Raw genomic sequence first — 56,985 nt, forward strand, 5'->3', positions numbered from 1 at the left:
TACCCACCAGGAGTGCTTCAACGCAAAGATAAACGCGGTTATATGTTTCGACTAGCGCTCGAAAGGACTCCAAGTGAAGCCGACCGAGCCAACAACGCCTTCAGCGGCGAGCTAAAGGAAGACATTGTGTTAAATAAAAAAAGCACCATGTTTTTGAAATTGGCTGTGCCTAACGGAATAGTAAAATGATTCATACAATATTCAATTTCAACAAAGCACCTGATTTACCGCCGCAACTCCAATGGAAGTACTCTGCAGAACCAGAGCTTTTGGAATGGGCCATTCGCGCACGAAACTACAACACATTCGTGGCTAATTGCATGCTTGCTTTTATGGCTGCAATCACGCTCGGCGGTTCTTTCATTATGTATTCTGTCTATGAAGGAATGAGCCAGCCATGGCGAACCTTATCGTGTGTATTTTTCTTTTTTTTCATATTATTTACGATTTCGTGCATGACCCACCAGCGGGTAAGTTTTGCTTATCGCTTTACCAAGTCTGGAATTGAGTATTGCGAGTGGAAATCCCCCGCCAAATGGACATTAACTTTCGTTAAGTGGTTCGCCGGTGTAACTGCGATTATTTTCATTTTTCTGGCAACGATTGATCCAGTTTTTTTGATAGGCGCGATGGTAGGCCCTGGAGGCATGGGATTGATGTATCTATCGATGGCAAACTCTAAAAACTATCAAAACTTGCACACCGAGTATCACCACCATTTCTTACAATGGAAAGAACTAAAAAAACTAATAATATCAACAAACAGAAACATGGTAGAACTTGAGTATGGCGTACCACAAAAAAACTCCAAGCACCTAGCATTAGGAAGCCTCTATGTTTTTTTTGACTCACAAAGAGAAGAAGCGACTGATATTATTAAATCCAACTTACCACTCGAGGCCACCTGCACAACGGAGAAAGTCGATGTCTTAAATTAGAGCACAAATGGTGAAAACCGTTGCCACCCGAGCAATAGGCCAATTGTTCCCCTGAACTGGAAGAAGCTATCGCCAAGCGGGAAGCCGAATTAGCCGCCCAGACGGATCAAGCATTAGCTTGATGATGAGTAGCAGGACTTACAACCCAAGGGCAGCACATGAGTACGCCACCGGCAGGCACCACAAAAAAACGGTTGTTTTCGCGCAACGATTATTTGGCGCCGCTGCCCATCCCTACCGGCGAAAAACCCTCAGATGTACTCAACACTATCTGGCGCAAGAACGATACGTTTCTCGATATTGGTAACTACAGCGTAGGATCAACGGTAATGGTCATGTGGCCAACACTAATGCTGTTTTTATCTCTGGCCTTTGGTTTCAGAAATATTTCACCAGATCTCAGTATTTTTATTCTTATTGGTGGTGGGATCATTATCGGAATTCCATCCATGATTCTGGTGCAGGGTTTGTTACGCCCAGTACCGTTACCGATACGATTCAACCGCCAGCGCCGTGAGGTATGCGTCCCGCGAGAGGGCGGCGAATATTGGATAGTTCCGTGGGAGAGCGTAACCGCAGCGGCAACGCAGCACTCCTCGGTAAGCCAGGCAGGTAAAGCCACCATGGGCCTTTTAATCATTGGATTTGAGAACCCAGATCCACAGGCAAAAGATCACAACAAACACTTTTCACTGGGTTTTAACTGTGGCGGCGGCACCACCGCCATGGCGCTTTGGGAATGCATGCGTAGTTACATGGAAATCGGTCCGAATGCTGTTGAGGACCAGACGGCTCGTTTCGACAGATCCAAAGGAATATGGGCTACCTATTTCGACGATCTGAAGAAAGCCGCTAAGTTGAGAGGATGGCTTGTAACCGCTTTGTGGGAAGGCTTTTGCGGAATTTTCATTTTTAATACGCTGCTGATTGACGTACTTGAACGCTGGAAATTGAATCCGCCGCCCGACCTGACCTATCCCGAAATCATTGAATGGTCGAAACCGCTGCCGCCCGAGCAGTGGGCCAAGCGTTCCTCAGAACTGGAAGAAGCTATCGCGAAGCGTGAAGCCGAACTAGCCGCTCAGACAGATCAAGCATTAGCTTAATGATGAGTAGCAGGACTTAAAACACAAGGGCAGCACATGAGTACGCCACCGGCAGGCACCACAAAAAAACGATTGTTTTCGCGCAACGACTATTTAGCGCCGCTACCCATTCCAACCGGTGAAAAACCCTGTGATGTGCTTAACACCATCTGGCGAAAAAACGAGGTTTTTCTCGACATCGGAAACCACAGCATCGGTTCAGCCGTGATGGTGATCTGGCCGGTGGTGATACTTTTTTTAGCATTAGCTTATTTTTTTGACGATCCGGACGCCTTAATCTTGGGGGCCTGCATTACAGGCATCCCGATTCTGTTTTTGATTCAAGGGCTTTTTCGCGCAGTGCCTTTACCTATTCGCTTTAACCGTCAACGCCGCGAGGTATGTGTTCCGCGAGAGGGGGGCGAATATTGGATAGTCCCGTGGGAGAACGTAACCGCAGCGGCGACGCAGCACTCCTCGGTAAGCCAAGCAGGTAGGCAACCATGGGCTTGTTAATCATTGGTTTTGAGAACCCTGACACGCAGGCAACAGAAGACAACAAACATTTTTCACTGAGCTTCAACTGTGGCGGCGGTACGACGGCCATGGCGTTGTGGGAGTGCACCCGCAGCTACATGGAAATAGGGCCGGACCCTGTGCCTGATAGCGGAGTGGGTGTTGCTCCGTACGAAGAAACACAGATCGGTTCAATCATCACCGACTTGCGCAAGGGAGACATGCTGAATGTCTTATGGGGAATATTCTGCATCACGATTCTAGGAACCTATGTAGCAGAGAAATTGCAGGACATGACGCTTTCCCACCCGCCCGAACTCACCTACCCCAACATCGTGGAATGGTCAAAACCACTGCCACCCGAACAATGGGCCAAGCGTTCCTCAGAACTGGAAGAAGCTATCGCCAAGCGTGAAGCCGAATTAGCCGCCCAAACAGCTCAAGCATTAGCTTGATGATGAGTAGCGGGACTTATAAACCCGAGGGCAGCACATGAGTGCATCACCGGCAGGCACTACAAAAAAACGCATATTTTCGCGAAATGATTACTTAGCACCACTACCAATTCCTACCGGGAGAAAACCCTCTGACGTACTCAATATCATTTGGCGAAAAAATGACGTATTTCTTGATATAGGTAGTTACAGCATTGGTTCAGCAGTGATGGTGATCTGGCCGATGATTCTGTTGTTTGCATTTTTGGGTTACATACTTCCCGATCCTCTCATATGGGGCGGAGGGTTAATAATTGTGGGGATCCCTATCTTATTAGTGATTCAAGGACTGTTCCTTGACGTGCCCTTGCCTATTCGCTTCAACCGCCAGCGCCGTGAGGTATATGTCCCGCGGGAGGGCGGCGAATATTGGATAGTTCCGTGGGAGAGCGTAACCGCAGCGGCAACGCAGCACTCCTCGGTTAGCCAAGCAGGTAAAGCCACGATGGGCCTTTTAATCATTGGATTTGAGAACCCTGATCCACAGGCAAAAGATGACAACAAACACTTCTCACTGGGTTTTAACTGTGGCGGCGGCACCACCGCCATGGCGCTTTGGGAATGCATGCGTAGTTACATGGAAATCGGTCCGAATGCTGTTGAGGACCAGACGGCTCGTTTCGACAGATCCAAAGGAATATGGGCTACCTATTTCGACGATCTGAAGAAAGCCGCTGAGTTGAGAGGATGGTTTGTAACCGCTTTGTGGGAAGGCTTTTGCGGCATTTTCATTTTTAATACGCTGCTGATTGACGTACTTGAACGCTGGAAATTGAATCCGCCGCCCAACCTGACCTATCCCGAAATCATTGAATGGTCCAAACCACTGCCACCGGAACAATGGGCCAAGCGCTCCCCAGAACTGGAAGAAGCTATCACCAAGCGTGAAGCCGAACTAGCCGCCCAGACAGATCAAGCATTAGCTTGATGATGAGTAGCAGGACTTACAACCCAAGGGCAGCATATGAGTACGCCACCGGCAGGCACTACAAAAAAACGATTGTTTTCGCGCAACGACTATTTGGCGCCGCTACCCATTCCAACCGGTGAAAAACCCTGTGATGTGCTTAACACCATCTGGCGAAAAAACGAGATTTTTTTCGACATCGGAAACTACAGCATCGGTTCGGCGGTGATGGTGCTATGGCCGATAGTCGTGGTACTAGCGCTGATGGCGTACATCACCCCCAAGCCGGCAATGATCTTGATTGTAGGAGCAATCATAGTAATTGCATTTATGGGACTAGTCGGGTGGGACTGGATAGCTGACCGTTACTTTAACTTGCTTAGATCTGCGGGAAATGAATTCAACAGAAAAACCGGAATGCTCACCATCTCTCGTCGATTCCGCTCAGCCTTCACAGCACCATTCTATGAGTTCGATGCGACCATGGAATTTCGGCCTGGCCCGTACGGTAGCAGTGGCACGGCTATCTGGTTACATCATCGTTACTACGACTTTGAGATATTCCTCGGCGGGAAAATTCAATCGCTGGGAATGAGTCGTGAAGAATGCATGGCTTTCTGGGATACCTTACAGCGCTACATGGACGTAAGTCAGCCACTACCGGAATTACCATTCCTGGAACAACTCCGTGATCTAGACCCTGCCACTTCGGCCCATGACAAACTCTCCAACCGTAATCCAAACCGCTGGCGTGAGACAAAATCCAGAGTCTGGGATCGCACCATACTGCCCGGCATGATGCAAAAAAACCTGGATTACCCTTGGCAGAATCAAGGCTGCGTTCTAATGGCTAAAATCGACCCGACATTGACCATTGAAAATTATTATCACGCTCAAGAGGCTAAAGGCATTCACTCAACGCCCAAGGCAACTGATTACGATGATATCCATCGTGGTTGAACATGATCGCGTTAACGCAACCCGCGTCTGGATTACTCACCAATCACGAGCACCAAGATGAGCATTATTGCGACCGGCCTGATGCTTTTCACGCTGAGATTTCCCGCTGTTTCTCAAGCAACCGATACCACCAGTCCGCTCCCACCCGACGTATCCAGCTTCACCAAAAACCGAGACAACTGCGACACTCTCAGAGGAGAAATCCCCGAACCTGATCCGGCAGACCCAGACAACCTCAGCCAGGTGATCAGCGCCATCAATCAAGCTTGCAAGGGCACGGACAAGCAATTGATGCAGTTAAAGAACAAGTATTCGACCGACGAAAACATCATGAAGAAACTATCGAGTTATGAAGAACGCATCGAAGCAGACATGAGCCTTTAGGCCTTGGCCCCCTGAACACTCATGACTCCAGCGAGCGCCTGCGAGGTGAAGATTGAAATTCAACGACACGTTCATCAACCGGACCGAACGCTTCACCCTCGGTATCGAAACCCTCTCTGGTACACCGTACCTTTCCATCCCGGTGAGCAACCGTTTGGTGGATTACGAGGAGTACTACGAAATCAGCAGCGACTCTTACGCGCTGTTCCTGAACGATCCATCCGCCGCATCGGATTTTGCCGAGCGCTGCCGCAACCGCGAGGAAGACCAACGATTAATCCTGAAGCCCGGATCAGATCGCGGCGTTGCTTCTTAAGTACATTCGCAGGCAGCATCGTATTGACGCAGCCACAGCAGGACACTCGCCAGTGACGGGCACTTTCCAACACGCTTTAGATCACCATGAAATCGCGGATCGAAACGCTTTAACCCGAAGACTTGGAAACCCCATGAATAAACATCAGATCACCCTCGCCAACGGCTGGACCGCCACCTTTGAAAACCGGGGCGAATTCCGCATGGGGGCTGAAGGCTGGGGCTTGGTTCTGCAAGGACCGGACGGCAGGACTATTCAGTACTTCGCTGACCAGATCATTCTGGTCAACGATGAGGACGGCACTCAGGCCAGTTCGTGCATTCGGCTCTCGAGCGACGGTGTGTACGGCTACTTGAGTGCAGCGATTAATCATTGCTGGGTGATCGACTTTGCGCGGGGCATGATCGCGCCCCATCGAGCGAGCATTTATCACTACCATCACGCCTACGACGAGAGCATCTCGCATTACGAGCAGCCAGCGTTCAAGCGTGAACGGCAATACATCAGCGTGGTGGGCATGCACATTTATCTGACCTTTCCGCTGACTCGGGACGAGGACTTCGCCAAAGTTTGGGATGAGTATCTGTCGATACGCCGACGCCAACTGGACGAGTTGTATTTCAGGAACTGATCACCTCTGGCGCGCATGTCCAGAAAACATCTATGCGTGCCCTACCCGATCAACTCGTCGGCCACTTCATACTTGACCACCACGCGATTGCGATAAAGCAGCTCCCGCGTCACCAACTCGCCCACCTGTCCCTTGTTTCGCACTTCTCGCCAGATTTCGTTCTCGCGAAATACCCGCCCCGCTTCGCGCACAAACCGATGCGCCTCCTGGAATACGTGATATCGATAATCGCGCACTTGATCACACAGCAACTCGCCTTCGAGTTGCGTCTCGCCCACATTCAATTTCAGTTGAAAATGGCGATCGGTCGGGTTGTGCAGCACCAGATCGATGTAGTTATAGAAAATCGCCGCGCCAGAACCGAACGGCAACACCCTTCCCTCGTCCGGGAACGGATCGAAACTGTGGTTGGAGCGTTCAACCACCACCAGCGGCGAATGAATGGCCATCCAGTGAATCAGGTTGCTCAGTTGGCAGATGCCACCACCCACACCGCGTCGAGCCTCGCCGAACGACAGTTCCATGCCTTCGACATAGCCACGTTGGCGGGTCGGACGGCCGACCAGACGACAAAAAGAGAAATGTTCGCCAGGGCCGATAATGACGCCATCGATGGCGGCGACGGCGAGTTTGAGGTTGATAACCTTGTTGTGTTGCAGGACTGGGTCGGAGTCACCAAGTTTGCGGATCAGTTTCGAGGTGTGTTTGAGGTAACGGAACGGCAGACGTTCTGCGGCGGCGGCAGGCCGTGCGTAGCGTTTGCTCGAACAGTACCAGGCGATCTGGCGGAACAGTCTTTTTTGCCACACGCGCAGCCAGTACAGGGCCGGGTGGTAGAGGGAAAGTGGTTTCATCCGTGACACAACGGCGACGCCGTTATCTTCCTTGGGGCGGTTACAGGGGCGCGCATTCTAGCGTGGAAGCCATTGGAAAGCTGCGGCGTTTGCCGCGTATCACCTCACCCGCCCCCCACTGCCGAAACGGCAAATTAAGGTTGGCCTAAGGTTGCGTCGTTAGCATCCCGGTTCAAGAAGCACTGTCGCCCCTTAATTTGCGGATGAGCCCTTGCCAATGACAACGTTTGATTTACCCGCCCAACAGCCGTCGACGTTCAGTCTTGTCCTGGTCAATTACAAAACCCCGGACCTCACCAGAATGTGCCTGGAATTATTGCGCGAGCAAGTCAAGGAACAGCGTATTCCGGTGTGGGTGGTGGACAATGATTCGGCCGATGAAAGTCTGGATTACTTGCGTTCTCTGGACTGGATCAACTTGATCGAGCGCCCGTCACCCGGTAAAGAAGCTGGGCACATCGCCCATGGCAAAGCGTTGGATCTGGCGTTGGCGAAAGTTGAAACCGACTATCTGTTTCTTTTGCACACCGACACCTTTGTCTACGACAAGGAAGTGTTCGCGATGATGATGCGCGAGTGCACGAAGTCGGCTGATATTGCAGCGGTCGGTTGTGTAGAGCAAATCAATCGGGGTGCAGTGAGAGATACCTGGCGCTTAACTTCGCGCTTTTGCAAGCATTATATTCGTCGCGCCAAACAGCAGTTGGGCTTGCGCTCAAAAGAGCCAAAACCCTACAGAGAAACACATCTGAAAAGTTTCTGTACATTGTGGAATGCTTGGTTGATCAAGTCGCAAGGCCTGCACTTCTGCCTGGACGATCGCGTGCCCGGTTATACGCTACAGGACCGCATGATGGGGCGCGGCTACGGCATCAAGTTTCTGTCTCCACGGAAGATTTTTCGCTATTTGGATCACATCCAGTCCGGCACCGTCGCGGCAGCCGGCACCTACGGCAAAGATCATCGACGGACAAAAATGTATCAGGCCACGCTCAAGCGTTTTCAGGGGCAGCAAGATAAATCCGGTATCCAGGCATCGAGTTAACCGATCGGCAATAAAAAAGGGCGACTTCACAGTCGCCCTTTTTATTTGAAATTGTATACAACCTCCCCAATGGAGGTGTTCGCCCAGTGTAATGGCCTGGCAATCCATGCACCGGTAAAGAGCCCTGACACTGGGCGAACGGGAGGGATTTTAATAGAAGTTGGCGCTTATGTCGTCATGCATAATGATGTTTTTTATGTACTAGAAAGTTAAAAAGTGTGTATTGCCGATATTTCCCGGCAAACTTCCTAACCTCTTCAGCCGGAGCAATTAGTATGATTGTTCTCATACAAAACCCTGTACAAGAACAATCATTCTGTAGAGTTAATGCTCAGCTTTCATGCTCGCTGGTCACTTTTAATATATCGGTGTAAGTGACGATGACGCTCTGCCCTTCTTTCAAATCCTTCAGTTTCGCCTGAATTTCAGGCTTTTTGACGTCGAGCGTTTTTGATTGTCCCGATGGGTTTTCCAGGGTCACCTGATTTTTCTTCAAATCAATTTTGGTGATTTTCAGTTGCACCTGAATCTGACGGAATGCTTCGCCGCCCGGGTTTTCGCTGCCCGGAGCGTTGCGCAGCTCGCCCGTACGCTCGGTGGAGCCAGGCAGACCTTTATCCACATCGGTGTCGAGATAGGCCGCGACAGAGCGCTGAACCTCGACGTTGACCTTGTCGCCAACTTTCAGATTGGCGAGGTTTTTTGCCTTGTCGCTCAATTGAACATGCACCTGTCGACCTTCGGCGCCTTCCAGCACCACCTGATGCTTGGCAGCATCAACGGAGAGCACTTTCGTGGTGACCTGATCCGCTTCAATGGTGGCGGACAGCGGAATATCGGCGGCAAATGCTCCGAAGCTGGTGGCGGACAATACGGTTGCGAGAGTGATGGCCTTGGCCAGTGCGTGGAGCTTCATAAGCGGTACTTTCCCTGTGATGAATGGCAGCACCCGACGCGGAAGCCTGTTCGGCGACAGATGTGCCACTGAGCATAGACGCTGTTCAGGGCTTGTCTTTGGTTTGTTGCTTCGCGGTTTCCTGCGCCGTCGATTCACCGCTCGCGGTGCCTTTGCCACCGTTCTCGCGCTGTTTGGGATCGGTGGGCCGCAGGGCGTCGTTATCGCGCTCAGTCTCGCCCGGTGGCCGCGGTTCGTCGGGGTGTTCGTTTTGAGAGATAGGTTTCATGGGAGAGTCCTCAGGCTTCGGGATCATCGAGTTCACGGGCGACGTTCACCGCTGGAGAGTCCTTGTGCAGGTCAGCAGCTTTGGCGCGCAGGATCTGCCACTGCTCCAGGTCGATGGCGCCTTGCCCGAGCAGGTCGTCGGCGACGCGTTGCAGGTCGAAATAATGGGCGTCGGGAGACTGCTGCCACAGGGTTTCATCGTCGAACAGACGCTGCCAGGTATTCATGTCCGGGGGTTGCAGGTCGTCGCTCATGACAAATCCTCGACTGGTATATCTGTGTAGAGGTTCAGCGAACAAATGGAGTTCAACCCAAATCCCTGTAGGAGCTGCCGAAGGCTGCGATCTTTTGATCTGTAAAAACAAGATCAAAAGATCGCAGCCTTCGGCAGCTCCTACGGCGGGGGATTCAATAGCCGGTCATTTCGAGGTAGCCGTTGCCGGTGTGGCTGCCACTGATGTTGACCGGGCCTTCCCAGTAGGGAATGCGCAGGTTCATCCACGCATTGGGGTTGAGCGCCGAGAGGCGGATGTCGAGGTGTTTGTCCGGGATACTGATCGACCAGCGCACCGGCATGGAGCGACCGGCGACGCTTGCGGTGTCTTCTGGCGTGAGTGTGATCTGCCCGCTATGCAGGGTTTGCGTCTGGCCGTCAGCGTCGATCCAGGTACCGGTCAGATACGGCGCGCCGTCCTTCTGGCGCATGCGGTACAACATGACGTGTGCGCCGCTGTCCAGGTGCAGGGAGAACCAGTCCCAGCCGGTCTGGTTGGCAGTCAGCGGTTGGCTGCTCCATTCACGATCGAGCCAGGCCGGGCCGCTGACGGTGTAGGTCTGGCCGTCGATTTGCAGCGTGCCGCTGGCCTGAAAAAACGGTTGGCTGTAGTAGTACGACGCCTGGCCCTGTTCGGATTTCTGACTGAAACCCTTGTCACCTTGCAGCACCAGCGGACGACTGGCGGTGAGGTGCAGTTGATAGCTGAAGGATTTGTCCTTGGCGCTGAGTTGCATATCGCTCAATGGGTCCTGGGAGTGACTGACAAACTGCCAATCATCGATCCACGCCTCGAACGGTGTCAGCCCTACACCAGCCTGACCCACCCCACCGCGGGCATAACGTTCGGCGGCATGGTGTGCAGTCGCCGAGGTCACTGCCGCATGCCCCAGCCAGATCGTTTGGCTCCCCCACCCGGCCAGTTCCGGAGCGGGGTTGAGGGCACTGCGGAACAACGTCCATTGCACGCCGAATTCCCTGCCCTGCTGATCCTTGAGGTTGGCGGTGACATACCACCACTCAATGCGAAAACCCGCATGGGCGCCGTGGTCCGCCGGAAAGCTGAACACCCGCCCCGGCACCACCGGCGTGAACCCTGACGCCTGATCGCCCATCCCGGCAAAACCCTTTTGCTCGGGCACTGATTGATCGCAGCCACCCAGCAACAACAGCACGATCAACCACACAACCGCGTTAATCCTCATGGGCAAAAGTCCTCAGCAGGTCCGCCGGTTGCGTGCGGTACAGCGAATACAACGGCCACGCCGACGCCAGCAATGTCGCGAGCAACGCCAAACCCATCAGTTGCAGCAATTGCCACGGGAACACCCGCAACGGCAGTCGCCAGCCAAACGCCTGTACGTTGATCACCGCGTCCAGACACCACGCCAGCGCGATCCCCAACGGCAGGGCCAACACCAGCGTCAGCACCGCCAGCAGCCAGGTCTGACCAAGGTTCAGCAGCATCAGTTGACGTCTGGTCACACCCAGCGCCCACAGCGGCGCGAGCTGGCCGAGTCGGCTCTGGCTCTGCGTCAGCAGGCTGATAAACAGCGCCACGCCCGCCACCGCCAGGGTCAGGCTGTTCAGTGCGGCGGTGGCTGCAAAGGTGCGTTCAAACACTTGAACCGACCAGCCCTTGAGCCGCGCCTGATCGACGATGCGGCTGTCATCGAGCGCAAAACGTGCCTGTAATGCGGACAAAAAGGCCGGGATGTTTTGCGGATCGATGCGCAGATTGAAACGGTTCGGCGTCAGTTGTGGCCAGCCGCGCAGCAGGTGATTGACGTTGACCAGCAGGTGCCCCTTGGGATTGCCGTAATCGGCATAGATGCCAACGATGCGCGGTGACCACGCCCCGTTCGGCGTGGGGATGTTCAGGTGTTCGCCAGCATGCAGTTTCAGGCGTCGGGCCAGTTGTTCGCTGAGCATCACCGCATCATCGGTCGCCAAATGCCCCCACGGATCACCGCCACTGACATCGAGCAACGGCCAATGTTGACGGTAATACGAGTGATCGATCACACCGAACACGTCCGCCGGCCAGCCTTGCAGCGTCACCGCAACCTGCCAGTTGGGCAGCACCGCCGTCACGTGCGGCTGCTGTTTGAGCCAGCTATACATCTCGCGCGCCTGAGCCGGGTTGGTCGGGTTGATATAGAGCTCGGCGCTCAGACGTTGTTCGAGCCAGTCGTTGAAGGTCTGGCGAAAACCGGCAGTCATGCTGCCTGCACCGATATTGGCAGCGAGCGCCAACAGCAACGCCATCAGCGCCAGGCTCAATGCTGGCAATTGCTGGCGGCAGTCAGCGAGAAACCACTGGCCGAGCACCGACCGACTGCGCCCGAGCAATTGATTGAGTACGCCGCTGAGCAGCACCGGCAATGCCAGCGCGGCGCCGAGCAGCAGCCCGGCCATCAACACAAATCCGCTGGCCAGACTGTCGCCCCAGACCAACGCCGCCAGCGCGATCACGCCCAACAACAAGGCCAGCCAGCCCTGACGCCGCAACCAGCGCGCGTATTGTTGATGCCAGGCTTGCGGATCTGCCACTGCCAACAAAGGCAGGCGCGCCGCCCGCAGCAGGCTGTTGGCTCCGGCGAGCAAGGCGCCGAGCAGGCTCAACCCTATCCCGCTGAACCACCACCAAGGGCTCAGCCGCAACTGCCCCGCCACTTCCGCACCGTACAGACCGCGCAGGCTGGCGGCGACATCCGGCAGCAACACACTGGCCAGCCAATACCCGCTGATTACGCCAAGTACGCCGCCGATCAGCGCCAACACGCCCAGCTCAACGATAAGACAGCCAATCAACATTCGCGCACTGACACCACAGGCGCGCAATGTGCGCAGCAGTCCGCGCCGTTGTTCCAGGGCGAGGCCGATGGCCGCATGGACAATGAACAAACCGACCACGAACGAGAGAAATCCCAAAGCATCCAGATTGAGATGAAAGCTCTCGGTCAGTCGAGCCAGATTGTTTTCCTCGCCACTGCTCTTGAGCTGCAACTGGCCTTTGAACGTGACCGGTAACTCACCGTGAAAATCCTTGGGCAGCAACAGGCGTGACAGTTGTCCGGGTTGTTCGAGCAGGGTTTGCGCGACGCCGATATCGACCAGCAACACGCCCGGCGCCATGTCCTTTTGCACCAGCAGCGGCGGCAGCTTCTGGCCATTCAGCGTTTGCGGGGTGGCGCCTTCTTGCAGGCTCAGGGCCTGCAGGGTTTGCGGGGAAATCCACGTACTGCCCGGCGGCGTGAAGAACTCGACCACTCGCTCGATCGGCATGGCCTGCCCGGCCACCGCCGAATCAGCCGGCAGCGACACCGGTTCGATGCCCATCAGTTGCAGGCGCTGATCGTCGTGCCCCTTGAGAAACAAGCGGCCCTGCAACAGCGGCGACACCGGCCAGCCCTGGCGACGCAGATCGACAAACCATTGCTGCGCAAACGTCGCGCCGTTCGGCGTACTGAGACTGGCCTGCGGTTCGCCGCCGATCAATTGGCTGGCGCGTGCGTAGCTGTCGCGGGCCTGACTGTTAAGCGCTTCGACGCCAGTCAGCAGGCTGGTGGCCAGCCACAACCCGGTCAGCACACTGAAGAACTGCACCGGATGCCGTCGCCAATGGCTCAGCAGCGCGCGCAGGGTTTGCCTGAAGACGATCACATCAGCCGCCCGTTGGAGAGCACCACCCGCTGTGCCAGCCGTGCCGCCACTCGTGGACTGTGCGTGACCATCAGCAGGGTTGTCGGCGTATCGTCGAGCAGTTCCAGCAGCAAGCGCAGCACTTCATCACTGGTCGCTTCATCGAGGCTGCCGGTGGGTTCGTCGGCCAACAGCAGCTTCGGTTGCGAGGCCAGCGCGCGACCCAGCGCGACGCGTTGCTGCTGGCCGCCCGAGAGCTGTTCGGGATAGCGCTTGAGCAAATCGCTCAGCCCGAGGCGCTGCACCAGATGTGCCTGCCAGCGCGGCTCGTGACGCCCGGCCAAACGTGCCTGAAACGCCAGATTGTCCTCGACGCGCAAACTGCCAATCAGGTTGAACTGCTGGAACACCAGACCGATTTCCGTGCGCCGCCAGTTCGCCAGTTGCGCCTCGTTCATGCTTTCGAGCCGATGTTCGCCGCTGCGAATACTGCCGCTATCGACTTTGTCGAGGCCGGCGATCAGGTGCAGCAAGGTGCTTTTGCCACTGCCGGATTCGCCCATCAGCGCCAGACTGCTGCCGGGTTCGAGCGTCAGGTCGACGCCTTGCAGCACCGGTAACGAGCCTTGAGGAGTGAGGTAACTTTTGCAGACGTTTTCAATCTGGAGCATGCCGCCACCTGATGGGTCAGTGTGGGGCAAGGATAGCGGATGCCGATGACAGACCAGAGCCTGGCGTTGAATCAAACGACCTCATCGCTGGCAAGCCAGCTCCCACAGGGATTCAGGTTGTTCACAGATACCTGAATTCACCCTCAAACACTATGGGAGGCGGCTTGCCAGCGATGAGGCCAGTCCTGCCCATACAAAATTTACTGCCCAGCCGCCACACTGGTCGCACCCTCTCCCGGCGTGACAATGCTGCCCAGATCAATATGCTTCCACTCAGGCTTGGCCCCCAGCCGCGCATTGAACCGGTAATTGAAGGTGAACTCATCTGCCGTCGGCACCGTCAACGGTTTGCCATACACCGCCTCGATCCCCGCCAGGTCGTAACCCATCAACTGCAACAAGGTCGGGAAAATGTTGTAGTGGCTGGAGTGATCCTTGTTCGCCGCCAGTTGCGCCTGCCAATCCAGCGTCTTTAATTCGCTGCCCTGAATCACCACCAACGGTACCAGCCCTTCCTCCTCCACCGGATCGCCGCCGCAGTGCGTGTTAAGCCCCGGATTACCGCGCTCGTGCAAGTCCTGGCCATGATCGGAGGTATAAATCAGCAACGCATTGCTCAGGTTGGCCTGGGCGAACACCCGCGCAAAGAACTCGCCGACATTCCATAGCACGGTGTTTTTGTAGGCGTTGCGGTACAGCACCCAGTCATCCGGCTGCCCATTGAAACCGGTGCGCTCGCCCGTGTCGGCGACTTCCGTGAACTGCCCGCGCGGCAAGGTCGGCCGATAGGCCATGAATGCATCGGGATACTTGTCGTGTACCGGAAAATGCGCGCCGACCTTGTTGATCACCACCAACTCGGGCTTGTCGTCATTGAGCAGTTCGATCAACTTCGCCGCAGCGGCCATGTCGCGATCGCGCACGCTGGTCTGGTCGAATTGCACGAACTCGTCGATGTCCTTTTTCTCGGTGTCGGTCATCAGGTTCTGCAGATTGCCACCGGTGCGCTGCGCATCGATGTACACCGTGCGCAGCCCGGCCTTTTTCGCGTACTGCCAGATCGACGGCAGCGTGCTGTTGATACGCATGTAGTCAGCGCGGGTGCCGCCGTAGCGCAAGGTGATGTTGGTGTCGGCGCTGCAATTGGCGATGGACGCGGCGTAGCCATAATTGAAAATGTCGACGCCGGCGTGGGCTTGCTTAAGGTTGCTGTGCACCCCGAACGGCGCATTGATATCCAGATAATTGCCGGAGATGCTTTCATCGATGATCAACACGATGTCATGGCCGACCGCTTGCGACGCGCGCGCCAGTGTCACCGGCTCACGCGGGCCGACGGTGTTGTGCAGCGCTTCATAGGCAAACAGGTTCAGGTAGGCCAACGGCGTGTACATGATCGGCAAGCCACGAGCGCCCTCGCCCGCTCGCAAAAACAGCACAGCGCTGAGCAGCAAAACCCCACAAATCGGCGCGGCTACGCGCAAGGCATTCGGCACCCTCAGCGAGTGTCGGGGTTTCAGACCAATGCCCAACAGCAGCAACAAGCCATTCAGGACGCCATGCAAGATTGCATCGCGGTACTGATACGCCGCTTCCTGGATGAAGCCACCCGAGTACACCAGCGAGACAAAGCTGCTGTAGTTCAGGTAATCCGCGGTGACCCGCGTATAGACATCAAAAAACACCGCCGAGGCGAACATGAACAATGCGAATAAATGTCGAATGAGCGCCTGTCGTATATACGCCGTTAGATATAACGCTAAAGTAAGCGCCAAAAACATCGCGCCAAAAAGAACTACAGAAAACCCCAGGCCGATAGCATTTAACCGCTCGATGTAATAATCGGAATAAACCAGCAGATAAATAACTAAAAGCAGTTCTTTGAGGTATCGAAACATGGCTATTCCGGTTGCGCGAAACGGCAGAGGGTCAAGGTTTTGTCGGTCAAAAACTGACACTAGCACCCGGCCATCAAAGCGCAAGAAATGGCTGACTTTTCCTGAAAGCGTCAAAAAAACGTTGACTCAAATCTGACACACTCAAGCGGCTATAAGCCTTTAATTTCGGGGGCTTCGACCGTTTATCGCTTTCTCTGAATTGTGAAAAAAGCGTCAAGGACGGGACAAATCCAACAATAGCAAGCACTTGATGGCAAATCGCCCCAAAAATGTGACCTGTTATACAGGTGCAACATGTCATTTTGCTGACACGCTTTTCTCACCCTGCGCTATACCCCTTTTGACAGTCTCGATTTGAACTCTTTCCACCGTCTTACGAGGCACGCCAATATGGACGTGAGCGTATTTGGTACGGGCTATGTTGGCCTGATACAAGCAGCGGCACTTGCCGATGTTGGACACCGCATTCTGTGCGTGGATATTGATCCGAATAAAATCAAGCAACTGCAACAAGCAGTTCCTCCAATTAGTGAGCCGGGCTTATCCAGCACCCTGGAAGAAAACATTAAAGCCGGGCGCTTATCGTTCAGCACCCAGGCCAGTGATGCGGTGGAGCACGCCGAGCTGATTTTCATCGCCGTGGGCACACCGGCCGATGAGGATGGCTCTGCCGACCTGAGCCACGTGCTCAACGTTGCTCGCCAGATTGCTTCGCACATGGAGGCCGATCGCACGCTGATCATCAAATCCACGGTGCCGGTCGGCACTGCCGATCAGGTGCTGGCCGCTGCCAACAGCGAGTTGCTGCGTCGCGGCAAATCCGAGCTGAACGTGCGCGTGGTCTCCAATCCCGAATTCCTCAAGGAAGGCAGCGCCCTCGCCGACTGCATGCGCCCCGACCGAATCATCGTCGGTACCCGCGATGATGTGGCGCGCGAGCAAATGAGTGAGCTGTACGCGCCGTTCTGCCGCAACCACGAAAAACTGATGTTCATGGACAACCGCAGTGCCGAGCTGACCAAGTACGCGGCCAATGCGATGCTCGCCACCCGCATCAGTTTCATGAACGAGCTGGCCAACCTCACCGAGTTGCTCGGTGCCGACATCGAAGCGGTGCGCAAAGGCATCGGCTCCGACCCGCGCATCGGTTACCACTTCATCTATCCGGGCTGCGGCTTCGGTGGCTCATGCTTTCCCAAGGACTTGCGCGCCCTGCTGCACACCGCCGAACACAACGGCATGCCCCTGAAATTGCTGCGCAGCGTCACCGACGTCAACGACCAGCAGCGGCACATTCTGTTCAGCAAACTGAAAGCGCAATTCCCCCAGGGTCTGGCCGGCAAGTCCATTGCCATCTGGGGCCTGGCATTCAAGCCGAACACCGATGACATGCGCGAAGCCCCGAGCCGTTACCTGATGGATGCCCTGTGGGCCGAGGGCGCCAGTGTGCAGGCTTACGACCCGGAAGCCATGTCCGAATGCCGGCGCCTCTACGGCTACCGCAACGATCTGCACCTATGCGCCACCCGCGACGACACGCTGGAAGACGCCGATGCGCTGGTGATTTGCACCGAGTGGAAAAATTTCCGCGTGGTCGACTTTGAGTTGCTCGCCGAAAAGCTGCGCTCGAAAGTCATCATCGATGGCCGCAACCTCTACAACCCGGAACACGTTGCCGCTGCCGGTCTGCATTACAGCGGCATCGGCCTTCGCCATATCGCTCCCGAAGGGCCACGGCCATGAAGGTGCTGGTCACCGGTGCGGCCGGTTTCATTGGTGCCCATTGCGTGTTGCGGTTGATGCGCGACGGCCACTCGGTGGTCGGCCTGGACAATTTCAACGCCTACTACGACCCGCAACTCAAGCACGATCGCGTGCAATGGGTGCGCGAGCAGGTCGGCGATTTCCCGCTCGCCACGGTTGACCTGGCTGATGCGTCGGCCATCGACGCACTGTTTGTCCGCGAACGCCCGCAAGTGGTGATCCACCTCGCGGCGCAAGCCGGGGTGCGCTACTCGCTGGAAAACCCACGGGCCTATCTGGACAGCAACCTCAATGGTTTCCTCAACATTCTGGAGAGCTGCCGCCATCATCCGGTCGAGCACTTGATTTATGCCTCATCGAGTTCGGTGTACGGCGCCAACCAGCACACGCCTTACTCGGTGAAGGACGGCGTCAATCACCCGCTGTCGCTGTACGCCGCCACCAAAAAAGCCAATGAACTGATGGCGCACAGCTACAGCCATCTGTTCGGCATTCCCAGCACCGGTTTGCGTTTTTTCACCGTATACGGCCCTTGGGGTCGACCAGACATGTCACCGATCCAGTTCGCCCGCGCGATCACCGACGGCACACCGCTGAAGCTGTTCAATTACGGCGAGCATCAACGCGACTTCACCTACGTCGACGACATCGTCGAAAGCATCGCCCGCCTTGTCGATCACCCGCCGCATGCTCATCCGGAGTGGGATCGTGAACACCCCGACGCCGGCACCAGCATGGCGCCGTGGTGCCTGTTCAACATTGGCGGCCAGCACCCGGTGGAGCTCAAAACCTATCTGGCCCTGATGGAAAAACACCTCGGTCAGAAAGCCATTGTCGAGCTGCTGCCGCTGCAACCGGGCGATGTGCTCAACACCTGCGCCGAGACCGACGATCTGGCCCAGGCCACCGGGTTCCAGCCGCAAATAGAGCTGGACGAAGGTCTTGGACGCTTCATCGCATGGTTTCGCGACTACTACCCGACTGCCTATCGCCCACGCGCCGCTCGCGGCTGAACATCAGCGGAGGACTCCATGACTGGACATGAAAAAGGTGTACCGATCCAACAACTGCAGCGTGACAAGCGCATGGATCCGGAACAGCGCATGCGCCTTGATGCGGCGATTCATCGTCAGGGTCAGGGCTGGGTCACCGGTCGAGAAGGCGGTCGGCCATGGACCTTGTCGCGCACCAACCGCGTGGTCGCATGCCTCGGTGCAATCACCATTCTGCTGGTGTTTTCGCCACTGCTGCTGGGCCTGGCGCTGGCCATCAAACTCACCAGCAAAGGCCCGGTGATGTTCGTGCAAAAGCGCACCGGCTACCGTGGCCGCAAGTTCGGCATGTACAAGTTCCGCACCATGGTGGTCAACGCCGAAGAGCTCAAGGAGTCGCTGCGCCACCTCAACAAGCACGGGGCCGACGCCATCGATTTCAAGATCGACAAGGATCCTCGCATCACCGGTATCGGCGGTTTTCTGCGGCGCACCAGCCTCGATGAACTGCCCAACCTGATCAATGTAGTGACCGGCGACATGCGCCTGGTCGGCCCACGCCCGACCTCGTTCAACGCCTATCGCTACAAGGACAGTCACCTCGCCCGGTTGGCGATTTATCCCGGAATGACCGGCCTGTGGCAGATCTCCGGGCGCAGCAACATCGACTTCGACCAGCGCGTTGAGTTGGACCTCAGCTACATCGCCGAGCAGAGCCTTTTGCTTGATCTGAAGATTCTGTTGAAAACCCCTTTCAAAGTATTCAGCGGCCACGGAGCAAGCTAATGGACGGTTCAACCAACAAAAGCCTGAGCATTGCCAACCCCAGCGAATCGAACCTGACTTCGACCGTGCTGGACCTTGATCTGCGGATCCTGTTCCTGACCGCTGCCAACCCCGGCGCCGGCACCACCACCAGTGCATTGGCGCTGGCCAGCCAGTTGGCGCAAATGAGCAGCGGCCAGGTGCTGCTGGTCGACGCCAGCCAATCGGCGAGCAACCTCACCCAGCAACTGAACCTGAGCAAAGAACGCGGTCTGCGCGACTTGCTGTTCAACCCGGACAACCCGCCGCTGTTGCAGGACTGCGTGGTGCAGGTCTCAAGCCTGCCGTTCCACGTGCTGCCCAATGGCCGGCCGATCCGCACCATGGAACACCTGACCGCCGAGCGCCTGAGCCCGTTGCTCGATCAATTGGGCAGCCAGTACCGCTTCGTGGTGATCGACGGCGACGCGGTGTATTCCGCCGCCGACACGCTGGTCATCAGCACGCAAGTCGATGGCGTGGTGTTTGTGGTTCGCGCCGAAGACACCCGCTGGGAAGTCGCTCAGGCCGCCGTGCAACGCCTGACGCAGGCTGGCGCAAAAGTGGTCGGCAGCGTGTTCAACCGGCGCAAGTACTACATGCCCAAATGGCTTTACAAAAACCTCTAAGCGAACGCGAAGGATGACGCCATGAACGCCAAGATTCTTGTTCTGCTGATGCTGCCGCTTGCAGGTTGCTCCAGCAATTCCGAAACCCAGAACATGCCGGTGAATATCCTCACCGCCGCGCCGGCCAACGCCCAGGCGACGGACATGCCGAAGATTGAGCAGACCCTGCGCCCGCAGGATGTGCTGGACGTGATCTTCCATATCAGCACCAGCGGCTCGGATGCCTACCGCGTGCAGTCGGGTGACCAGATCGGCCTCAACTTCACCGCCGCCAGCCAGCTCAACGGCAATCAACTGGTGCTGCCGGACGGCACCATTGAACTGCCGGGCGCCAACACCTCGGTAAAAATCGCCGGGCTGACCAGTGACGAGGCGCGCGATGAAATCCAGCGCGCCTATCAACGCAAACAGCTGTTCCAGCCCAACCGCAATCAGTTGACCGTGCAGATCATCAGCCCGCTGACCAATGAGCAGAACCTGAAAAGCGCGCTGAATCACCCGGCCACCGGCATGAGCCGCGAGATCACCGTCGGCACCGACGGCTACGCGAGTTTCCCGGAAATCGGCGCTGTGCCGCTGCAAGGCATGACCGTCAACCAACTGGAAAGCTTCCTCAACAAGAAGTACGCGCAATTACCGGGCCGGATGACCGTGGATGTGCTGCTGAAATCCACCGCAGGCAACGAAATCTATGTACTTGGCGAAGTCGGCCAACCGGGTTCCTACCCGATCCGCCGGCCGGTCTCGGTGCTTGAAGCGTTGACCCTGGCCCGTGGCACCAACGTCAAGGCACGGCTGGATTCGGTGGTGATCATGCGCCGCAACGGCAATCAGGTGCAGGCGGTGCGTTACGACGTCGAGAAGGCCCTGTCGGGTGAAGCGCCGCAAATCGCCTACCTGCAACCGGACGACATGCTCTACGTGCCGAAAACCAAACTGGCCAGCGCCGGTGAACTGGCGCGGCAACTGGCGGACGTGGTGTTGTTCCAGGGCGTCGGTTTCAGCTTCGGCTACCGCGTCGACAACAAAGACAGCAACAACAACTGACTCTCAGGTGACCGACATGAATCCAAAGGAAAACTACCTGCATGAGTTCTTCAGGATCTTCTTCGCCAACAAGCAACTGGTGAAACGGGTCTTCCTGATCTTTGCAGTCATCGCCCTGCTGCTGCCGCTGGTGCTCAAACAGAGCTTCGATATCACCGCGCAGGTGATCGTGCAGTCGAAAAAACTCTCTCAGGGCGACGCCACGACGTCGCTGACGGTGGACAACGCCACGTTCATTCCGCCGTCGCTGGCCGACATGGAAACCGAGAGCAACATCCTCCGTTCGCCGGCGCTGATCCGTCAGACCATCAGCGAACTGCGTGACAAGGGTGAGTACACGCCTTCGCCGGGCATCTTCAGCAAACTGGTGGCCGAACCGTTCAAGCGCTACGTCAGCTCGCCGCTGCGCCAATACGTGATCAACCCGGTGCGCAACATGCTCGGGCTCGAGACCGATCCGGTGCGTGACACTGCGCTCGACGCCTTGACCCAGCAAGCCATCGACAGCCTGAAAATCGAGACACTGCCCGGCTCCAACGTGATCTCGATCGTCTACAGCTTCCCTGATCCGCATCAGGGCACGACGTTTGTCGCCGCCCTGTTGCAGAACTATCTGGTCAGCCGTCAGGCGTTGCAATCGATCGACTTGCCGCAGTCTTTCTACGAATCGAAAAAACAGCTCTATCAAGTACGTATCGACGGCCTGGAAGGCAACCGCCAGGCGTTACTCGAAAGTGTCGGCTCGTCTGATCCGAAGGAAGAAATCACCTTTCGCCTCAACGCGATCAACACCGAAGAGCAAGCGTTGAACCTGTATCAGGACCGCCTGCTGCAAAGCCAACGCTGGCTCGAATACCTGAAAACCAGCCTCGCCGCCGCGAGCGCCAACAAGCTCAACGACTACACCTTCCCCTACACCTTCACCACCACAGTCGACAACGTGGCGTTTGAAGACCGCGAGATCAAACAGCTCGGCGAGCAACTGACCACTCAGGTCAGCCGCTACATGAATGACCTGGCAGTGTTCCAGCCGGGCAGCGAACCGATGTTGCTGACCCGCGAGCAGATCGCCCGCACCCGTCAGCAGTTCCTCAAAGTGGTGAGCAACCGCATCCAGGAACGCACCAACGATCTGACCGTGGTGCAACAGGTGATCAATCAGAAAACCGCGCGCATCGCCGAGTTCAAGAACCGCATCCACGAGTTGCAGCAAACCCAGAGCAAACTGCGGCAGATGGACACCGAGATTGATGCGATGCACGCCGCGTTCTCGACGTACGCCCAGCGGTTTGCCGAAAGCAGTACCACACGCACGCTCAACGACGACCTGTCCAACGCGCGAGTGTTGAGCCCACCGTTTGAACCGACCGAACCGGCGTTCCCGAAACCGGGCCTGATCATTCCGTTCGGCATGCTCACCGGGTTGCTGCTGGCGATTGCCTTTGTCTACGTGCGTGAGTTCTTCGATCACCGCTTCAAACACCCGGCGCAAATCAGCCACGAACTGGGCATTCCCGTGCTGTTGGTGATCAACGACCAGAACGTGCTGCCGAGCAATCCGCACAAGAACTGGACCGTGCCAAGCTTCCTGCACTGGGTGCGCAATTGAGCACCGCACCCTCCCCTGTTGCCGCGCTGCCGATCATTCATTTGCTCAGCAGCGGCGGCTTCTATGGGGCCGAGCGGATGTTGCTGGATCATTGTCTGGCGACGCCGGGGCAGCATCAGGTGCTGTTCCTCGACGCGCCGCCAGCACTGATCGCGCGCTTTCGCGAGGCCGGCGTGGACTGTCGCGGTTGTGCCGGGCTTGGGCAATTGCTCCGGCACTTGCGCCAACGTCGCGCTGAAAAACCGCTGATCAATACACACAACTTCAAAGGCCTGTTGTTCGGCTGGGTTGGCGCGACGCTGTGGCGCCTGCCGCTGGTGATCACTCAACACGGCTTCACGCCACGCAGTCGCAAGCAGAAGTTCTACACCTGGCTCAGCCTGCAACTGTGCCGCACCGCTTCGGTGGATCGGGTGGTGTGTGTGGCGGAAAGCATCGCCGTGCTGCACCGTCAGGCCAGCGTGCGGGCGGAGAAGTTGCAGGTGATCCCCAACGGTTTGCCAGCCGCGGCGGCGATGGTGCCGGATGCCGATCGGCAGCGCTGGCTGGCCGGTTACGTGGGCCGTTTGAGCAGCGAGAAAGGCCCGGATCTGTTTCTCGACGCGCTGATCCCGCTGTGTCATCAGCACCCGCAACTGGATGCGGTGATGCTCGGCGACGGCCCGGAACGTGAGGCCTTGCAGTCGCGCATCGACAACGCCGGTTTGCATGCGCGGATTCGTTTGCCCGGTTATCAGATCGCGATGCAACCGTGGTGGCAGCAACTCGATGCGCTGGTGATCAGTTCGCGCACCGAAGGCACGCCGATGATTTTGCTCGAAGCAATGCAGGCCGGGGTGCCGGTGGTGGCGTTCGGTGTCGGCGGAATTCCCGATGTGCTGGAACATCGGCACAACGGTTTACTCGCGACACCGACCGACTGCGCCGACCTCAGCCGCCAAATCGACACCTTGTTGAACGAGCCGAAACTGGCCCGGCAACTGCGCGATAACGCAAAACGCACACAACAGGATCGCTACGACCTCAAGGCCCTCGCCGAACGCTGGTCGCAGCTGTACATCCGCACGGCACGGGAGGCACGCGCATGATTTTCCCGCTCTCGATCGTCAGTTTGCTCGGTCTGGTCTGCATCGCTTTGCTGGCCAGCCCTTATCCGTATCTGGCGCCGGGAGCGGTGCTCGGCCTGGTCGGTTTTGCAGTGTTGTACCGCAAGCCAACCTGGGGCCTGCTCGGCATTGCTGCGCTGGTGCCGTTCGAGGGTTTCTTCAAGGACAGTTCGTTGTCCGGCAGTAAATTGCTCGGCGCCGGGCTGGCGGTGATCCTGATGCTGCAACTGGCGCTGCATCAGATTCCTTCGGAACGCCTGCGCAGTAATATCTGGCGCTACCTGATCTGGTTCATGGTTCTGTACTTTCTCAGCCTGCTGAATACCGATGACATGGGCATGTCGCTCGGGCACCTGCGTGAACTCAGCGTCGGTTTGATTCTGTTTGTCATCACCCTGTTGATCGGCCGCGATCTCAATCTCGACCTCTTCGCCCGCCTCGTCACCCTCGCCGTCAGCGCGACCTGCGCGATGGCCATGTTCTCGACAAAATTCCAGGATCAGGGCCGCGCGGCGGGCCTGCTCGAAGACCCGAACGCGTTCGCCATGCTGATTGCTTTCGCAGTGCCGATGGGCCTGCTGCTGGTGATTCGCAGCCCGAATACACTGCACCGTTTGTTCTGGGGCGGTTGCTGCCTGCTGCTGCTTGGTGGCATGACCAAAACCGAATCGCGCTCCGGGCTCGTCGTGTTGGCGCTGAGCCTGTTGATCGGCTGCTGGCATTACCGCTCGCAACTGACGCGGATTCGTCCACGGCATCTGGGTTTCGCCATGCTCGGCGCGGCCATCGTGCTGCCGCTGGCGATCTATGCGATGCCGGCCGGCTATATGGCGCGCATCCAGTCCCTGAGTATTCTCAGCGCCGGTTCCAAGGCGCAGGACGAATCCCTCGGCCGCCGCGCTTCGTACATCGTCGTTGGCAGCCAGATGATCCGCGAGAACCCGCTGCTCGGCTCCGGCCCCGGCACCTTCCCGCTGCATTACGCGACCACCGGTTACGCCAAGGCATTCTCGGCCAACCGCAAGATCGGCGACTTGTATCGCCGCGCGCACAACACCTACCTGGAAATTTTCAGTGAGCTGGGCGTGCCTGCCGGCCTGTTGTTTGTCGGCATGCTCGCCCTCGGTCTGTACAACCTGATTCGCGCGCGGTCGGCGTGGATGCTGCGCCGCGACTGGCATCAGGCCGACATGATGACCCACCTCGGTGTGAGCTTCCTGTCGCTGACCCTGTTCCTGATGTTCCTCAGCGCGCCGAACCAGAAATACGTGTGGATCATGCTCGCGCTGACCAGCGTGCTGCGCCTGAAAGCCGAACAGGCGCGAATGGCGATGGAGGCGAAGGCATGAGCCGGATCAGTATCGTCATCCCGATGTTCAACGAGGCCCGGCACATTGGCCGCACGTTGCTCGCCGCGCAAAAAGCCGCGTTCGCCGCCAATGTCGAATGCGAGCTGATCGTCGTCGATAACGGCTCGACCGATGACGGCCCGCACATTGCTCGCCAGTTCGGTGCGCAAGTGCTGGAGCTGCCGGGCGTGTTGATCGGTGCGCTGCGCAATCGCGGCACGGCCATCGCCAGCGGTGAATGGCTGGCGTTCATCGATGCCGACATCGAGATGCCAGAAGACTGGCTCAAGCCCCTGTTCGAACTGGAGGCCAGCGGCCAGGCCGATGTCTTCGCGCTGGATCTGCACACCCCCGCCGAAGCGCCGTGGTACGCCACCGCCTGGCAACGCCGCACGTTGCGCGTGTCGTCGCAGACTTCGCATACCGTCGACTGGCTGCCCAGCGCCAACCTGCTGATGCGCCGTCGCTGGTTCGACAAGGTCGGTGGCTTCAACGAAACCCTGCGCACCGGCGAAGACAAGGAATTCACCCTGCGCCTGCACGAACAGGGCGCGCGGCTGCTGTCGATCAACAACAGCGTCGCCCTGCACTGGGGTTACGAAATGAACTGGCGCGAATGGATGGGCAAAGAAATGTGGCGTCAGGGCAGTCATCTGCAACTGCTGCGCACCCACGGTTTCAGCCTGCGCCTGCTGCGCTTTCCAATGCTGTCGCTGCTGGTGTGGCTGCTGGATTTTCTGGCGATTTCTGCGTTGTTCAATGGCTTTCCACATCACGCCGCGATCATGGTGGCGATCACCAGCCTGCCGGGTCTGGTGCTTAGCCTGCGCCAGAGCGCCAAACACCACGATATCGGCCTGACCTTGCAACTGTGGGGCCTGCACTGGGTCCGTCTGCATCTGGCCGGCGCTGCTTTTATTTTGAGTCTGTGTCATTGGAACGCCAGGAGGCCTGCCCGTGGCTGAATTCATTTTCTGGATGTGCCTGTTGCTGCCGGTCTACGCCTACGTCGGCTACCCGTTGCTGCTGACGCTCATCGCGCCGCTGTTTCCGGCCTGGCGCCACACGCCGGCACCGCCGCTGAACGTCAGCATCGTGATCGCTGCGCACAACGAAGCTCGGCATATCGAGCACAAATTACGCACGTTGCTGGCGCAGGATTATCAGCCAGCAACCCTGCAAATCATTCTCGCCAGCGACGGTTCGACCGATGACACCGTGGCTTGCGCACACAAAGTGGTTGATTCACGCATCACCGTCCTCGACCTGCCGCGCCAGGGCAAAGCCGCGACGCTGAACGCCGGCGTGGCCCTGAGCACTGGCGACATTCTGGTGTTCACCGATGCCGACAACCAATGGTCACGCGAAACCCTCGGCTACCTGCTCGCACCGCTGAATGATCCGCAGGTCGGCGGTTGCGCCGGGCACATGGTAATCCCGGTCACCGGTGGCGGCTTGAGCGTTGGCGACAGCCTCTATCGGCATTACGAAGGCTGGCTGCGCCGAGTGGAAAATCGCACTGGCTGCATGGTCTCCGCCGACGGCGCCCTGCTCGCCTTGCGCCGTGAGCTGTTTCAGAACGTGCCCGCCGAGGTCAACGATGATTTCTTTATCAGCACCTGCGCACCGGTGGCGCACAAACGCATTGTCTACGTGCCGGAAGCGCAAGTGATCGACCACGGTGTGGACGAGGCGGACAAACAGTTCCGCCGTCGCCAACGCGTCACCGTTGGTGGTCTGCAAAGCCTGGCCCAGCGCAGTGAGCTACTCAATCCGCTGAAATATGGTCTGTACTCGATCGCGTTGATCAGCCACAAACTGATCCGCCGTCTGGCGCCGATCCTGTTGCTGCCGCTGCTGCTGAGTAACTTCTGGCTGTGGGACGACCACGGTTTCTATCGCCTCGCCCTGATCGCACAACTGTTCGGCTACGCCATCGCGATTGCCGGGCTGCTGGATTCGCAACACCGTTTGCCAAAACCCTTCCGTCTTGCTGCGTTTCTGCTGGTCACCCTCGCCGGGATGAGTCTCGGTCTGTGGCAGTTCCTGCGTGGCCAGCGGTATGCCCAGTGGAATCCCGAACAGAACCGTTAAGAGGACCGAAGCCATGGCGATAAAACAACTGATAAAACGCACCAGTGGCTGGCTCTATCTCAACTCGTCCGTGGGCCGAAACCAGCTGCACGGCGCCGGGGTGATTCTGATGCTGCACCGGGTGCTGGCCAACGACCGCGCCGCTGACCTGCCGCACCGCAATGAACTGTGTGTCGGGCCCAAGGCCTTCGAGCATTTGCTGGTGTGGCTGCGCAAGCATTTCGATTGCGTGCCGCTGATGGAAATTCTCCAGCCCAACGCGCTGCGCACCGAGCGCCCACGGGTGGCGCTGACCTTTGACGATGGCTGGCGCGACAATGCGATCAACGCCTTCCCGTTGCTGCAAAAACATCAGGTGCCAGCGAGTATTTTCCTCTCCACCGATTTCATCGGCAGCCGCCAGCGTTTCTGGTGGGAAGCCTTGGGCGAAACCCTGTGGGGCAGCCATGGAGAAAAGGCGCGGATGCATTTGATCGAGTGCCTGCATGCCAGCGGTCATCCGTTGCCAGTGTTGCTCGATGACATCGATGTCGACCGCCGTAGCCTGTCGCTGCTGCATTACCTGCAAGGGCTGAAAACCCTTGAACCGCAGGAGCTTGAACGCCTGACCGATGAGTGCCCGCAAGAGTCGCAACCGCAGGCACTGGACTGGCATCAGGTGCGTGCGCTGGAAGCTTCCGGGTTGGTGCGCTTCGGCCCGCACGGCGCCAGTCACGCGATCCTTACGGGCCTTGACGATGTGCGCCTGAGCGAAGAGATCACACGCAGCCGCGATGCCCTGAACAACGGCTGCAACCGGCCGCTGCCGGTGTATTGCTACCCCAACGGCGACACCGATGCGCGCGTGCGCCAACAGATTGCCAGCCATGAATACCCGTTTGCGTTGGGCACCGGCACCGGTATTTATCGCGGTGAAGACGATCCGCTGAACCTGCCGCGTGTCGGCGTCAGCCAGCGCACCGCTCGCAATCCGGAACTGCTGTCGTGGCGGATTTTTCGCGGGGCGCGACCATGAGTCGAGGCGGTTACCTGAAGCACTTGGCGCTGAGCATGGGCACCAAGCTGGCGATGATTGCCCTGCGCTTGCTGCGCAACGTGTTGCTGGCACGGATTCTCGGGCCAAGTGAGCGCGGGCTGTTTGCCTTGCTCAGCACCCTGCCCGACTTGATCAGTGCGGCCACCAGTGGCGGGTTGAATTCGGCGGTCGGCTATCAAGCGGCCAAGCAGCGGCCGATGGGCTTGTTGCTCAGCCAAGTGCTGGTGTTCGGCTGCTTGCTGGCGGCGCTGTTGACCTTGCTGGTGGTGGCGCTGGTGCGCGAGTTTGGCAGTGAACTCGATATCACCATGCAACTTGGCCTACTGGCCTGGCTGTTGTTGCTGGCGGTGCCGCTGACGGTGCTGAAAAGCGGCCTGCTGACCCTGCATAACGCCTCCGGTGGCGTGGTCGCATTCAATGCCTTGCGACTGGTCGAGTCATTGGCGCCACTGTTGCTGTTCCTCGCATTGTTCTGGATGTGGAAAAGCGCCGCCCTCGAAGCAGCGCTGATCAGTTGGCTGGCGGGCATCAGTCTGGTAGTGCTGGCCGGTTGGGTCTGGCTCAAACGCGCGCAACCGCTGCAACTGCAATGGGATCGCACCAGCCAGAACGAACTGCTGCGCTACAGCGCCCGCAGCCACCCCGATTTGCTGTTTCAGCAAGTGATTCTGCGCTCGGATTACCTGTTCATCGGCGCCCTGCTCGGCAGCACCGCGCTCGGTCATTACGCAATGGCCAGCGCTGCTGCCGAATTGCTGCTGATCGTCCCGGAAGCGGTGACCACGCCGCTGATGAAACGCCTGCTGCAACAGGACGAAGGCATGGACAAGGTCACGCCGCTGGCCCTGCGTTTGACGGCGACGGTGATGCTCGGCGCGTGCCTGACCATGGCGGTGATAGGCGAATGGCTGATCGTCACCTTGTTCGGGGCGGCGTACCAACCGGCGTATCCGGCGCTGCTGGCATTGCTGCCGGGACTGTTGGGCCTGTGCTACGCGAGTATTTTGCGTCTGGATCTGCTCGGTAAAAATCGACCCGGCACGGTGTCGATGTTGATGGGGCTGGGCGCCCTGCTCAATCTGGCGTTGAACCTGGTGATGATTCCCGCCTACGGCATTGTCGGCGCGGCGGCGGCTTCGTCGATTGCCTACCTGGCCGTTACCGTAGCGATGCTGGTGCTTTACTGCCGTTTGAGCGGCGTGCCGTTCTGGCAAACCCTGATTATCCTGCCCCGCGACGTCACGCCAATGTGGCTGATGCTGCAACGGCGCAAAACCGCATGAAACGCCTGGCCCTGCTGATCGGCCTCAGCCTGTCGCTGGACGCCTTCGCGGCGTCGATGCGCTGGGGCGAGATCCGTGACGGCAGTCTGTACCTGCAAACGGATCGCCCCGACACGGTGACCGTACGCTGGACGCCGGCATGGCAGGCAGAAGCCAACGAAGAGCATCTGTATCTGCTCGACGGCCAAGGCAAATTGCAGGGTGAACGCTTCATCAAAGCCAGTGAAATCCGTGGCAGTCAGAGTTGGCCGTTGGTGCCCGGTGCGGCGAGTTATCGACTGGAAATTCCTGGCTACAGCTTCCGTAATTATCGCGTCGAACATGACGAGCGCACGGTCGCGTTGTTCGCCCCGGCCAAGGTGCATTTCAGCGCCGACACCCATAACGGCGATGAGTTGTATTTCAAAGTCGCGCCGGGGGAACACGCGGTGCTGGCCGGCAAGTTTCATGGTGGCGTCAGCGGTTTGCAGGCGCAACGGGTCGGCGATGATCAGCAACTGACCTTGGCGCTGAAACCCTATCGCGCCTACTGGCAATTCGATCAGGTCGCCCTGCCCGTCAGCCAACGCGAACAGATCTGGCGCCTGCGTTTGCAAGGCAGCGGCAAAGCGGCGTTCTGGCTGGACGGCACGGCCAACCTGTTTGCACAGAATCCGCAGCAACTGAAACCGCTGCGCGAAGACCTCGGGCACACCCGTTTGACCGTGCACGATAAAGTCCTTGGGCGTACGCCGGATCTGGGCATCGCCCTGCCCTACGTGATGCCGCCACCGGCCAGTCATGCGGCGCTGGATGCACTGAAACCAACGGCAGCGAGCTACTACAGCTTTGTCGATGTGACGGCGAAGAATCCGCATTTCGAAGACGCGTTCCGTCGGGTCTATCAGGATCGTTTCGGCATCAAACAGGACATCACATTACTGGCAGGCAGTCAGCGTCAGGCCGATCTGCGCGCCGATGTGCAAAGCAACAGCGGCCTCGATGCCTGGCTGGCCGGCACGCGGGCGCTGGGCGGCAAAGGCACGCACTACATTGGTTTCGCCGACGAACCGAATCTCAACTATTCCAGCTACGCGCAGTATCAGGCGATCTTCGCCAGCATGGCCCGGCAGGTGCGCAGCGATCCGGCGAATGCCAAGGCTGGCGTGCGCATCGCCATGCCGGCCAGTTCGCGACTGGTCAACGGGCCGTTCGCCAATAACGCAGCGGACAAACGCGGGATCGATTGGGCGCGGCGTTTGCTCAGCGAATCAGGCGATCAGGTCGATGCGCTGGCTTGGCACGAATGGATGATTCGCGACCTGCTGGCCACCCGCGTCTACCGCGACAGCGTACGCCGCGCCGCCGAGCTCGTCGGCCTCGACAGCAAAGGCGTGCCGCGCAAAGCCTTGCTGCTCGATCAGACCAATATGTCCAGCGGCTCCAGCCTCAGCCCTTACGATCAGGAAACCCACTACGCTTCGCTATGGTGGACCTCGGTGGTGATCAACGCTTCACAGGACGGCTTGCTGAGCATGCTCAACTGGTTCCAGGCCGCCGATGAGCCGCAGTATCCCAAGGGCATGTTGCGGGTGTTGGCCGATGATCGTTTTGAACTGAAGCCGGTTGGCCTCGCCCAGCAGTTTATCGCTCAGCATTGGCTGCATCAGGTGCTGTGGCTGGAAAACGATGCCTTTGAAGTCGATGTGCTGGCGATGGCCGGCGACGATCAGCGCGGCTTGCTCGGCGTCAACAAGGGCACACGCCTGCAACGTGTGGATCTGAGCGGTGCCAAGTGCCCGCTGAACAACGGCGCCCTGCGTTACTTCGGCGCGGACAACCGCAGCCGCGACGCACCATTTGCCTGCCGCGATGGACGCGTCAGCTTTGATTTGCCGGGGGAAACCCTGTTTGCACTCAGCTGGATCGCGTCATGAAGCCAATTCCGAACGATCATGAGAAAGGCCAGGCGAACTTGAACCCCGATGTGATTGAGCTTTTGTGGCGAAGGGATTTATCCCCGTTCGGCTGCGCAGCAGTCGTCGCTTCTTATCCTGTTAAAGCGGGGCCGCTTCGCAGCCCAACGGGGATAAATCCCCTCGCCACAGGAGTTCTCTCAACAATTGGGGTCGCTGCGCCGAAAGGTTCAGGAGTAGACAACATGGGTACCGTCAGCAAACTCAGCGAACACATCAAGCAAAAAGGCCTGCGCGCCACTTTGGCGAAAGCCTGGAAGCACTACGTTTTTTCCCATCAGGAACTGCTGTGGATGGAGCGCGATCTGGTCAGTCCGGTGCCGCCGCACAATCTCAAGCCCTACCCGCCGCTGCGAGTGGTGAAGATTACGCCGGACAACGCCAGCGCCTTCGCCCGCTACTTCGGCGACCGCGTCGGCACCATGGCTGAATTGGCCAACGAAGGTCACACCGGGCATATGCACCTGGACGATCAAGGCGATGCCGTGGCGTTCATCTGGGGCAGCGCGCGGGACTACTTCGACCGGCATTACTACGGCTGCATGTTCCCGGTGAAACCCGGTGAGTTCTTCGAGTTCGGCGGCGAACTGACCCGCGCCTACTGGGGCAGCGAACTGTCGGTGGACCTGCAACTGGAGTTGTGGAAAGCCATGGCTGCGCAGGGTTGCGACAAGGTCGTCGACGTCTGCGAGTTTCACAATATTCCGGCGCTCAAACTGCACCTGCGCATGGGCTACACCGAGCAGAACCGCATCATGAACGTCTACACCCTGTTCGGCCGCTGGCGCTTCTACCGCGAAACCCGCTACAGCGGCTCGCGTCTGGATGCTCTGCGCAAACCTTCCCGTCCACCCGTAACAGCAACGGCGACCTGAGCCTATGGTGACGCGATTCGAATGGCGCACTTCGCTGTGCGCCGCCGATTTCCCGGCAGCAGCGTACGAAGCCCTGCGCCTGCGGATGACGGAGCACACACCGTTCAACAATCTCGGTTGGTTGTGCGCAGCCGAGCAGGCCCTTGGCGAGGGTGATGGCTTGCACATCCTGCTCGCTTGGTCGGCGGATGAATTGCGTCTGTGTCTGCCGCTGGTGGCGAGTCGCGAGCGCTTTGCCGGCGTGCCGTTTCGGGTGTTGCATCACTTGGGTTATCCGTTGGCGGATCGTTTGGCGCTGCTGTCGATGCTGGACAGTGAGGACATGCGTGAGGCCTTGAAATTGATCCGCCAGCGCGTGCCCCACGCGCTACTGCAACTCAACGAATTGTCCGAGCCGGCCGGTGAGGAGAGTGCCCTCACCGAATGGATGGGGCGCAGTTCCACCGCTGAGCGGCGACTGAGTTGTCGGGTGCCAGTGCACCTGATCAGCGAAGCCGATCATCAGGAAGTCTCCGGCGACCCACGCTACAAGTTGCGCCGGGCACGCAAGCGGATTGCAGCATGTGGCGCCGAGGTGCGCAGAATTATTCCCGACGCGATGAGCATGGGTGCGCTGTTACAAACCATCAGCGAAGTCGAAGCGGTGAGTTGGAAAGGTGACGAAGGCGTGGGGATTTTTGCCAGCGAACCCAGTCGCCAACTGATCGAAAAAGCTTTCATCGCCCTCGCCGGCCAAGGCCTGGTGCGCGTGGTGACGCTGGAGCTTAACGGCCGCTGCATCAGCTATCGTCTCGGCTTGCTGGAGCAGGGTCGACTCTACGATTACAACCTCGCCTTCCTGCCGCAATACGCCGATCTTGGCAGCGGTCGGGTATTGCTGGAGGAATGGATTCGCTGGGGGCTGGACGAGCATTGGCGCTGGATCGACGCGTCGCGCGTCAGTCTGGAAAACTCCAGCCATCAACTGCACGAACGCATGACCGGGCAACTGGAGCACTGGCGCTGGAGTTTCTATTCCTGGCGACCGAGCGGCCTCATCCTCGGTCTGGGCTTGCGCCTGTGGTATCGAATAAAACCGCGTTTGCAAGCCTGGCGGGCACGCCGCCGCGCCGAGCAGGCAAAGCCGACACTCAAACCCGTCGCGATCACCACGGAGGGCGAACATGCCTCGCCAAGTCATAGTCAACGCTGACGATTTCGGCCTCAGCCCGAACGAAAATGCGGTGATCTTCGCGGCGTTTCAGGCCGGGGTCATCAGTTCTGCCACGGCCATGGCCAACATGCCGGCGTTCGAAGCGGCATGTGCCATGGCCCGGCATGCGACGCTGCAAGGCCGGGTGGGCCTGCACTTCAATCTGACTTACGGACGACCGTTGAGTCAGGCGATTCTCGATCGCCGCACATTCTGTGATGACCACGGGGTGTTCGACCTCAGCCTGCCACGCCACACCGTCTGGCTCGGCCGTGAGGATCGTGATGCAGTGCGTGAGGAATTGCAGGCGCAGTGGCAGCGTTGCGTCGATCACGGGATGCGTCCGAGCCACATCGATTCGCATCAACACGTGCATAACATCTGGCCGATCGGCGAGATCGTCGCGCGCTTTGCCGCGCATCAAGGTGTGCCGATTCGCCTGGCGCGTAATCTGGGGCAAAACCTCAATTTGCCCAAGCGCGTGTTCAAGGGATTGCTCAATTGGCGTTTGCAAAGTCTGGCGGGGGCAACAGCGGACTACGTCTGCACCCCAGTGGACTTGCGCAACGACATTTCGCCGACCGACGGCGTGCTGGAAATCGTCGCTCACCCGACTCAGCTCGGCAGTGATTTTGGTGATGCCTATCTCAACCCGGATGAATCCCTGAGCCGCGTGCTAGAGCAGCGGCTGGCAGGCATTCCACGGATCTCCTACACCGACTTGAACAAGGATTTTCTACGCGGTGCTGCGGCACTCGACTGACTTACATACCTTGCAATACTTTCGAAGATGGCACTTTGAAATGAACTTGCACGGGTGATCTATACCCACCACAGAACCATCCACAACACCCGGGCCACGGCCACGGAGGGCATCATGAGCGTCATCGAAAAACTACAAGAACGCATCCGTCAAAAAGGCCTCGGGCGCACCTTCGGCACCTTGTGGAAACGCTACGTGTTCTTCCACTGGGAATTGTTGTGGATGGAGCGCGACCTCGTCAGTCCGGTACCGCCGCACAAGCTGCGCCCTTACGACGGCCTGCGCAAAGTCGATATCACGCCGCAGAATGCCGAAGCGTTCGGCAAGCACTTTGGTGATCGCGTTGAGACCATGGCGGAACTCGCCGCCGAAGGGCACACAGGGCACATGTACCTCGACGCGGACGGTCACGCGGTGGCATTTATCTGGGGCAGCATTCGCGACTATCACGACCGGCACTATTACGGCTGCAACTTCCCGGTGAAGCCTGGCGAATTCTTCGAGTTCGGTGGCGAAATGACCCGCGCGTATTTCGGCAGCAGCCTGTCGGTGGACGTGCAGGTCGCCTTGTGGGAAGCCATGGCAGCCCTGGGCTGCAACAAAGTGGTGGATGTCTGCGAGACCCACAATATTCCGGCGCTGAAACTGCACATCCGCATGGGCTATCACGAACAGGGGCGCGTCACCCACGTTTACTGCCTGTTCGGCCGGTGGAAGTTCTTCCGTGAAACGCGTTACCAAGGCTCGCGACTGGAGCCACTGCGCAAACCGGGGCGGCCGGTGGTGAGTGCGGCCGCGCAGGCTTGATTCGATCTCAGGATTTGTGGCGGTCATTAGGCCGTCTTCGCGAGCAAGCTCGGCTCCTACAGGGGTATTCGGCGTACAGCAGATTCCTTGTAGGAGCCGAGCTTGCTCGCGAAGAGGTCGGTCGACTCAATGAAGAACTCAGGCCTTGGCAGCGACCAGGGTAAAGCACATCGGCATCTGCGCTTCCTGATTCAAATACTGGTCATACAGTTCTTCCCGATTCGAGTGCGCATATTCCTTGAAATGCGCGATGTTCAGCCCTGCCCCAATGGCGCCGCTGAAGATGGCGCCAAGGGTGTGTACGAACCAGTAGGACTTCGCCGTCTGCTGCTCGACCTTGCCGACATAAACGATGGGCTCTTGTTGCACAAACGGCTCGGCGCGGAAGTACGAACTGGCGAGGCGATACGGATCTTCGGCGTCGGGATCGACCATTTCCAGAAACGGATGGGTTTCGTAAATCACCAGGTTGCCGCCCGGTTTGAGCGTCGAGGCGACGTGGCGGAAGAATTCGCCGATATCGGGCATCCAGTTCAGTACGCCAATAGTAATCAGCGCCACGTCGAAGCGGTTTTGCAACGACGCCGGCAGGTGGTGGACATCGGCTTCGATGAATTCGGCGGTGTGCGCTGAACGCTTGTTCAGCTCGCGCGCCTGCTCAAGAAACGCCACCGACTGATCGACACCGACCACACTGCGCGCACCGAGGGCAAACAGCGACAGACTCTCGCGGCCGTTGTTGCAGCCCAGTTGAATCACGTCTTTACCGTCGACCTCCAGCAACCCGCTCAGGGTCTCATCGAGGCAAGAAAAATCCGCCTGCGCGACCTCGCCGAGCAAGGCCTGCCAGTCAGGCGAATCCTGGTGATGGCGGGCGGAATCGTTCCACGCCTGTCGATTGCTCTCGATGGCGGTTTTATTATTAGGCACTTCCATGGCGCACTCCGAACGATGCTCGTGATTGAGCGAACCCGAGTCTAGATCAGCCCGGCAATTGCGGTTGTTGCAAACTTGTAAGCCACACCGTGTAGGAGCTGCCGAAGGCTCGGGCCGCGTTCGGACAATCTTTTGATCTTGTTTTTAAGATCAAGATCAAAAGATCGCAGCCTGCGGCAGCTCCTACAAAAGAATTGGTTCGTGCCTACAAATACCGACGATTTTTCAAGGTTTGATAGACGACTTGGCTGCCTTCGCAAAAGTATCCACTTGGATACAGTCAAGCAATGGATTATCTTATTCAACAAACAGCAGCCTTCCAGGCTTGGCACCGTTCTATTCGAGACCTGCGGGCAAAAGTCGCCATCGCACGTCGCATCGATCGGGCCTCAACAGGAAATCTCGGCGATGTTAAACCGGTGGGTGATGGCGTATCGGAAATGCGCGTAGATGTGGCTGCGGGCTTTCGGGTGTATTTCACGATGCGTAACGGTGCAATCATCGTTCTATTAGCTGGCGGCGATAAGTCCTCACAGAGCGCAGACATCCGCCGCGCACAAAAAATGGCTAAGGAGGTTTAACCATGAGCCAGACTTTGACGAATTTCGACATGGCAGCACTGCTGGACAGTGACGAAGCTATCAGCGAATACCTGTCTCAGGTACTCGCAGACGGGGATAACGAAGAGTTTCTTCGTGCAATCGGCTATGTGCTTAAGGCACGCGGAATGACGCAGATAGCCAAAACGTCAGGCATGGGTCGCGAGAGTCTGTACAAGGCGTTCGCGCCGGGTGCAAAACCGCGCTTCGACACGGTTTTGAAAGTCATGCATGCCCTCGGCATTGATCTATACGCGCAGCCGGGGCATGCGATCAATCACCCAGTCGCTTGAATGCAGGGCAGCTATAGATAATAGCCTTGGGGAATACCGCACTCGCAGGTGCCGCCATGCTAATGCTCGATCGGCTGTTGTTGCTGGGTTGTCTGCTTGCTGATCTTGATTCTAAAAATCAAAGTCAAACTATCGCAGACTTCGGCAGCTCCTATAAAACTGGTCAATCTGGCATCGAGCGAATAATGTCGGCCAGATCATCCATGGTTATTTCATTAGACTTAATAGCGGCGGCAATGGCGGTGGCGGTGGTGGCAATGGTGGAAGTGGTCACGGTGACGGCGGCAGTGGACACAGCGGCAGCGGCCAGGGCTCCGGACACTCCGGTGATTCCGCCTCATCCTCCAGCCGCAACGGCACCCACGCCGAGCCAGACGATGATCACGGCGTGCACCGGGCCGGTAAAGTCGGCGATGACCATGGCATCCATCGCGCTGACGAAGTAGGCGATGACCGAGGACTGCATGCAGCAGGCGAACCGGGGGATGATCGCGGCGTACATGTCGGCGGCGAACCCGGCGACGACAAACGCACCAACTGACAATCCTGCAACATCACGAACCCTTGTGGGAGCTGGCTTGCCAGCGATGAGGCCAGATCAGACACTGCTGCATTGCCAGACCCACCGCTTTCGCTGGCAAGCCAGCTCCCACAGGGTTTCTGGTGTTCACAAATCTGGCAGACGGGCGCGATAAATGTAGGAGCAGAGCTTGCTCGCGAAAGCGGTTCGCCTGCCACGTCTACTCTGAATGTGCCGCCGTCTTCGCGGGCAAGCCCGGCTCCTACAGTTTGATCTGCGTAAGGATCAGAGGGCGACGTTGCTTTGGTTGAGGCGTTCGCGCAGGAATTCAACCAGTGCCTGCACCGGTCGTGACGCCTGGCGATGCTGCGGATACACCGCCGATAACGTCAGCGGCTCCGGACGAAGATCATCCAGCACCGGCACCAAGCGCCCGTCCTTCAACGCCGCGCCAACAATGAACGTTGGCAGATAGGTAATCCCCATCCCCTGCACCGCTGCGTCCCTTAACAATTCACCGTTGTTCACGCGCATACGCCCGGTGACATTGACCAACAGCGGCTTGCCCTGCCCCGCGTTGAACCGCCATTGCACCGAACGACCATGGCCATAAGGCAAGCAATCATGGCTGAGCAGTTCTTCGGGTTTCATCGGTGTACCGCGTTCGGCCAGATAAGCCGGGCTGGCGCAATACACCCGCTCGATGCTGGCGATGCGACGCGCGATCAAGGTCGAGTCTTCCAGCACGCCGATACGCAACGCCAGGTCGTAGCCCTCGCCGAGCAGGTCCACCGGGCGATCGCTCAAATCGACTTCAACGGTGACCTCGCGATAGCGCTGCAAAAACACTGGCAGCAGACAACCAAGGTGCGCGACGGCAAACGACAAGGGCGCACTCACGCGAATCGTGCCGCGCGGCTCGGCGGTCTGTCCGGCGATGCCCTGCTCGACCTGTTCGACTTCGCCCAGCAAGCGCAATGCCGACTCGTAATAGCTCTGACCCAGCGGCGTGACGTCGAGGCGCCGGGTCGAGCGATTCAACAATCGCACACCGAGGCGCTCCTCAAGTTGCATCAAGCGACGGCTGACGAATTGCTTGGACAGTCCCAACTGATCAGCCGCGGCGGTGAAGCTGCCGGAGTCCATGACCTGGCAAAAAATACGCATGTCTTCGAACGGGTTCATTGTCACTCTCTGGTGGACAGTTAAACGCTTTATAGCCGCTTTTTCACTTTTCAGCACCCCATTAATCTGTGTCCACGGTTTGAAAACAACCCCCTACCGGTAGGAGCTGCCGCAGGCTGCGATCTTTTGATCCTGATCTGCGCAGATGCTGGAAAAAGGCCAAAGCAGGATCAAAAGATCGCAGCCTGCGGCAGCTCCTACATCACACATTTGAAAATGGAATTGAACATGAACATTAAAAAGACGCTCACCGCTTCCCTCCTCGCCCTGTCCATCGGTAATGCTTTTGCCGCTGGCAGCGAGGGTGTCGAACACAACACTCAAGCGTTCCTTGAAGCCCTCGCCGCCGGTGGTGGCAAGCCGCTGGAACAGCTGAGCCCGAAAGACGCCCGCGCGGTGCTGACCGGTGCGCAGGCTTCGGTGAAGGTTGATTTGTCTGGTGTGGACGTCAGCGACAAGGCGATCAAGGTCGATGGCCAGACGATCAACCTGAAAGTGGTGCGTCCGGCCAAGGTCAAAGGCGAGTTGCCGGTGTTCATGTTCTTCCACGGTGGCGGCTGGGTGCTCGGTGATTACCCGACGCACCAGCGCTTGATTCGTGATTTGGTGGTGGGTTCTGGCGCCGTTGCGGTGTACGTCGATTACACGCCGTCGCCGGAAGCTCAGTACCCGACTGCGATCAACCAGGCCTATGCCGCAACCAAATGGGTGGCCGAGCACGGCAAGGACATCGGTGTCGACGGCAAGCGTTTGGCAGTGGCCGGCAACAGCGTCGGCGGCAACATGGCGGCAGTCGTGGCGTTGATGGCCAAGGAGCAAAAAACCCCGGCCCTGCGCTTCCAGTTGCTGATGTGGCCGGTGACCAATGCGCAGTTCGATGACGGCTCGTACCAGCAATTCGCCGAGGGCCATTTCCTCACCAAAGGCATGATGCAGTGGTTCTGGGACAACTACACCACCAACCCGGCCGAACGTGCGCAGATCCATGCCTCGCCACTCAATGCCAGCGCCGAACAGCTCAAGGGCTTGCCCGCCGCCCTGGTGCAAACCGCTGAATTCGACGTGTTGCGTGATGAAGGCGAAGGCTATGCGCGGCACCTGGATGCAGCCGGCGTGGCGGTGACCTCGGTGCGCTACAACGGGATGATTCATGACTTCAGTCTGCTCAACCCACTGAGCCATATTCCTGAGGTGAAAGCGGCCGTGCGCCAGGCGGCGGCTGAGCTGAAAACCCATTTGAACTGAGCCCAAGCCCTCGCCACACCCAAAATTGTGGTGAAGGGATTTATCCCCTCGCCACAAAAACCTCCTCCCCACCAAAAACTTCTTCAACACTGCTGCAGCTCCGGAGATTGCCATGTCCTTCCTCCTCACCCACCTGCTGTCCCTGAGCGCTGCCCTGCTGTTGCTCGACGCCGTGCTCTGGCACTTCACGCCCTTCACCCATCGTGCGCCGAAAGTGGCGGTGCGCCTGGTGCTGTTTCTGGCCTTCACCGCGCTGGTGATCAACGCCGGTGTCAGCCCGTTGCAGGCGCCGCTGTTCGCCGAAGATCGCGTGGCGCAACTGGGGGCAACGGCGCTGGGGATTCTCTGGTGGTTGTACGCGGCGCGGGTGCTGACCGAAGTGATCGGTTTGATCCTGATGCGCCGCATCGGCCACAGCGGTCGCCTGCTGCAGGACGTCATCGGTGCGCTGGTGTTTCTGGTGGCCATCGTTGCCGCCGCCGGCTACGTACTGGAGTTGCCGGTCAAAGGCTTGCTGGCGACCTCTGGTGTGTTCGCGATCGTCGTCGGTCTGGCGCTGCAAAGTACGCTGGCCGATGTGTTTTCCGGGATCGTGCTCAACACCACCAAGCCGTATCAGGTGGACGACTTCGTGGTGATCGATGGCATCGAGGGCAAAGTGCTCGACATCGACTGGCGCGCCACGCACCTGCTGACCAGTGCCGGCACCATGGCCGTGGTGCCGAACTCGGTGGCAGCCAAGGCGAAAATCGTCAACCTCAGTCGCCCGAACAACCTGCACGGTGTGTCGATCAGCATCAAAGTGCCGAACTACATCCGCCCACGCCGGGTGCTCGACGCCCTCGACCGCACACTGCAAGGCAGCAGCAGTCTGCTGCTGAGCCCGGCGCCAAAAGTGGTGTTGAAAGAGGCCGGCGAAGAAATGTCCGAATACGTGGCCAGCGGTTTTATCGCCGATCTGGGCGAGAAAAGCGAAGTGCGCAATCAACTGTTCGACCTCGCGCATCGTCATCTCGAAGCGGCTGGTATTTCGCGGCATCCGGAGGGTGTGATCGAACCTTCGAGCCGCGCCCGCGCATTGCTCGATGAAGTGAAAATCTTCCGTTCGCTGAGCCCCGAGGAACGCGATCGCCTCGCCGAATCGATGGTCGCACAGCAGTATTCCGCGGGCCAGGTGGTGCTGGATCTGGACGAAGTGCCGGACAGTCTGTTCGTGATTGCCACGGGCGTGGTCAGTGCGACCGTGCCCGACGGTGACGGGCAGACCGAGGCCGGGCGGATGGGGCCGAGCGAGGTCATGGGTGAACAGAGCATTCTGGCGGATACACCGTCGCAGGCGACGTTCACGGCGCTGACGTCGAGCATCATTTATCGACTCGACAAAGGGCTGACACGCCAGTGCATGGAGCATCGCGGCGAGGTCGCGACGGCATTGAACAAGTTGCAGGCAGTGAGACAGCAGAACAGTCATCTGGCGTTGATGGCGAAAACGGCGCCGATCAAGAAAGGTGGATTTTTGGGATGGTTGCAGAAGCGTTGAAAGCAAAAGATCGCAGCCTGCGGCAGCTCCTACATGAGAACGCGTGTAGGAGCTGCCGCAGGCTGCGATCTTTTGACCTTACTTGGCAGTGAACTTGGTATAGCTGTTGATCAGGTTGCGATAGTTCGGCAGACGTTCCGACAGCAGATGCGCCAGACCTTCCATGTCATTGCGCCAATCCCCCTGCAGCTCACACGCCACCGAGAACCAGTTCAGCAGGTGTGCACCCGCCGCCGACATCCGCGCCCACGCCGCTTGCTGCACGGTGGTGTTGAAGGTGCCGGACGAGTCAGTCACGACAAACACTTCATAACCTTCAGCAATCGCCGACAGCGTCGGGAACGCCACGCAAACGTCCGTCACCACACCGGCGATGATCAGTTGCTTGCGACCGGTGGCCTTGATCGCTTTAACGAAATCTTCGTTGTCCCAGGCATTGATCTGGCCTGGACGCTGAATAAACGGTGCATCCGGGAACTGCTCGCGCAACTCAGGCACGATCGGGCCGTTGGGGCCGGCGTCGAAACTGGTGGTGAGGATGGTCGGCAGTTTGAAGAACTTGGCGATGTCGCCCAGCGCCAGCACGTTGTTCTTGAACTCGTTCGGGGTGAAATCCTGTACCAGCGAGATCAGGCCGGTCTGGTGATCGACCAGCAGCACAACCGCATCATCTTTGTTCAGACGTGTGTAAGGAACGCTCATGGGGAAACTCCTGATGGACGGATGGATGAAACGTTAAGCGCCGACCGCATGGCCGGCGCTTCAGGGGAAATCAGAACGCGAAGCAGGAACAGCCGAACGCGCCCCAGAAACCGGCGAAGTCGCTGACCGGCGCGTTCGACATCCGCGCCTTTTCATGGCTGTGCGTATGCACGGCGCACGGGCCGCTGCACTGGTGAATCTGCGCCTGCAACGGCGAGTTCGGCCGCCAGTGGCCCGGGACTTTCACCACCGGCGACCAGTCCGGCAGCACCGGAATCGAGCGCGGGCCGAGGTCTTCGAAGTCGCCGGCGGCGTAAACGATCTTGCCGCCGACCACGGTGAGTACCGACTCGATCCACTTGATTGCTTCTTCCTCGACATGGAAGAAGTCCGCGCTCAGCGCCGCCAGATCCGCCAGTTGCCCGACCTTGATCTGGCCTTTCTTGCCTTGTTCAGACGAGAACCAGGCGCTGCCGTGGGTGAACAATTCCAGCGCGGTGGTGCGCGGCAGACCTTCTTCGTACAGCGCCAGACCGCCGACGGTGCGACCGCTGACCATCCAGTACAGCGAAGTCCACGGGTTGTAGCTGGAGACCCGCGTGGCATCGGTGCCGGCGCCGACCGGCACGCCTTCGGCGAGCATGCGTTTGATCGGCGGCGTCGCTTCGGCGGCTTGCTTGCCGTAGCGGTCGACGAAGTATTCGCCCTGGAACGCCATGCGATCCTGAATCGCGATACCGCCGCCCAGCGCTTTCACCCGCTCGATGTTTTGCGGGGTGATGGTTTCGGCGTGGTCGAAGAACCATGGCAAGCCGTTGAACGGAATGTCACGGTCGACCTTCTCGAACACGTCGAGCATGCGGCTGATCGATTCGTTATAAGTCGCATGCAAACGGAACGGCCAGCGCTGTTCGACCAGATGGCGCACCACCGGCTCCAGCTCCTCCTCCATGGTTTGCGGCAAGTCCGGGCGCGGTTCGAGGAAGTCTTCGAAATCGGCTGCCGAGAACACCAGCATCTCGCCGGCGCCGTTGTGGCGCAGGAAGTCGTCGCCCTGATGCAACTTGACGCTGCCGGTCCAGTTCTGGAAGTCGCTCAGCTCTTCTTTGGGCTTTTGGGTGAACAGGTTGTAGGCGATGCGCACGGTCAACTGGTCGTCTTTGGCCAGTTGCTCGATCACTTGGTAATCGTCCGGATAGTTCTGGAAACCACCGCCGGCATCGATCGCGCTGGTCAGGCCGAGGCGATTGAGTTCACGCATGAACTGACGGGTCGAGTTGACCTGATACTCCAGCGGCAGTTTCGGCCCCTTGGCCAGCGTCGAGTAGAGGATCATTGCGTTCGGCCGCGCGACCAGCATGCCGGTCGGGTTGCCGTTGGCATCACGGACGATCTCGCCACCCGGCGGGTTCGGCGTGTCGCGGGTGTAACCAGCGACACGCAGGGCAGCGCGGTTGAGCAAGGCGCGGTCGTACAGGTGCAGGATGAACACCGGGGTGTCCGGCGCGGCCAGGTTGATTTCTTCCAGGGTCGGCATGCGCTTTTCGGCGAACTGGAATTCGTTCCAGCCACCGACCACGCGTACCCATTGCGGGGTCGGCGTGCGGTCGGCCTGATCCTTGAGCATGCGCAGTGCGTCGGCCAGCGACGGCACGCCTTCCCAGCGCAGTTCGAGGTTGTAGTTCAAACCGCCACGGATCAGGTGCAGGTGCGAGTCATTGAGGCCGGGGATCACGCAGCGGCCGTGCATATCGACCACTTGCGTGTTCGGCCCGCGCAGGGCCATGGCCTGATTGTCATTGCCGACGACCACAAAGCGCCCGTCGGTGATTGCCACGGCACTGGCCAGTGGTTTGGTTCGGTCTACGGTATGAAATTGGCCATCGAAGAGAATCAGATCGGCGCTCATCGCAGTTCCTCAAACAAAGTGAAAAGGAGCAAACCCCGCGCGCTCAGCGTGGCGAGGTTTCTTGGGAATCGAGGTGTTCATGGGCCTGACCCGCCTCCAGCCACGGCGCGAACAGTCGCGTCACACGGGGCATGAACACGTACACCACCGACACAACGATGGTCAGGGTGATCAGGAACGTGGCAACCACGTAGTTGGAAAGCAGCGGATGCAGTTTGAGCAGCGGCCCCCAGATCAGCGGCACCAGCAAGGTGTGCGGCAGAATCACCAGCAAGGTGATCACCGCCTGTTTCCAGCGCGGCGGTGGCGAAGCAGCTTCGGCCAGCGGCGAAAACCAGAATTCGTTGATCGGGGCGACTTCGGTCTGGTCGCCGTCAGCGAGCATCGGCGCGGCTTCGTCGACCAGCGCCTGACGTTGTGGCGATTCCAGCCATTGCTGCATCGCGTCGGTGGAGCAAAAGCGCAGCACGCAGGTGTAGAAGTCGAGGCCGGCACGCTTGCCGCGCACCACGTCGACGCCCAAATGCCCTTCGCGCTGCCCCGCCACCCGGACGATATTGCGCAGCCAGGTTTCATACGCCGCCTCGAAACCGGCCTTGACCCGGTGCTTGACGATCAGCGTGACGGTCTCATCAGACCCCGGTGCTTTTTGACTCAGGACTTCAGGCATAACGCAGCACTCCGGGCAATCGGACATTGAGCGCCAGCCGTCCCGGCCCGGCGATCAACACAGTGGTAAACAGGATCAGCAGCAACCAGCCGAACTGCCCTTCGGCCACGCTCCATTGCGGATGCACGATCAGCAGCGCCACCAGCAGCACAAAGAGAATAGGCACGCAGGCCAATCGCGCCAGCACCCCGGCGACGATCAGTAGCGGACAGAGGACTTCAGCGAAGATCGCCAGACATAAGGTCAGGTGCGCGCCGAGGTGGAACGGGTCTTCGATCAGTTGCAGCTGCGCGCTGAAGTCGAGCAGCTTGGGCAAGCCGTGGACCCACAGCAGGAAGAGCCCGCCGGTCACCCGCAGAAACAGCAAACCGAGGTCGCGCGCCTGTTCATCCCGTTGAGAACCGTGCATGGGCCCACCCTTTAATAGTTATTGGGGTGAATCATGCCGGTCATGCGGAGGAAGAAATTGAATGGATGTGCTCTCTTCGGGACCTTCCCGCCAAGAGGCGCCGAAGATGCCGAGAGTGGCTTTTGCTCAGGGCACAGCCCGAATCGTGTATTCACGCGTTTGAAAGATCGCCGCCGTATTAGCGTTCGCAACCTGATCCAGGTTGACCCTGAAACGAATGATCAGCTTGCTGCCGTTCCTCAGCAATCGCAGGTAATCGGCGGAGATCACAGGGCTGAAGCTGCCATTGGTCACCCAGGCGCGATGCACCATATTTGTCGACCCCACCCACATCCGCAGGTTGTGCGCACCGGTGTTGCTCTGGCCCTCCAGGTCGAGCCAGATCCGTTGGTTCACTGCGATAAACGGCCAGATAAGAAACAACAGATTTGCGCCGAATGGAACGTCTTTCAGATCGAGAATATCAGTGCCGTTGGCCTGAGTGATCCGCGGAGCCACAAGTCGATCCAGCGCAATCTGCGACACGTTCAGACGCAGGGGTTGAGAGGTCACCGGAGCAGAGGTGCCTCGGGTATAAGTAGAGGTCACCTCCATTGATTTTCCGATGCTGAATGGCACCAGCAGCACGGGCAATCTGATTCTGACCGGGCGTGTGGTGCCGGCCGCAACCGGCGTGGTGGTATGCGAACCGGCAGGGAGAGTGCCGACAGCGGCTGTCACCGTTACTGAAACCATATCGGTGGGTTGATGGTCGTAATTGAGCTCAGCCGTCAGCGTCGTTGTTGCGTCCAACGGATTGAGGTTTATGCCATCGGGTGCCTCGACAATCATCAGCGGCAAGGTTTGAATCACGACGTTGATCAGCCATCGATTTGAGGCGCCGCCGCTGCCATCCGCCAACGCCACCGTAAACCCATGCGATCCGCCTGTCAGGTCAGCCGCGACGTAGTTCCAATGACCGTCAACGACATCGACCGTATCGAGTCTGGTCATGCCATCGAATACATTCACTTTATCGGAAGCGCTGCCACTTAGCGTGACCGTGGTGTGTCGGGTGTCAGCGCCGTCGTGTATGTCTCCATCAAGATCCGTGACTGACGATATCTTCGGCCCGTTAGAGGCTGCTGACAGTACGATGTAGTTTCGATGCGCAAATGGCTGCGCGAGCGACGGATCCTGACTTCCTTGCAGCCCGGCCATGAAATTCAGCGACAGCACGCTGCGATTACGCAGACGTTGCAATGGTTCGGCGTCGAAGTTCTGCTCGAAAAAACCGTAGCGGTTGAATTCGTCGTCGACCATGTTGCCTGGCGCTTGCCAATATCGCGCCTTGAAATCACTGCCATCAGCGTTTTGGCCTTTGAGTTCTAGCCAGAAGGGATTGCCGCGCCTGCCCAGTAGCCACGCATTTATACGCAAGGTGAACTCAGAAAGGTTGCTGACATTCAGCTCACCGCCCTGACCGTCGTTATCGGCCTGTCGGATAAATGGTCGAGGCAGATTCAATTGATTGACGCCTGTTATGTAAAGCGGCAAAGGCTGTGAAGTAACCGGAGGTTCAATGCCACGATAAACCGTGTAAAAGACGATGACGCTCTGCTCGAAGTTGAAAGCCACCAAGAGGTTATCAATATGGGTTTGGAAAGGACGTGTGAACCCGCCGATCGGTATACGCGGTGATGTGTAGGACCCGGAACCTGGCGTTCCTGCCCAGGTGATCGTGAGACTGTCTCCTGGCCGCCAGTCGAAGTCGATCTTTACCGTCAGGTTGTACCGAGCGGCCTCTGGATCCAACAAACCATCAGGTCGACTTTCTTTGATTGAGAGCGGCGGCAGACTGCCACTGTCAAGCTCACGTATCAGCGCATCCATGTTCACGTCCTTTTTGGGCCACCTTGCACATAGGCCAATCAGACATCTGAACAAGGGATGCGCCACTGTCAGAACTGTCAGGTCAAGCGCTGTTTCAGATGAACGGTCGCTCACATCACAGGGATATCCAGCGGCGCAGCCATGAACTGGCTGATCCGCGATCTTAACCGCTCTTCCGCTGGATCGTTGTCATGCACCCCGCTCCACGCCATCGATAACTGCGCCGCATCAATTGGAAACGGCGCGGCTTCGGCGCGCAACGCGCAACCCTCGACCAACGCACAGGCAGCGTAATCCGGCACGGTGTCGATCATTTCGGGTTCCGGGCGATCGTCGCCGCTCAGGACTTTGCAGGGGACAGTACGATGTAGTTTCGATGCGCAAATGGCTGCGCGAGCAACGGATCCTGACTTCCTTGCAGCCCGGCCATGAAATTCAGCGACAGTACGCTGCCATTACGCAGACGTTGCAATGGTTCAGCGTCGAAGTTCTGCTCGAAAAAACCGTAGCGGTTGAATTCGTCATCGACCATGTTGCCCGGCGCTTGCCAGTATCGCGCCTTGAAATCACTGCCATCAGCGTTTTGGCCTTTGAGTTCTAGCCAGAAGGGATTGCCGCGCCTGCCCAGTAGCCACGCATTTATACGCAAGGTGAACTCAGAAAGGTTGCTGACATTCAGCTCACCGCCCTGACCGTCGTTATCGGCCTGTCGGATAAATGGTCGAGGCAGATTCAATTGATTGATGCGTGTTATGTAAAGCGGCAAAGGCTGTGAAGTAACAGGAGGTTCAATGCCACGATAAACCGTGTAAAAGACGATGACGCTCTGCTGGACGTTGAAAGCCACCAAGAGGTTATCAATATGGGTTTGGAAAGGACGTGTGAACCCGCCGATCGGTATACGCGGTGATGTGTAGGACCCGGAACCTGGCGTTCCTGCCCAGGTGATCGTGAGACTGTCTCCTGGCCGCCAGTCGAAGTCGATCTTGACCGTCAGGTTGTACCGAGCGGCCTCTGGATCCAACAAACCATCAGGTCGACTTTCTTTGATTGAGAGCGGCGGCAGACTGCCACTGTCAAGTTCACGTATCAGCGCATCCATGTTCACGTCCTTTTTGGGCCACCTTGCACATAGGCCAATCAGACATGTGAACAAGGGGATGCGCCACTGTCAGAACTGTCAGGTCAAGCGCTGTTTCAGATGAACGGTCGCTCACATCACGGGAATATCCAGCGGCGCAGCCATGAACTGGCTGATCCGCGATCTCAACCACTTTTCCGCCGGATCGTTGTCATGCACCCCGCTCCACGCCATCGATAACTGCGCCGCATCAATTGGAAACGGCGGGTCTTCGGCGCGCAACGCACACCCTTCAACCAACGCACAGGCAGCGTAATCCGGCACGGTGGCGATCATTTCTGTGCCGGCGAGCAAGGCGCGCAGGCCGCTGAATTGCGGTACGCCGAGCACCACGCGCCGGCTGCGACCGACCTTGGCCAGGTCGACGTCAATATTGCCGCTCAAGTCGCCGGAGAACGACACCATCGCATGGGGGCGCTCGCAGTACTCGTCGAGAGTCAGCGGTCCCGGGCGATCGTCGCCACGCAGGACTTTGCAGGGAATGTCGCGCAGCTTTTTGCGTTTGGCGTTGGCCGGTAATTCAGTGGTGTAACTGACGCCAACGGAGATTTCCCCTGAGGCCAACAGTGCCGGCATAAGCAGATAGTTGGCACGACGCACCACCACGACAATCCCCGGTGCTTCTTGCTGAAGCTGACGCAACAGGGGCGGGAACAGGCCGAACTCGGCGTCGTCCGACAAGCCGATGCGAAACACGTCACAACTGCTCGCCGGGTCGAATTCCTTGGCGCGGCTGACCGCGCCGGAAATCACGTCCATCGCCGGTTGCAGCTCCTTGAGAATCGCCAGCGCACGGGCTGTCGGCTCCATGGTGCGACCGTTGCGCAGCAGCAACGGATCGTCAAACAGATCGCGCAGGCGACCGAGCGCGGCGCTGACCGCCGGTTGGCCCATGAACAGCTTTTCCGCGACGCGGGTCAGGTTTTTTTCGAACATCAGCGCTTCGAATATCACCAAAAGGTTCATGTCGACGCGGCGCAGATCGTTGCGGTTCATCAGCTCGATTTCCTTCCAAGGCCAGCCAGACGCCAGTGCTACGCACTTTAGCCGATCAACGGTGGGTTTTTCGCGGGTCTGTTAAGCAAATTAACAACGATTAACTCGTCAGTCGTCGGCCCGCGACCAACAATCGCTTCACTGCGCAGCGTTGTTTTTTGACCTGAGGGAAGCCGCCTGGCGTGGATCCCTCACCAACACGGACCTTGGCCATGGCTCATTTACAACATACCGTCGCCCTCGCCCCTGCCTGCGAACCGAGCACTGCGCGCATCGGCGGCCTCAGCCCGCAACGCGTGCGGCGGGTAAAGCAATTGATCCTCGAACGTCTTGGCGAAAGCCTGGAAGTCAGCGAACTGGCGCAGGCCTGTGCGCTGTCTCGCAGTCACTTTTCCCGCGCCTTCAAGTGCAGCACCGGCGTCTCGCCGCAGGACTGGATTCGCCGCCAGCGCCTCGCTCGCGCCAAGCTATTGATCCAGCACACTGACCTTAGCCTGACGCAAATCAGCCTGGAATGCGGGTTCTGTGATCAGGCGCATTTCTGCCATATCTTCACCCGCAGCGAAGGGATCAACCCGTTCGCCTGGCGCTGCCAGAGGGTACGTGAACGGAACAATCTGCGCTCCGCGCCCGCGCTGTTTTGATGCCGCCGCTGAAGCCATTCGTTGCACCGATGCTCAAACCTGAGGATTATGCCCGGACACCCCGAAACAGACGGCTTGCACACAGTCTGTCGGGGCTGGCGCATCATCACAGGAGCGAGCTGTTGAGTCCTCATCCGAATCAGGCGATCGGTTTCGGCCCCTATCGAATCCATCCCGCGCAACGACTGGTGCTTGAAGGCGAGCAGCCGTTGCGTTTGGGTCGCCGCGCGATGGACATTCTGCTGATCCTGCTGGCCCATGCCGGCGAGGTGGTCAGCAAGCAACAGTTGATCGCTGGCGTCTGGCCGGACAGCGTGGTCGAAGAAATCAATCTGCGCGTACACATGGCCGCGCTACGCAAGGCGCTGGGCGACGGACAGGCCGGCCAGCGCTACATCGTCACCGTGGCGCAGCGGGGTTACAGCTTTGTCGCGCCCATTGAATTGCAAACCCTCGAGCAACGTCCGGCTGGCGACACCGCCGGACGGCATAACCTGCCACTGCGGCGTACGCGGATGATCGGGCGCCAGGCGCTGGTCGACAGCCTGATGACACAGCTACCGCGCCAGCGCTGCATCACCCTGGTCGGCCCCGGCGGGATTGGCAAAACCACTGTGGCCCTGCGTGTTGCCGAGCAGTTGATCGGCAGCTACCGCGACGGCATTCGCTTGCTCGATCTGGCGCCCTTGAGCGACCCGCGCATGATCTGCTCGCACCTGGCCGCCCTGCTCGATATTTTGCTGAACGACAGCGATCCAATGGCAAGCCTGATCAATGGCTTGCGCGAACGGCAGATGCTGCTGGTGATCGACAACTGCGAACACCTGATCGACGCCGTGGCGCAACTCGGCGAAAGCCTCTTGCGTGGCGCGCCGCAGGTGCACATTCTGGCCACCAGCCGCGAGAGCCTGCGCGCCGAGGGCGAATACGTGCAGCGCCTGGAGTCGCTCGACTGCCCGCCACCCACGGCCGTACATGACCGTGCGCAAGCACTGGGTTTTTCCGCGCTGCAACTGTTTACCGAACGCGCCATGACCGCACATGAGCATTTCGAACTCAATGAAGCCAACCTGGCGCAGGCCATCGAAATCTGCCAGCGGCTGGACGGAATTCCGTTGGCACTCGAGTTGGCAGCAGCGCAAATCAGCGAAGCGGATCTGAGTGGCTTGCTCAGTCAGTTGCAGGGGCGCTTGCCTGCGTTGATCGCGGGCAATCAGCAGCGTCACCTCACGCTGCGCGCCACGCTGGACTGGAGTTTCAACCTGCTTGGCCACGGCGAACAAACCTGCCTGCGCCGCCTGGGCGTGTTTCGCGGCAGCTTCACCCTGGAGTCCGCTGCGGCGGTGATGGGTGCTCAGCGGATTCTGCCCGGCGAGGTGATGGTCGCGGTCACGCAACTGGTGGCCAAATCACTGCTCAATGTCGAGGTCGGTGATGAAGAGGTGTTCTACCGCTTGCTCGACACCACCCGGCGCTATGCCCTGGAAAAACTCGATCACGCCGCCGAACTCGGTGAAACCCGCAAACGTCATGCCGAACGCTGCCTGGCGTTGATGCATCAGGCGCAGACCGCTTGGGAACACACCCCGACCGCGTTATGGATCGAGCGCTACGCGCGGTGTCTGGAAGACTTGCGCGCCGCGCTGGACTGGTGCCTGAGCGGCGCCGGCCCGACGGGGCTGGCAATCGAATTGGCGGCGACTTCGGCGCCGTTATGGCAAGAGTTGTCGCTGCTCAAGGAATACGGCGGTTACGTGCGGGAGGCGCTGACGCTGCTGGAAAATGCCGACGAGCCCAGCCCACAGTTGCAAATCGCCCTGAAACTCGCACTCGGCAGCGCCTGTTACCACACCTGGGGCGGCACCGCTGAAACCATCGAGGCCTTCGCCAGCGCGCGCGCACTGGCGCAACAACACGGCGATGTCGCCGGGCAACTGCGCGCGGTGTCCGGGCACATGGCGGTCAATCTCAGCCGTGGTGAGTATCAGGCAGCGTTGGCGCAAAGCGAACATTTCGACCGCCTCGGCCTGCACGGTGAGCCGCTGTTATCGCTAAGCACTCATCGGCTGCGCGTGCTGGCGCTGCACTACGCCGGCGACCAGCCGCAGGCGCGAATCCATGCCGAACAGGTGATTCAGCGCATGGCGCAAAGCGGCCACCTCAATCGGTTTACCCACGGCTTTGGCGTGCAATACGATCAGAGCGTCGCCTCGCTGACGGTGCTGGCGCGAGTGCTGTGGCTGCAGGGTTTCCCCGAGCAGGCGTGGCGCACGGCGCGCCAGGCACTGGACATCGCGGTGCAGATCAATCACGGCACGTCGATCTGCTACACGCTGGCGTTGGCCAGTTGCCTGATCGCCCATTACAACGGCGACCAACAGAACGCTCGGGCACTGCTGCACTTATTGCTGGAGCAGGCACAGAAGCATTCGGTGCTGCTGTTTTACACGTGGGCGCGGCACTATGCGCAGGTTATCGAGGCGCCAGCGAACGCGTCTGTGCCGGCGGACAACAGTGGCTTGATCAAAGAAATCATGGTCACGCTGGACAGTCGTTTTGTTGATGAAGCGCTGTTGCAGCGGGCGCAAAGTGGTGCGGCGGGTTGGAGCACGGCGGAGATTCTGCGGGCGCGGGCGGAGCAGTTGCTGATCACCGATCTTGCGGGGGTGAGCGGATGCCATCGCGAGCAGGCTCGCTCCCACATGGGATCTTCGCCAGGCATGCAACCCTGCCGGCGCGAGCCCGCTCGCGATGGCGTCCGCTCAAACAACGCTGAAATTCGCGAAGCCGAACAGACTCTGCTTCAGGCCCTGTCGATCGCCCAATCCCAAGGCGCGCTGGCCTGGGAACTGCGCAGTGCCACGTCACTGGCCCAGCTCTGGAAACAGCAAAACCGCTACCACCAGGCCCTTGATCTGCTGACCCCGATCTACCAGCGCTTCACCGAAGGCTACGCCACGCCGGATTTGCGCAAGGTGCGCTTGCTACTCGACGAGTTGCGCAGTCAAACGCAAGGCGCCTGCCTGGGACATACGCCCCAGATAATGTAAATGCCGACTCTCGAAGTCGCCGCTGATCAGTTTTTCCCGGGCATACAGCCGAGTGGTATTGAGCATTCGGTAATGCACAACACCCTCCCCGCGCACTACCGTCAGCAACGACTTCTGCACCAGCTGTTCGATGATCGATTGCCCCTCTGCCTCAGCGATGACCGCCAGTGCCGCTTCAAGGGTGAAGGTCACTTTAAACACCGTTAGCCTTTGCAGCACCCACTGCTGCGGTTCGGTCAGGCTCCGATAGCTCCATTCCAGAGCTGCTCGCAGGGTCTGATGCCGTGGCACAGCAGTGCGGCGGCCCTGCAATTGCAGGCAATTGCCCAACTGTGCCTGCAAGCCCAGCAGCGCCAGCGCATCGATCTGCGCCGCTGCCAGCTCAATCGCCAAGGGCAAACCGTCGAGTCGCCGACAGATGTCACGTATCACCTGCAAATCCTGTTCGCGCAGGCGGAAGCCCTGCTGACGAGCGCGCGCTCGACTGACAAACAATTGCACCGCCGAGTAGCCCATGACCTCTTCGACACTGTTCAACGCCGAGGACCTGGGAATGCTCAGCGGCGCCAAAACCTGCACGGTTTCCAGATTGGCGCGCAGTGCTTCGCGACTGGTAGCGAGGATCGACAGGCGCGGCGCGGCGTCCAGCAGCGTCTCGACCAACGCCTTGCAGGCATCGCGTAGATGTTCGCAATTGTCGAGCAGCAGCAGGCAGTGCTGGGCTGCCAGCGTCGATAAATCGGTGTCGAGGGTTTGCAGAAGGTGGTCGAGCAGCGGCGTGCGCTCATCGATCACTGCCAGATCCACCCGCCAGACGCCATCACGAAAATGCTGCAAGAGCAATTCCGCGACCCGCAACGCCACTGTGGACTTGCCGACACCCGCCGGCCCCGTCACGCTCATCAACCGGCACAGCGGCAATTGCCGCACCATGGCGCCGACCAGTGAGTCGCGCCCCGTCACCGGCGTCAGCCTTGCGGGCAAGTTGTGCTGGGGCGCTTGCAGGCTTTCAAACACCACTTGCGCAACACTGTCGGCATGTACCGGGGCCACGAAGCTGTAGCCGCATTGCGGCACGTTGACGATATAGCGCTGGCCGTTTTCGCCATCGCCAAGCGCCCGACGCAACGCGGCAATGTGCACGCGCAGGTTGATCTCTTCGACCACGGACGTTGGCCAGACCAACGCGATCAGATGCTCCTTCCTGACCACACGGCCGGCGCGCTCGACCAGCACCTGGAGGATGTCCAGCGCGCGGCCGCCCATGCGCAGTTGCCGATCCCCTTCGAGGATCAGGCGCTGGCGCAGGTGAAACGCGAAAGGCCCGAAACGCAGCACAGACGCCGAGTTGAAATCGTTGAGACTGTTCATGCCAACTATCTTGGCAGCCTCGATTGACGCTACAACTACCGCACGGGGCGCAGCACGGACATCCGGGTGCGCGAGACGGACAGAACCGCTCTAGCTGAACTGTTCGCGGTACTGCGCGGGGGTCAGGCCGAGCTTTTCGGCAAACAGGAAACGCATGTGCCGAACGCTGCCGAAACCGCTTTTGTAGGCCACGGTTTTCAATGGCAGATCGCCGGTTTCCAAGAGGTTTCGTGCGCAGTCGATGCGCGCACTTTGCAGAAACTCCATCGGCGTCATCTCGACGTCGCGGATAAACACGCGAGCGAAGTGCCGTGCGCTCATGTTGGCCAGCCCCGCCATGCGCTCGACCGTAAAGGCTTCCTCAATGTGTTCGAGGACGTAATTCTGTACGCGGGTGATCGGCGTTTCCTGCGGTGCTACCGCCGCCATCAGCGGGCTGAACTGCGCCTGGCCGCCCTGACGTTTCATGACGACCAACAACACTTTGGCAACGTCCTGAGCGAGCTTTTTGCCATGATCGCGAGCGACAACTGCCAGGGCCAGGTCGATCCCGGCGGTGACACCTCCCGAGGTAATCAGGTTGCGATCCTCGACGAAGATCTGATCGGTGGCGACGCTGGCCTTGGGGAAGCCCTTGATCAAGCGCTCGGTGTAGTTCCAGTGCGTGGTCACGCGATAACCGTCGAGCAAACCGGCGTGACCGAGCACAAACGCCCCGGTGCAGATCGAACCGTAGCGCTCGGCCTGCCGCACCGCCCTTTGCAACCAATCCAGCAACGGCGGGTGCTTTTCGTTGTAGGCGCCGGGGCCGCCCGGCACCAGCAGCAAATCATAGTGCTCCTGAGCCTGATCAATGTGTCGGTCGGTGTGCACCAGCACACCGTTGGATGCACGCAGCGCCCCGAGCTCGGTGCCCAATGTCGTCAGTTGGTAATGCGACTCAGGCTTGAGATAGCGATTGGCAACCGAGAAGACCTCCAGCGGCCCGGCCATGTCCAGCAGGAGAAAGTCGGGGAACAACACCATTGCCACGGTTTTCATGAGGAGCCATCGCTGAGGTCAAAGATAAATGAACGCATGAAACAGGCTGAGCATTATGGCCAAGTGCAGCGCGGTCGACGGAAAAGAATGCGTGAACTACCGCGCATTACTGTCAACTTGAACAGGACAGTCTTTCAGTTTTCATCTACTTTTTGCATTTCCCAGTAAAGATTAACCTTCTCCTCACTCGGACGAATTCACGTCCCACCAGGAGATTTCATCATGCTGACCCTTCGCAAAGCCTCCGATCGTGGCCTCGCCAATCATGGCTGGTTGAAGTCGTTCCACACCTTTTCTTTCGCCAGTTACCGTGACCCGCGTGAGCAGGGTTTCTCCGACCTGTTGGTGATCAATGACGACCGTGTTGCCGCCGGCAAAGGTTTTGGCCAACACCCGCATCGTGACATGGAGATTTTCTCCTACGTGCTGGAAGGCGCGCTGGAACACAAAGACACCTTGGGCACCGGTTCGGTGATCCGCCCCGGCGATGTGCAACTGATGAGTGCCGGCAGCGGCGTGGCGCACAGCGAGTTCAACCATTCGGCGAGCCAGCCTGTGCACTTTTTGCAGATCTGGATCGTGCCGGAAGTCAGCGGCGCCAAACCGCGCTACCAGCAGGAGCACTTCAGTGCGCAGCAAAAACGCGGTCGCCTGCAACTGATCATCTCGCCCGACGGCAGCGATGGTTCGTTGACAGTACGTCAGGATGCGCGAGTGTTCGCCGGTCTGTTCGATGGCCAGGAAAGCGCTACGCTGGAACTGCCAGCCAACCGCTACGCCTATGTGCATGTGGCGCGTGGCAGCGTTGAACTTAACGGTGTGCAATTGCAGGAAGGCGACGGCGTGCGAGTTCGTGAAGAGCAGGCGCTGACCTTGACCAATGGCGTAGACGCCGAAGTACTGGTGTTTGATATGCGGCCGCAGGAGTTGCCGCAAATGCCATGAAGCGGCGTTTCAACCGCTCACAAAAAACGGCCTTCTCTGAAGGCCGTTTTTTATTGTGGCGGCGTGAGCATTGGCAACATGAAAGGCTTGGGGACACTGAAGTCCTTGCCGGCCTGAATCGCTGTCAGGGTCGTTTGAATGGCCACATACATGTTCGCCTGGTTGGCGTAATAGGACCCAATGACAATGGCGACTATTCCCAGTAACTGTACAGCCGTTGCCGCCCAGACATTGGCCTTGACTGTAGCCCCTTGCCTGGCCGCTTCCTCAGCGCTTCTGGCAAGCCCTTGTATCTCCTGAGCAATCAAGTCGTAGCGCTTGTCTCGCTCCGCCTGAGTTTTCTCTCGTTCGACCTGAGTGTTTTCTCGCTCGACTTGAGTCTTGTCGCGCTCTGCCTGCGCCGACAGAAACGCATCAATTTTTGTCGACACCGCGTCCACCCGAGCATCCATCCTTGTTTCGATGGTCTCGATCCTGGCGTTGAACTCTTCACGACTTATAGCGTTCATGGCTTGGGTATTCCGGCCTTTGTTCGAGAGGTCACTGATTGGAGATTGATTGAATTGCATGGTTTTCAATTCGACACCTTCCTGGGTCTACCGATACCGTCCCTGGTACATCACGGGTACATCACGTCAGTACGAGCAATACGCCGCTCACTGAGCTGTCGAAACGATAGAACCCTTGCCAAAACCTGACAAGCCGGCAGATTCTGCCTCTGCTGTAGGCCGTTTCGTCAGAAGATGTAGCCTCGCCAAAACAGCTTTTTCGCTTAGTTGTTCTCCGATGCGAATACGTCGACGATCTGCTC

At 58.7% G+C, this 56,985-nt stretch carries 54 protein-coding genes and 3 pseudogenes (2 of these 57 running past the window's edge); 35 read left to right on the forward strand and 22 right to left on the reverse strand.

Annotated features, from left to right (window positions below; translation table 11 throughout):
• From JFT81_RS09150 to JFT81_RS09195, 9 genes and pseudogenes are all read left to right on the forward strand, one after another.
• Positions 1-189: the end of a T6SS effector BTH_I2691 family protein gene (locus tag JFT81_RS09150; RefSeq protein WP_201227040.1), read on the forward strand. It extends 3,291 nt beyond the left edge of the window; the window shows 189 of its 3,480 coding nt (coding positions 3,292-3,480); the start codon falls outside the window, past its left edge; its stop codon occupies positions 187-189.
• Complete coding sequence (locus tag JFT81_RS09155; protein ID WP_207199846.1) at positions 186-938, forward strand: hypothetical protein; 753 nt, start codon at positions 186-188, stop codon at positions 936-938. Before JFT81_RS09150 ends, JFT81_RS09155 begins: the two co-directional genes overlap by 4 nt.
• Before the next feature lie 158 nt (positions 939-1,096).
• Entirely contained in the window at positions 1,097-2,044 is a 948-nt protein-coding gene (locus JFT81_RS09160) for a hypothetical protein (RefSeq protein ID WP_201227041.1), read from the forward strand.
• Between the two features lie 36 nt (positions 2,045-2,080).
• Positions 2,081-2,994, forward strand: a pseudogene (locus JFT81_RS09165) (DUF6708 domain-containing protein).
• A gap of 37 nt (positions 2,995-3,031) precedes the next feature.
• On the forward strand, positions 3,032-3,961 hold the full coding sequence (locus JFT81_RS09170; protein WP_201227042.1) for a DUF6708 domain-containing protein: 930 nt from the start codon (positions 3,032-3,034) through the stop codon (positions 3,959-3,961).
• Between the two features lie 36 nt (positions 3,962-3,997).
• Positions 3,998-4,900 (forward strand): hypothetical protein, encoded by a 903-nt coding sequence (locus tag JFT81_RS09180; RefSeq protein ID WP_242485588.1) that lies wholly within the window; start codon positions 3,998-4,000, stop codon positions 4,898-4,900.
• A 57-nt stretch (positions 4,901-4,957) separates the two neighbouring features.
• Positions 4,958-5,284: a hypothetical protein gene (locus JFT81_RS09185; RefSeq protein WP_201227043.1), complete on the forward strand. Its 327-nt coding sequence runs from the start codon at positions 4,958-4,960 to the stop codon at positions 5,282-5,284.
• A gap of 52 nt (positions 5,285-5,336) precedes the next feature.
• Positions 5,337-5,600 carry a hypothetical protein gene (locus JFT81_RS09190; RefSeq protein ID WP_201227044.1) on the forward strand — a complete coding sequence of 88 codons (264 nt, stop codon included), beginning with the start codon at positions 5,337-5,339 and terminating at the stop codon, positions 5,598-5,600.
• Positions 5,601-5,733: 133 nt separating this feature from the next.
• A complete protein-coding gene (locus JFT81_RS09195; protein ID WP_201227045.1) occupies positions 5,734-6,231 on the forward strand; it encodes a hypothetical protein in 498 nt (165 codons plus the stop codon).
• A gap of 41 nt (positions 6,232-6,272) precedes the next feature.
• Here the strand turns inward: JFT81_RS09195 and JFT81_RS09200 are convergent, their stop codons facing one another.
• Positions 6,273-7,085: a VanW family protein gene (locus tag JFT81_RS09200; protein ID WP_201227046.1), complete on the reverse strand. Its 813-nt coding sequence runs from the start codon at positions 7,083-7,085 to the stop codon at positions 6,273-6,275.
• Positions 7,086-7,302: 217 nt separating this feature from the next.
• On the opposite strand from JFT81_RS09200, the gene JFT81_RS09205 reads away from it, so the two are divergent.
• Positions 7,303-8,130, forward strand: a complete 828-nt coding sequence (locus JFT81_RS09205) for a glycosyltransferase (RefSeq protein ID WP_201227047.1) — start codon at positions 7,303-7,305, stop codon at positions 8,128-8,130.
• A 331-nt stretch (positions 8,131-8,461) separates the two neighbouring features.
• On the opposite strand, the gene JFT81_RS09210 is transcribed toward JFT81_RS09205, so the two are convergent.
• From JFT81_RS09210 to JFT81_RS09240, 7 genes are all read right to left on the reverse strand, one after another.
• On the reverse strand, positions 8,462-9,046 hold the full coding sequence (locus JFT81_RS09210; protein ID WP_201205207.1) for a hypothetical protein: 585 nt from the start codon (positions 9,044-9,046) through the stop codon (positions 8,462-8,464).
• Between the two features lie 85 nt (positions 9,047-9,131).
• On the reverse strand, positions 9,132-9,314 hold the full coding sequence (locus tag JFT81_RS09215) for a hypothetical protein (protein ID WP_201227048.1): 183 nt from the start codon (positions 9,312-9,314) through the stop codon (positions 9,132-9,134).
• 10 nt (positions 9,315-9,324) lie between these two features.
• The gene (locus JFT81_RS09220) at positions 9,325-9,567 is read right to left on the reverse strand and encodes a hypothetical protein (protein WP_201202450.1); all 243 of its coding nucleotides are present in this window, start codon (positions 9,565-9,567) and stop codon (positions 9,325-9,327) included.
• Between the two features lie 154 nt (positions 9,568-9,721).
• On the reverse strand, positions 9,722-10,792 hold the full coding sequence (locus JFT81_RS09225; RefSeq protein ID WP_201227049.1) for a lipocalin-like domain-containing protein: 1,071 nt from the start codon (positions 10,790-10,792) through the stop codon (positions 9,722-9,724).
• A complete protein-coding gene (locus JFT81_RS09230) occupies positions 10,782-13,253 on the reverse strand; it encodes an FtsX-like permease family protein (RefSeq protein ID WP_201227050.1) in 2,472 nt (823 codons plus the stop codon). The genes JFT81_RS09225 and JFT81_RS09230 overlap by 11 nt, the downstream gene beginning before the upstream one ends.
• A complete protein-coding gene (locus tag JFT81_RS09235; RefSeq protein ID WP_201227051.1) occupies positions 13,250-13,903 on the reverse strand; it encodes an ABC transporter ATP-binding protein in 654 nt (217 codons plus the stop codon). The genes JFT81_RS09230 and JFT81_RS09235 overlap by 4 nt, the downstream gene beginning before the upstream one ends.
• 200 nt (positions 13,904-14,103) lie before the next feature.
• Positions 14,104-15,801: a sulfatase-like hydrolase/transferase gene (locus JFT81_RS09240; RefSeq protein ID WP_201227052.1), complete on the reverse strand. Its 1,698-nt coding sequence runs from the start codon at positions 15,799-15,801 to the stop codon at positions 14,104-14,106.
• 390 nt (positions 15,802-16,191) lie between these two features.
• Here JFT81_RS09240 and JFT81_RS09245 point away from each other — a divergent pair, with 390 nt between their 5' ends.
• The 17 genes from JFT81_RS09245 (at position 16,192) to JFT81_RS09325 (ending at position 35,106) form a co-directional block, all read left to right on the forward strand.
• Positions 16,192-17,544, forward strand: coding sequence for a UDP-glucose/GDP-mannose dehydrogenase family protein (locus JFT81_RS09245; protein WP_201148713.1), 1,353 nt, complete (start codon positions 16,192-16,194; stop codon positions 17,542-17,544).
• Positions 17,541-18,578, forward strand: a complete 1,038-nt coding sequence (locus JFT81_RS09250; RefSeq protein ID WP_201227053.1) for an NAD-dependent epimerase — start codon at positions 17,541-17,543, stop codon at positions 18,576-18,578. Before JFT81_RS09245 ends, JFT81_RS09250 begins: the two co-directional genes overlap by 4 nt.
• An 18-nt stretch (positions 18,579-18,596) precedes the next feature.
• Entirely contained in the window at positions 18,597-19,343 is a 747-nt protein-coding gene (locus tag JFT81_RS09255; RefSeq protein ID WP_201227054.1) for a sugar transferase, read from the forward strand.
• Positions 19,343-19,990 (forward strand): CpsD/CapB family tyrosine-protein kinase, encoded by a 648-nt coding sequence (locus tag JFT81_RS09260; RefSeq protein ID WP_008084477.1) that lies wholly within the window; start codon positions 19,343-19,345, stop codon positions 19,988-19,990. The genes JFT81_RS09255 and JFT81_RS09260 overlap by 1 nt, the downstream gene beginning before the upstream one ends.
• A gap of 21 nt (positions 19,991-20,011) precedes the next feature.
• Positions 20,012-21,037, forward strand: coding sequence for a polysaccharide biosynthesis/export family protein (locus JFT81_RS09265; RefSeq protein WP_201227055.1), 1,026 nt, complete (start codon positions 20,012-20,014; stop codon positions 21,035-21,037).
• Positions 21,038-21,053: 16 nt separating this feature from the next.
• On the forward strand, positions 21,054-22,646 hold the full coding sequence (locus tag JFT81_RS09270; RefSeq protein WP_201148718.1) for a Wzz/FepE/Etk N-terminal domain-containing protein: 1,593 nt from the start codon (positions 21,054-21,056) through the stop codon (positions 22,644-22,646).
• Positions 22,643-23,734 (forward strand): glycosyltransferase family 4 protein, encoded by a 1,092-nt coding sequence (locus JFT81_RS09275; protein WP_201227056.1) that lies wholly within the window; start codon positions 22,643-22,645, stop codon positions 23,732-23,734. The genes JFT81_RS09270 and JFT81_RS09275 overlap by 4 nt, the downstream gene beginning before the upstream one ends.
• Positions 23,731-25,101: an O-antigen ligase family protein gene (locus JFT81_RS09280; RefSeq protein WP_201227057.1), complete on the forward strand. Its 1,371-nt coding sequence runs from the start codon at positions 23,731-23,733 to the stop codon at positions 25,099-25,101. The genes JFT81_RS09275 and JFT81_RS09280 overlap by 4 nt, the downstream gene beginning before the upstream one ends.
• On the forward strand, positions 25,098-26,066 hold the full coding sequence (locus JFT81_RS09285) for a glycosyltransferase (protein WP_201227058.1): 969 nt from the start codon (positions 25,098-25,100) through the stop codon (positions 26,064-26,066). The genes JFT81_RS09280 and JFT81_RS09285 overlap by 4 nt, the downstream gene beginning before the upstream one ends.
• Complete coding sequence (locus tag JFT81_RS09290; protein ID WP_201227059.1) at positions 26,059-27,195, forward strand: glycosyltransferase; 1,137 nt, start codon at positions 26,059-26,061, stop codon at positions 27,193-27,195. Before JFT81_RS09285 ends, JFT81_RS09290 begins: the two co-directional genes overlap by 8 nt.
• Before the next feature lie 13 nt (positions 27,196-27,208).
• Positions 27,209-28,210: a polysaccharide deacetylase family protein gene (locus JFT81_RS09295; protein WP_201227060.1), complete on the forward strand. Its 1,002-nt coding sequence runs from the start codon at positions 27,209-27,211 to the stop codon at positions 28,208-28,210.
• The gene (locus tag JFT81_RS09300; protein ID WP_201227061.1) at positions 28,207-29,514 is read left to right on the forward strand and encodes an oligosaccharide flippase family protein; all 1,308 of its coding nucleotides are present in this window, start codon (positions 28,207-28,209) and stop codon (positions 29,512-29,514) included. The genes JFT81_RS09295 and JFT81_RS09300 overlap by 4 nt, the downstream gene beginning before the upstream one ends.
• A complete protein-coding gene (locus JFT81_RS09305; RefSeq protein ID WP_201227062.1) occupies positions 29,511-31,430 on the forward strand; it encodes a hypothetical protein in 1,920 nt (639 codons plus the stop codon). The genes JFT81_RS09300 and JFT81_RS09305 overlap by 4 nt, the downstream gene beginning before the upstream one ends.
• Before the next feature lie 224 nt (positions 31,431-31,654).
• On the forward strand, positions 31,655-32,344 hold the full coding sequence (locus JFT81_RS09310; protein ID WP_201227063.1) for an N-acetyltransferase: 690 nt from the start codon (positions 31,655-31,657) through the stop codon (positions 32,342-32,344).
• 4 nt (positions 32,345-32,348) lie between these two features.
• The gene (locus JFT81_RS09315; protein ID WP_201227064.1) at positions 32,349-33,536 is read left to right on the forward strand and encodes a GNAT family N-acetyltransferase; all 1,188 of its coding nucleotides are present in this window, start codon (positions 32,349-32,351) and stop codon (positions 33,534-33,536) included.
• Positions 33,508-34,299 (forward strand): ChbG/HpnK family deacetylase, encoded by a 792-nt coding sequence (locus JFT81_RS09320; RefSeq protein WP_201227065.1) that lies wholly within the window; start codon positions 33,508-33,510, stop codon positions 34,297-34,299. The genes JFT81_RS09315 and JFT81_RS09320 overlap by 29 nt, the downstream gene beginning before the upstream one ends.
• A 114-nt stretch (positions 34,300-34,413) precedes the next feature.
• On the forward strand, positions 34,414-35,106 hold the full coding sequence (locus tag JFT81_RS09325; protein ID WP_201227066.1) for an N-acetyltransferase: 693 nt from the start codon (positions 34,414-34,416) through the stop codon (positions 35,104-35,106).
• Between the two features lie 138 nt (positions 35,107-35,244).
• Here JFT81_RS09325 and JFT81_RS09330 read toward each other — a convergent pair whose 3' ends face one another.
• Complete coding sequence (locus tag JFT81_RS09330; RefSeq protein ID WP_201227067.1) at positions 35,245-36,042, reverse strand: class I SAM-dependent methyltransferase; 798 nt, start codon at positions 36,040-36,042, stop codon at positions 35,245-35,247.
• 287 nt (positions 36,043-36,329) lie between these two features.
• Here JFT81_RS09330 and JFT81_RS09335 point away from each other — a divergent pair, with 287 nt between their 5' ends.
• The 3 genes and pseudogenes from JFT81_RS09335 to JFT81_RS29435 form a co-directional block, all read left to right on the forward strand.
• Positions 36,330-36,623: a type II toxin-antitoxin system RelE/ParE family toxin gene (locus tag JFT81_RS09335; RefSeq protein ID WP_201202417.1), complete on the forward strand. Its 294-nt coding sequence runs from the start codon at positions 36,330-36,332 to the stop codon at positions 36,621-36,623.
• A gap of 2 nt (positions 36,624-36,625) precedes the next feature.
• The gene (locus JFT81_RS09340) at positions 36,626-36,934 is read left to right on the forward strand and encodes an addiction module antidote protein (protein ID WP_201202416.1); all 309 of its coding nucleotides are present in this window, start codon (positions 36,626-36,628) and stop codon (positions 36,932-36,934) included.
• A gap of 223 nt (positions 36,935-37,157) precedes the next feature.
• A pseudogene (locus JFT81_RS29435) lies at positions 37,158-37,475 on the forward strand (hypothetical protein); the annotation flags it as partial.
• Between the two features lie 264 nt (positions 37,476-37,739).
• On the opposite strand, the gene JFT81_RS09355 reads toward JFT81_RS29435, so the two are convergent.
• A complete protein-coding gene (locus tag JFT81_RS09355; protein ID WP_201227069.1) occupies positions 37,740-38,639 on the reverse strand; it encodes a LysR family transcriptional regulator in 900 nt (299 codons plus the stop codon).
• Between the two features lie 228 nt (positions 38,640-38,867).
• Between JFT81_RS09355 and JFT81_RS09360 the strand changes: the two genes are divergently transcribed.
• Positions 38,868-39,884, forward strand: a complete 1,017-nt coding sequence (locus JFT81_RS09360) for an alpha/beta hydrolase (RefSeq protein WP_201227070.1) — start codon at positions 38,868-38,870, stop codon at positions 39,882-39,884.
• A 112-nt stretch (positions 39,885-39,996) separates the two neighbouring features.
• A complete protein-coding gene (locus tag JFT81_RS09365; protein ID WP_201227071.1) occupies positions 39,997-41,424 on the forward strand; it encodes a mechanosensitive ion channel family protein in 1,428 nt (475 codons plus the stop codon).
• A gap of 78 nt (positions 41,425-41,502) precedes the next feature.
• Here the strand turns inward: JFT81_RS09365 and ycaC are convergent, their stop codons facing one another.
• From ycaC to JFT81_RS09405, 8 genes and pseudogenes are all read right to left on the reverse strand, one after another.
• Entirely contained in the window at positions 41,503-42,126 is a 624-nt protein-coding gene (gene ycaC / locus JFT81_RS09370) for an isochorismate family cysteine hydrolase YcaC (protein WP_007913541.1), read from the reverse strand.
• A gap of 70 nt (positions 42,127-42,196) precedes the next feature.
• Positions 42,197-44,035 carry an amidohydrolase gene (locus JFT81_RS09375; RefSeq protein ID WP_201227072.1) on the reverse strand — a complete coding sequence of 613 codons (1,839 nt, stop codon included), beginning with the start codon at positions 44,033-44,035 and terminating at the stop codon, positions 42,197-42,199.
• 43 nt (positions 44,036-44,078) lie between these two features.
• Positions 44,079-44,705, reverse strand: coding sequence for an antibiotic biosynthesis monooxygenase (locus JFT81_RS09380; RefSeq protein WP_201227073.1), 627 nt, complete (start codon positions 44,703-44,705; stop codon positions 44,079-44,081).
• Entirely contained in the window at positions 44,698-45,114 is a 417-nt protein-coding gene (locus JFT81_RS09385; RefSeq protein ID WP_201227074.1) for a DoxX family protein, read from the reverse strand. The genes JFT81_RS09380 and JFT81_RS09385 overlap by 8 nt, the downstream gene beginning before the upstream one ends.
• A 126-nt stretch (positions 45,115-45,240) precedes the next feature.
• Entirely contained in the window at positions 45,241-46,986 is a 1,746-nt protein-coding gene (locus tag JFT81_RS09390) for a hypothetical protein (RefSeq protein WP_201227075.1), read from the reverse strand.
• 110 nt (positions 46,987-47,096) lie between these two features.
• Positions 47,097-47,351 (reverse strand): annotated as a pseudogene (locus JFT81_RS09395) (hypothetical protein); the annotation flags it as partial.
• A complete protein-coding gene (locus tag JFT81_RS09400) occupies positions 47,327-48,088 on the reverse strand; it encodes a hypothetical protein (protein WP_201227076.1) in 762 nt (253 codons plus the stop codon). The pseudogene JFT81_RS09395 and the gene JFT81_RS09400, both read right to left, overlap by 25 nt.
• A gap of 111 nt (positions 48,089-48,199) precedes the next feature.
• On the reverse strand, positions 48,200-49,123 hold the full coding sequence (locus JFT81_RS09405; RefSeq protein WP_201227077.1) for a LysR family transcriptional regulator: 924 nt from the start codon (positions 49,121-49,123) through the stop codon (positions 48,200-48,202).
• A gap of 212 nt (positions 49,124-49,335) precedes the next feature.
• Here JFT81_RS09405 and JFT81_RS09410 point away from each other — a divergent pair, with 212 nt between their 5' ends.
• Both JFT81_RS09410 and JFT81_RS09415 read left to right on the forward strand, forming a co-directional pair.
• Positions 49,336-49,767, forward strand: a complete 432-nt coding sequence (locus JFT81_RS09410) for an AraC family transcriptional regulator (RefSeq protein ID WP_201227078.1) — start codon at positions 49,336-49,338, stop codon at positions 49,765-49,767.
• A 122-nt stretch (positions 49,768-49,889) separates the two neighbouring features.
• Positions 49,890-52,817: a winged helix-turn-helix domain-containing protein gene (locus tag JFT81_RS09415; RefSeq protein WP_201227079.1), complete on the forward strand. Its 2,928-nt coding sequence runs from the start codon at positions 49,890-49,892 to the stop codon at positions 52,815-52,817.
• Here JFT81_RS09415 and JFT81_RS09420 read toward each other — a convergent pair.
• Both JFT81_RS09420 and JFT81_RS09425 read right to left on the reverse strand, forming a co-directional pair.
• Positions 52,752-54,188 carry a winged helix-turn-helix domain-containing protein gene (locus JFT81_RS09420; protein WP_201202397.1) on the reverse strand — a complete coding sequence of 479 codons (1,437 nt, stop codon included), beginning with the start codon at positions 54,186-54,188 and terminating at the stop codon, positions 52,752-52,754. The two genes, JFT81_RS09415 and JFT81_RS09420, sit on opposite strands and share 66 nt — an antisense overlap.
• A 90-nt stretch (positions 54,189-54,278) precedes the next feature.
• Positions 54,279-55,229: a GlxA family transcriptional regulator gene (locus JFT81_RS09425; RefSeq protein ID WP_201227080.1), complete on the reverse strand. Its 951-nt coding sequence runs from the start codon at positions 55,227-55,229 to the stop codon at positions 54,279-54,281.
• Between the two features lie 222 nt (positions 55,230-55,451).
• On the opposite strand from JFT81_RS09425, the gene JFT81_RS09430 reads away from it, so the two are divergent.
• Entirely contained in the window at positions 55,452-56,174 is a 723-nt protein-coding gene (locus JFT81_RS09430) for a pirin family protein (protein WP_201227081.1), read from the forward strand.
• Between the two features lie 50 nt (positions 56,175-56,224).
• Here the strand turns inward: JFT81_RS09430 and JFT81_RS09435 are convergent, their stop codons facing one another.
• Together JFT81_RS09435 and JFT81_RS09440 are read right to left on the reverse strand one after the other, a co-directional pair.
• A complete protein-coding gene (locus tag JFT81_RS09435; RefSeq protein WP_242485598.1) occupies positions 56,225-56,743 on the reverse strand; it encodes a hypothetical protein in 519 nt (172 codons plus the stop codon).
• Between the two features lie 203 nt (positions 56,744-56,946).
• Positions 56,947-56,985, reverse strand: partial view of a LysR family transcriptional regulator gene (locus JFT81_RS09440; RefSeq protein WP_201227082.1) — the final stretch only. The gene runs 837 nt beyond the window's last position; 39 of the gene's 876 nt are visible here — the last part of the coding sequence; its start codon lies beyond the right edge, outside the window; the stop codon is at positions 56,947-56,949.

This window comes from Pseudomonas sp. TH43 (assembly GCF_016650635.1).
Taxonomy (GTDB): domain Bacteria; phylum Pseudomonadota; class Gammaproteobacteria; order Pseudomonadales; family Pseudomonadaceae; genus Aquipseudomonas.

What these genes read in the sequence shown, in the direction of transcription:
- JFT81_RS09320 (WP_201227065.1), top strand. Translation starts at nt 33,508, where the DNA reads ATGCCTCGCCAAGTCATAGTCAACGCTGACGATTTCGGCCTCAGCCCG.
- JFT81_RS09400 (WP_201227076.1), bottom strand. Translation starts at nt 48,088, where the DNA reads ATGGATGCGCTGATACGTGAACTTGACAGTGGCAGTCTGCCGCCGCTC.
- JFT81_RS09305 (WP_201227062.1), top strand. Translation starts at nt 29,511, where the DNA reads ATGAAACGCCTGGCCCTGCTGATCGGCCTCAGCCTGTCGCTGGACGCC.
- JFT81_RS09410 (WP_201227078.1), top strand. Translation starts at nt 49,336, where the DNA reads ATGGCTCATTTACAACATACCGTCGCCCTCGCCCCTGCCTGCGAACCG.
- JFT81_RS09280 (WP_201227057.1), top strand. Translation starts at nt 23,731, where the DNA reads ATGATTTTCCCGCTCTCGATCGTCAGTTTGCTCGGTCTGGTCTGCATC.
- JFT81_RS09325 (WP_201227066.1), top strand. Translation starts at nt 34,414, where the DNA reads ATGAGCGTCATCGAAAAACTACAAGAACGCATCCGTCAAAAAGGCCTC.
- JFT81_RS09235 (WP_201227051.1), bottom strand. Translation starts at nt 13,903, where the DNA reads ATGCTCCAGATTGAAAACGTCTGCAAAAGTTACCTCACTCCTCAAGGC.
- JFT81_RS09360 (WP_201227070.1), top strand. Translation starts at nt 38,868, where the DNA reads ATGAACATTAAAAAGACGCTCACCGCTTCCCTCCTCGCCCTGTCCATC.
- JFT81_RS09300 (WP_201227061.1), top strand. Translation starts at nt 28,207, where the DNA reads ATGAGTCGAGGCGGTTACCTGAAGCACTTGGCGCTGAGCATGGGCACC.
- JFT81_RS09430 (WP_201227081.1), top strand. Translation starts at nt 55,452, where the DNA reads ATGCTGACCCTTCGCAAAGCCTCCGATCGTGGCCTCGCCAATCATGGC.
- JFT81_RS09285 (WP_201227058.1), top strand. Translation starts at nt 25,098, where the DNA reads ATGAGCCGGATCAGTATCGTCATCCCGATGTTCAACGAGGCCCGGCAC.
- JFT81_RS09255 (WP_201227054.1), top strand. Translation starts at nt 18,597, where the DNA reads ATGACTGGACATGAAAAAGGTGTACCGATCCAACAACTGCAGCGTGAC.
- ycaC (WP_007913541.1), bottom strand. Translation starts at nt 42,126, where the DNA reads ATGAGCGTTCCTTACACACGTCTGAACAAAGATGATGCGGTTGTGCTG.
- JFT81_RS09270 (WP_201148718.1), top strand. Translation starts at nt 21,054, where the DNA reads ATGAATCCAAAGGAAAACTACCTGCATGAGTTCTTCAGGATCTTCTTC.
- JFT81_RS09215 (WP_201227048.1), bottom strand. Translation starts at nt 9,314, where the DNA reads ATGAAACCTATCTCTCAAAACGAACACCCCGACGAACCGCGGCCACCG.
- JFT81_RS09155 (WP_207199846.1), top strand. Translation starts at nt 186, where the DNA reads ATGATTCATACAATATTCAATTTCAACAAAGCACCTGATTTACCGCCG.
- JFT81_RS09220 (WP_201202450.1), bottom strand. Translation starts at nt 9,567, where the DNA reads ATGAGCGACGACCTGCAACCCCCGGACATGAATACCTGGCAGCGTCTG.
- JFT81_RS09265 (WP_201227055.1), top strand. Translation starts at nt 20,012, where the DNA reads ATGAACGCCAAGATTCTTGTTCTGCTGATGCTGCCGCTTGCAGGTTGC.
- JFT81_RS09435 (WP_242485598.1), bottom strand. Translation starts at nt 56,743, where the DNA reads ATGCAATTCAATCAATCTCCAATCAGTGACCTCTCGAACAAAGGCCGG.
- JFT81_RS09335 (WP_201202417.1), top strand. Translation starts at nt 36,330, where the DNA reads ATGGATTATCTTATTCAACAAACAGCAGCCTTCCAGGCTTGGCACCGT.
- JFT81_RS09240 (WP_201227052.1), bottom strand. Translation starts at nt 15,801, where the DNA reads ATGTTTCGATACCTCAAAGAACTGCTTTTAGTTATTTATCTGCTGGTT.
- JFT81_RS09390 (WP_201227075.1), bottom strand. Translation starts at nt 46,986, where the DNA reads ATGGATGCGCTGATACGTGAGCTTGACAGTGGCAGTCTGCCGCCGCTC.
- JFT81_RS09330 (WP_201227067.1), bottom strand. Translation starts at nt 36,042, where the DNA reads ATGGAAGTGCCTAATAATAAAACCGCCATCGAGAGCAATCGACAGGCG.
- JFT81_RS09180 (WP_242485588.1), top strand. Translation starts at nt 3,998, where the DNA reads ATGAGTACGCCACCGGCAGGCACTACAAAAAAACGATTGTTTTCGCGC.
- JFT81_RS09365 (WP_201227071.1), top strand. Translation starts at nt 39,997, where the DNA reads ATGTCCTTCCTCCTCACCCACCTGCTGTCCCTGAGCGCTGCCCTGCTG.
- JFT81_RS09195 (WP_201227045.1), top strand. Translation starts at nt 5,734, where the DNA reads ATGAATAAACATCAGATCACCCTCGCCAACGGCTGGACCGCCACCTTT.
- JFT81_RS09170 (WP_201227042.1), top strand. Translation starts at nt 3,032, where the DNA reads ATGAGTGCATCACCGGCAGGCACTACAAAAAAACGCATATTTTCGCGA.
- JFT81_RS09375 (WP_201227072.1), bottom strand. Translation starts at nt 44,035, where the DNA reads ATGAGCGCCGATCTGATTCTCTTCGATGGCCAATTTCATACCGTAGAC.
- JFT81_RS09405 (WP_201227077.1), bottom strand. Translation starts at nt 49,123, where the DNA reads ATGAACCGCAACGATCTGCGCCGCGTCGACATGAACCTTTTGGTGATA.
- JFT81_RS09355 (WP_201227069.1), bottom strand. Translation starts at nt 38,639, where the DNA reads ATGAACCCGTTCGAAGACATGCGTATTTTTTGCCAGGTCATGGACTCC.
- JFT81_RS09250 (WP_201227053.1), top strand. Translation starts at nt 17,541, where the DNA reads ATGAAGGTGCTGGTCACCGGTGCGGCCGGTTTCATTGGTGCCCATTGC.
- JFT81_RS09295 (WP_201227060.1), top strand. Translation starts at nt 27,209, where the DNA reads ATGGCGATAAAACAACTGATAAAACGCACCAGTGGCTGGCTCTATCTC.
- JFT81_RS09225 (WP_201227049.1), bottom strand. Translation starts at nt 10,792, where the DNA reads ATGAGGATTAACGCGGTTGTGTGGTTGATCGTGCTGTTGTTGCTGGGT.
- JFT81_RS09205 (WP_201227047.1), top strand. Translation starts at nt 7,303, where the DNA reads ATGACAACGTTTGATTTACCCGCCCAACAGCCGTCGACGTTCAGTCTT.
- JFT81_RS09315 (WP_201227064.1), top strand. Translation starts at nt 32,349, where the DNA reads ATGGTGACGCGATTCGAATGGCGCACTTCGCTGTGCGCCGCCGATTTC.
- JFT81_RS09310 (WP_201227063.1), top strand. Translation starts at nt 31,655, where the DNA reads ATGGGTACCGTCAGCAAACTCAGCGAACACATCAAGCAAAAAGGCCTG.
- JFT81_RS09185 (WP_201227043.1), top strand. Translation starts at nt 4,958, where the DNA reads ATGAGCATTATTGCGACCGGCCTGATGCTTTTCACGCTGAGATTTCCC.
- JFT81_RS09260 (WP_008084477.1), top strand. Translation starts at nt 19,343, where the DNA reads ATGGACGGTTCAACCAACAAAAGCCTGAGCATTGCCAACCCCAGCGAA.
- JFT81_RS09385 (WP_201227074.1), bottom strand. Translation starts at nt 45,114, where the DNA reads ATGCACGGTTCTCAACGGGATGAACAGGCGCGCGACCTCGGTTTGCTG.
- JFT81_RS09340 (WP_201202416.1), top strand. Translation starts at nt 36,626, where the DNA reads ATGAGCCAGACTTTGACGAATTTCGACATGGCAGCACTGCTGGACAGT.
- JFT81_RS09425 (WP_201227080.1), bottom strand. Translation starts at nt 55,229, where the DNA reads ATGAAAACCGTGGCAATGGTGTTGTTCCCCGACTTTCTCCTGCTGGAC.
- JFT81_RS09380 (WP_201227073.1), bottom strand. Translation starts at nt 44,705, where the DNA reads ATGCCTGAAGTCCTGAGTCAAAAAGCACCGGGGTCTGATGAGACCGTC.
- JFT81_RS09210 (WP_201205207.1), bottom strand. Translation starts at nt 9,046, where the DNA reads ATGAAGCTCCACGCACTGGCCAAGGCCATCACTCTCGCAACCGTATTG.
- JFT81_RS09160 (WP_201227041.1), top strand. Translation starts at nt 1,097, where the DNA reads ATGAGTACGCCACCGGCAGGCACCACAAAAAAACGGTTGTTTTCGCGC.
- JFT81_RS09420 (WP_201202397.1), bottom strand. Translation starts at nt 54,188, where the DNA reads ATGAACAGTCTCAACGATTTCAACTCGGCGTCTGTGCTGCGTTTCGGG.
- JFT81_RS09200 (WP_201227046.1), bottom strand. Translation starts at nt 7,085, where the DNA reads ATGAAACCACTTTCCCTCTACCACCCGGCCCTGTACTGGCTGCGCGTG.
- JFT81_RS09245 (WP_201148713.1), top strand. Translation starts at nt 16,192, where the DNA reads ATGGACGTGAGCGTATTTGGTACGGGCTATGTTGGCCTGATACAAGCA.